48 protein-coding genes (1 of these 48 only partly in view) are annotated in these 57671 nt (G+C 38.0%); 27 read left to right on the top strand and 21 right to left on the bottom strand.

From position 1 onward, the window contains the following. Window positions 1-23: 23 nt before the first annotated feature. From HHL23_RS07130 to HHL23_RS07105, 6 genes are all read right to left on the bottom strand, one after another. Entirely contained in the window at window positions 24-995 is a 972-nt protein-coding gene (locus tag HHL23_RS07130; protein ID WP_317174674.1) for an RHS repeat domain-containing protein, read from the bottom strand. A 406-nt stretch (window positions 996-1401) separates the two neighbouring features. Continuing rightward, window positions 1402-4929, bottom strand: a complete 3528-nt coding sequence (locus HHL23_RS07125) for a DUF6443 domain-containing protein (protein WP_169234122.1) — start codon at window positions 4927-4929, stop codon at window positions 1402-1404. A gap of 56 nt (window positions 4930-4985) precedes the next feature. Then, window positions 4986-7760 carry a hypothetical protein gene (locus HHL23_RS07120; protein ID WP_169234121.1) on the bottom strand — a complete coding sequence of 925 codons (2775 nt, stop codon included), beginning with the start codon at window positions 7758-7760 and terminating at the stop codon, window positions 4986-4988. Window positions 7761-7766: 6 nt separating this feature from the next. Further along, window positions 7767-9308 (bottom strand): T9SS type A sorting domain-containing protein, encoded by a 1542-nt coding sequence (locus tag HHL23_RS07115; protein WP_169234120.1) that lies wholly within the window; start codon window positions 9306-9308, stop codon window positions 7767-7769. 566 nt (window positions 9309-9874) lie between these two features. Further along, the gene (locus HHL23_RS07110; protein WP_169234119.1) at window positions 9875-12142 is read right to left on the bottom strand and encodes an aconitate hydratase; all 2268 of its coding nucleotides are present in this window, start codon (window positions 12140-12142) and stop codon (window positions 9875-9877) included. A 325-nt stretch (window positions 12143-12467) separates the two neighbouring features. Next, window positions 12468-15248 carry a bifunctional aconitate hydratase 2/2-methylisocitrate dehydratase gene (locus HHL23_RS07105; RefSeq protein WP_169234118.1) on the bottom strand — a complete coding sequence of 927 codons (2781 nt, stop codon included), beginning with the start codon at window positions 15246-15248 and terminating at the stop codon, window positions 12468-12470. A 363-nt stretch (window positions 15249-15611) separates the two neighbouring features. Here HHL23_RS07105 and HHL23_RS22475 point away from each other — a divergent pair, with 363 nt between their 5' ends. From HHL23_RS22475 to HHL23_RS07060, 10 genes are all read left to right on the top strand, one after another. Then, window positions 15612-15776 carry a hypothetical protein gene (locus HHL23_RS22475; RefSeq protein WP_228464664.1) on the top strand — a complete coding sequence of 55 codons (165 nt, stop codon included), beginning with the start codon at window positions 15612-15614 and terminating at the stop codon, window positions 15774-15776. Next, window positions 15757-16461, top strand: a complete 705-nt coding sequence (locus HHL23_RS07100) for a WG repeat-containing protein (protein ID WP_317174673.1) — start codon at window positions 15757-15759, stop codon at window positions 16459-16461. The genes HHL23_RS22475 and HHL23_RS07100 overlap by 20 nt, the downstream gene beginning before the upstream one ends. Before the next feature lie 314 nt (window positions 16462-16775). Continuing rightward, window positions 16776-18914, top strand: coding sequence for a TonB-dependent receptor (locus HHL23_RS07095; RefSeq protein ID WP_169234116.1), 2139 nt, complete (start codon window positions 16776-16778; stop codon window positions 18912-18914). A gap of 138 nt (window positions 18915-19052) precedes the next feature. Then, complete coding sequence (locus HHL23_RS07090; protein WP_169234115.1) at window positions 19053-19805, top strand: HU domain-containing protein; 753 nt, start codon at window positions 19053-19055, stop codon at window positions 19803-19805. Next, the gene (locus tag HHL23_RS07085) at window positions 19793-20344 is read left to right on the top strand and encodes an acyl-CoA thioesterase (protein WP_169234114.1); all 552 of its coding nucleotides are present in this window, start codon (window positions 19793-19795) and stop codon (window positions 20342-20344) included. The genes HHL23_RS07090 and HHL23_RS07085 overlap by 13 nt, the downstream gene beginning before the upstream one ends. 88 nt (window positions 20345-20432) lie before the next feature. Next, on the top strand, window positions 20433-20828 hold the full coding sequence (locus tag HHL23_RS07080; RefSeq protein ID WP_194306282.1) for a GxxExxY protein: 396 nt from the start codon (window positions 20433-20435) through the stop codon (window positions 20826-20828). Between the two features lie 67 nt (window positions 20829-20895). Continuing rightward, complete coding sequence (locus tag HHL23_RS07075) at window positions 20896-21825, top strand: 2-hydroxyacid dehydrogenase (RefSeq protein ID WP_169234113.1); 930 nt, start codon at window positions 20896-20898, stop codon at window positions 21823-21825. Between the two features lie 228 nt (window positions 21826-22053). Continuing rightward, on the top strand, window positions 22054-23316 hold the full coding sequence (locus HHL23_RS07070) for a serine hydrolase domain-containing protein (protein WP_169234112.1): 1263 nt from the start codon (window positions 22054-22056) through the stop codon (window positions 23314-23316). 23 nt (window positions 23317-23339) lie between these two features. Next, the gene (locus HHL23_RS07065; RefSeq protein ID WP_169234111.1) at window positions 23340-25097 is read left to right on the top strand and encodes an Ig-like domain-containing protein; all 1758 of its coding nucleotides are present in this window, start codon (window positions 23340-23342) and stop codon (window positions 25095-25097) included. Between the two features lie 4 nt (window positions 25098-25101). Continuing rightward, the gene (locus HHL23_RS07060; protein WP_169234110.1) at window positions 25102-25560 is read left to right on the top strand and encodes a heme-binding domain-containing protein; all 459 of its coding nucleotides are present in this window, start codon (window positions 25102-25104) and stop codon (window positions 25558-25560) included. 106 nt (window positions 25561-25666) lie between these two features. Here HHL23_RS07060 and HHL23_RS07055 read toward each other — a convergent pair whose 3' ends face one another. From HHL23_RS07055 to HHL23_RS07035, 5 genes are all read right to left on the bottom strand, one after another. Beyond that, on the bottom strand, window positions 25667-26182 hold the full coding sequence (locus HHL23_RS07055; RefSeq protein ID WP_169234109.1) for an NUDIX hydrolase: 516 nt from the start codon (window positions 26180-26182) through the stop codon (window positions 25667-25669). A 42-nt stretch (window positions 26183-26224) separates the two neighbouring features. Then, window positions 26225-27139 (bottom strand): site-specific tyrosine recombinase XerD, encoded by a 915-nt coding sequence (gene xerD / locus HHL23_RS07050; RefSeq protein WP_169234108.1) that lies wholly within the window; start codon window positions 27137-27139, stop codon window positions 26225-26227. 6 nt (window positions 27140-27145) lie between these two features. Continuing rightward, entirely contained in the window at window positions 27146-27568 is a 423-nt protein-coding gene (locus tag HHL23_RS07045; RefSeq protein WP_111958590.1) for a deoxycytidylate deaminase, read from the bottom strand. A 43-nt stretch (window positions 27569-27611) separates the two neighbouring features. Continuing rightward, window positions 27612-28379 carry an enoyl-CoA hydratase/isomerase family protein gene (locus HHL23_RS07040; protein ID WP_169234107.1) on the bottom strand — a complete coding sequence of 256 codons (768 nt, stop codon included), beginning with the start codon at window positions 28377-28379 and terminating at the stop codon, window positions 27612-27614. Window positions 28380-28483: 104 nt separating this feature from the next. Continuing rightward, on the bottom strand, window positions 28484-29971 hold the full coding sequence (locus HHL23_RS07035) for a catalase (protein ID WP_169234106.1): 1488 nt from the start codon (window positions 29969-29971) through the stop codon (window positions 28484-28486). Window positions 29972-30102: 131 nt separating this feature from the next. Here HHL23_RS07035 and HHL23_RS07030 point away from each other — a divergent pair, with 131 nt between their 5' ends. The 8 genes from HHL23_RS07030 to HHL23_RS06995 all read left to right on the top strand — a co-directional run bounded on the left by HHL23_RS07030 (window position 30103) and on the right by HHL23_RS06995 (window position 37722). Next, a complete protein-coding gene (locus tag HHL23_RS07030; protein WP_169234105.1) occupies window positions 30103-31053 on the top strand; it encodes a LysR substrate-binding domain-containing protein in 951 nt (316 codons plus the stop codon). Between the two features lie 232 nt (window positions 31054-31285). Then, window positions 31286-32566, top strand: a complete 1281-nt coding sequence (gene metK / locus HHL23_RS07025) for a methionine adenosyltransferase (RefSeq protein ID WP_169234104.1) — start codon at window positions 31286-31288, stop codon at window positions 32564-32566. An 83-nt stretch (window positions 32567-32649) separates the two neighbouring features. Beyond that, window positions 32650-33141, top strand: coding sequence for a hypothetical protein (locus HHL23_RS07020; protein WP_169234103.1), 492 nt, complete (start codon window positions 32650-32652; stop codon window positions 33139-33141). A 198-nt stretch (window positions 33142-33339) separates the two neighbouring features. Continuing rightward, window positions 33340-33930: an RNA polymerase sigma factor gene (locus HHL23_RS07015; RefSeq protein WP_169234102.1), complete on the top strand. Its 591-nt coding sequence runs from the start codon at window positions 33340-33342 to the stop codon at window positions 33928-33930. 205 nt (window positions 33931-34135) lie between these two features. Continuing rightward, the gene (locus tag HHL23_RS07010) at window positions 34136-34831 is read left to right on the top strand and encodes a YjjG family noncanonical pyrimidine nucleotidase (RefSeq protein WP_169234101.1); all 696 of its coding nucleotides are present in this window, start codon (window positions 34136-34138) and stop codon (window positions 34829-34831) included. Window positions 34832-35125: 294 nt separating this feature from the next. After that, entirely contained in the window at window positions 35126-35575 is a 450-nt protein-coding gene (locus HHL23_RS07005; protein ID WP_169234100.1) for a PepSY-like domain-containing protein, read from the top strand. 201 nt (window positions 35576-35776) lie between these two features. Next, complete coding sequence (locus tag HHL23_RS07000; protein ID WP_169234099.1) at window positions 35777-36448, top strand: response regulator transcription factor; 672 nt, start codon at window positions 35777-35779, stop codon at window positions 36446-36448. Continuing rightward, window positions 36448-37722, top strand: a complete 1275-nt coding sequence (locus HHL23_RS06995; protein WP_169234098.1) for a sensor histidine kinase — start codon at window positions 36448-36450, stop codon at window positions 37720-37722. The genes HHL23_RS07000 and HHL23_RS06995 overlap by 1 nt, the downstream gene beginning before the upstream one ends. Window positions 37723-37770: 48 nt before the next feature. On the opposite strand, the gene trpS is transcribed toward HHL23_RS06995, so the two are convergent. Continuing rightward, window positions 37771-38739: a tryptophan--tRNA ligase gene (gene trpS, locus HHL23_RS06990; RefSeq protein ID WP_169234097.1), complete on the bottom strand. Its 969-nt coding sequence runs from the start codon at window positions 38737-38739 to the stop codon at window positions 37771-37773. Window positions 38740-38897: 158 nt separating this feature from the next. On the opposite strand from trpS, the gene HHL23_RS06985 reads away from it, so the two are divergent. Further along, window positions 38898-40232: a hypothetical protein gene (locus HHL23_RS06985; RefSeq protein WP_169234096.1), complete on the top strand. Its 1335-nt coding sequence runs from the start codon at window positions 38898-38900 to the stop codon at window positions 40230-40232. A gap of 3 nt (window positions 40233-40235) precedes the next feature. Here the strand turns inward: HHL23_RS06985 and HHL23_RS06980 are convergent, their stop codons facing one another. From HHL23_RS06980 to ileS, 8 genes are all read right to left on the bottom strand, one after another. Then, window positions 40236-40787 (bottom strand): hypothetical protein, encoded by a 552-nt coding sequence (locus tag HHL23_RS06980; protein WP_169234095.1) that lies wholly within the window; start codon window positions 40785-40787, stop codon window positions 40236-40238. A 2-nt stretch (window positions 40788-40789) separates the two neighbouring features. Next, window positions 40790-41950, bottom strand: a complete 1161-nt coding sequence (locus HHL23_RS06975) for a hypothetical protein (protein WP_169234094.1) — start codon at window positions 41948-41950, stop codon at window positions 40790-40792. Between the two features lie 31 nt (window positions 41951-41981). Beyond that, window positions 41982-42626 carry a SanA/YdcF family protein gene (locus HHL23_RS06970; protein ID WP_169234093.1) on the bottom strand — a complete coding sequence of 215 codons (645 nt, stop codon included), beginning with the start codon at window positions 42624-42626 and terminating at the stop codon, window positions 41982-41984. 15 nt (window positions 42627-42641) lie between these two features. Next, a complete protein-coding gene (locus HHL23_RS06965; protein WP_169234092.1) occupies window positions 42642-43280 on the bottom strand; it encodes a lipoprotein signal peptidase in 639 nt (212 codons plus the stop codon). Further along, complete coding sequence (locus HHL23_RS06960) at window positions 43280-43465, bottom strand: DUF2683 family protein (RefSeq protein WP_169234091.1); 186 nt, start codon at window positions 43463-43465, stop codon at window positions 43280-43282. The genes HHL23_RS06965 and HHL23_RS06960 overlap by 1 nt, the downstream gene beginning before the upstream one ends. Before the next feature lie 20 nt (window positions 43466-43485). Then, a complete protein-coding gene (locus tag HHL23_RS06955) occupies window positions 43486-43731 on the bottom strand; it encodes a DUF6576 domain-containing protein (RefSeq protein ID WP_169234090.1) in 246 nt (81 codons plus the stop codon). Between the two features lie 80 nt (window positions 43732-43811). Further along, window positions 43812-44192 (bottom strand): TraR/DksA family transcriptional regulator, encoded by a 381-nt coding sequence (locus tag HHL23_RS06950; protein WP_066754506.1) that lies wholly within the window; start codon window positions 44190-44192, stop codon window positions 43812-43814. 59 nt (window positions 44193-44251) lie between these two features. Next, the gene (gene ileS / locus HHL23_RS06945) at window positions 44252-47641 is read right to left on the bottom strand and encodes an isoleucine--tRNA ligase (protein WP_169234089.1); all 3390 of its coding nucleotides are present in this window, start codon (window positions 47639-47641) and stop codon (window positions 44252-44254) included. Window positions 47642-47986: 345 nt separating this feature from the next. Between ileS and HHL23_RS22730 the strand changes: the two genes are divergently transcribed. The 3 genes from HHL23_RS22730 (at window position 47987) to HHL23_RS06930 (ending at window position 51754) form a co-directional block, all read left to right on the top strand. Next, window positions 47987-49675, top strand: a complete 1689-nt coding sequence (locus tag HHL23_RS22730; RefSeq protein ID WP_169234088.1) for a M23 family metallopeptidase — start codon at window positions 47987-47989, stop codon at window positions 49673-49675. An 88-nt stretch (window positions 49676-49763) separates the two neighbouring features. Further along, entirely contained in the window at window positions 49764-51056 is a 1293-nt protein-coding gene (locus HHL23_RS06935; RefSeq protein WP_169234087.1) for a phenylacetate--CoA ligase family protein, read from the top strand. A 92-nt stretch (window positions 51057-51148) separates the two neighbouring features. Then, a complete protein-coding gene (locus HHL23_RS06930; protein ID WP_169234086.1) occupies window positions 51149-51754 on the top strand; it encodes a hypothetical protein in 606 nt (201 codons plus the stop codon). A 34-nt stretch (window positions 51755-51788) separates the two neighbouring features. Here HHL23_RS06930 and HHL23_RS06925 read toward each other — a convergent pair whose 3' ends face one another. Beyond that, a complete protein-coding gene (locus HHL23_RS06925) occupies window positions 51789-53045 on the bottom strand; it encodes an NAD(P)/FAD-dependent oxidoreductase (RefSeq protein WP_169234085.1) in 1257 nt (418 codons plus the stop codon). A 97-nt stretch (window positions 53046-53142) separates the two neighbouring features. Between HHL23_RS06925 and HHL23_RS06920 the strand changes: the two genes are divergently transcribed. The 5 genes from HHL23_RS06920 to HHL23_RS06900 form a co-directional block, all read left to right on the top strand. Next, the gene (locus HHL23_RS06920) at window positions 53143-54663 is read left to right on the top strand and encodes an HAL/PAL/TAL family ammonia-lyase (protein ID WP_185194858.1); all 1521 of its coding nucleotides are present in this window, start codon (window positions 53143-53145) and stop codon (window positions 54661-54663) included. 71 nt (window positions 54664-54734) lie between these two features. Next, window positions 54735-55466: a 3-oxoacyl-ACP reductase FabG gene (gene fabG / locus HHL23_RS06915; protein WP_169234083.1), complete on the top strand. Its 732-nt coding sequence runs from the start codon at window positions 54735-54737 to the stop codon at window positions 55464-55466. A gap of 102 nt (window positions 55467-55568) precedes the next feature. After that, on the top strand, window positions 55569-56789 hold the full coding sequence (locus HHL23_RS06910) for a beta-ketoacyl-[acyl-carrier-protein] synthase family protein (protein WP_169234082.1): 1221 nt from the start codon (window positions 55569-55571) through the stop codon (window positions 56787-56789). Window positions 56790-56793: 4 nt separating this feature from the next. Next, window positions 56794-57048, top strand: a complete 255-nt coding sequence (locus tag HHL23_RS06905) for an acyl carrier protein (RefSeq protein WP_034701488.1) — start codon at window positions 56794-56796, stop codon at window positions 57046-57048. A 120-nt stretch (window positions 57049-57168) separates the two neighbouring features. Continuing rightward, window positions 57169-57671, top strand: the 5' portion of a protein-coding gene (locus HHL23_RS06900) for an LpxL/LpxP family acyltransferase (protein ID WP_169234081.1). Its footprint extends 382 nt past the window's final position; 503 of the gene's 885 nt are visible here — the first part of the coding sequence; its start codon is at window positions 57169-57171; its stop codon lies beyond the right edge, outside the window.

Here is a 57671-nt window from a genome sequence, read left to right as displayed (position 1 = left end):
TACTTTAAGTTTCATATTTTAATTTATTCAAAAGTTCTTCCTCCTAAATATCGATGTGTACTTATATCATAAAAACTATATCTTGACCAGATATGATTTTGAGGACCTACAATCATATCCAAATTTACAGTTATTCCTTTCATATTGACTGGGAATTTAGCATGCATATCATCGTAATTGCTTCGAACATCTTGATACATTTCTAAAAAGTTTTTAGCATTAGCACTCTCAAGCATAATTGTTGTAGATCCTAACACAAATATAAGTGTTGAAGGATTCAGAGCTTTAGCTCCTTCCTTAATAAAATCATAAACACCTTTCGATCCACTTATTCCTGGCGTCCAGTCCATCGCACTGTCTACTTTATCTGTAAGCTCTCCTATTTGCTTAATTATCTGTTTAAATTCTAAATTCATATTTACATTATCTAGTTGATATTGTATTTTTCTTGTTTCAATACCCCAGATATTAAAACTATTTTCATTTTTCAAATATTTTCTTTTAGGTGTTGGATCATCAAGTCCATATTTTGAAAAATCAATCCCTGAGAAATAAAGAGAAGCTATCATATCTCTATATTGTTGTGTCTGTCCAAAGGCAATACTTCCTCCTCCGCCACCGCCTCCTGTAGGGTTTACTAAATTCTGAAATGCTCCCCATCCATTATTTTGCGCGATAAAATCCATAAGAGCCTCTTTATCTGTGCTGCCTCCTCCCATGTAAAAACTCCAAAGGGATTTAGGAAACATAACGGATTCAGCTACAGCATCCGGGCTTTGTGGCTTTCTTCCATCCGGATCTATAAAACTGATAGGATTATCATAAGCATAATTATAAGGAGAAAACCTTCTTGATGCTTCAGCTAAAGGATCAATTACGCCCCATCGTGCTATATCACCCATGTACATCCTTGCTCCATAATCGCTCCAGCCTGTTTCTTTCTGCAATTCTTTTTCATTATATTCATAGTTGTAAGCCGGATTTCCATATAAAATATTATAACCTTCATGTTTTAACAGAAAATAAAATTAACAAGATATTAATCGTCGGTCTTTTCAAATATAGAAATTCCACAAGAAGTGGTGTATTGAAAATTCAATACACCACAATAAATTTATTAAAAATGCTGTTTATAATGGGATACAATAACAAACAATCAAAAAAACATTTATCAATAATAATATTGTTAATATTATAGCATTAATCCTTTTGACAGATGTTACCAAAGTCATAACAAGAATTTGATATATATATATTACAACTTTATCCAAATATATACCAAATAATAAATCAAAATTTTTATTAAAAATAGGAATGGATTCCTTATAAAAAATTCTAATAAGAAAAATTATAACCGTCAGCACCAATACAAAAAAATTTAATTTTAACTTCATTATGCAATTATTCAAATGTTTGACCCCCTAAATATTTATGTGTACTAATATCATAAAAACTATATTGTGACCAAATATGGTTTTGAGGTCCTATAATTATAGTTCTATTTACCGTTATTCCGCTATAAGTCGAAGGATGGCTATCATGTATATTTTGATAGTTTTTCTTTACACTCTTATACATATTTACAAACTCACCTGCTTGGTACTTTTCAAGTGCAATAGTTATCCCTCCAACTGCAAATATAAGCGATGCTGGATTAGCTCTTGCTCCAACGTCTTTTAAAAAATCATATGCGTCTTTAAAACCTGAAACAGCAGGAGTCCATTCAAGTACATCATCTATTGGTCCCATAAATCCTTCAATTTTTTCGATAGTTTGATCTAATTCTAAAAAAGCATTTTTATGATCTAATTGATATTGTTGTTTAGTTGTCTGAATACCAGACCAGCGATTGAAATTCGTTTCATTTTTCAAATATTTTCTTTTAGGTGTCGGATCATCAAGTCCATATTTTGAAAAATCAATCCCTGAGAAATAAAGAGAAGCTATCATATCTCTATATTGTTGTGTCTGTCCAAAGGCAATACTTCCTCCACCACCGCCACCGCCTCCTGTAGGGTTTACTAAATTCTGAAATGCTCCCCATCCATTATTTTGCGCGATAAAATCCATAAGAGCCTCTTTATCTGTGCTGCCTCCTCCCATGTAAAAACTCCAAAGGGATTTAGGAAACATAACGGATTCAGCTACAGCATCCGGGCTTTGTGGCTTTCTTCCATCCGGATCTATAAAACTGATAGGATTATCATAAGCATAATTATAAGGAGAAAACCTTCTTGATGCTTCAGCTAATGGATCAATTACACCCCATCTTCCTATATCACTCATGTACATTCTTGCTCCATAATCACTCCAGCCTGTTTCTTTCTGCAATTCTTTTCCATTATATTCATAGTTGTAAGCAGGATTTCCATATAAAATATTATAGCCCTCATGTTTTAAACCGAACGGATAATAATTATTTTCTTCGAGAACTTCTGCGCTGCCAGTTGAGTTTTTAGAGTAGCTTAAACGTACATTTCCCAAATGGTCGGTATAGCTGTAAATATACTTATTATTTTCAAAATTGTAATAGCCTTCAGCGGTAGGGACGAATTTCAAAATAAAAGGACTTGATGCCGTTGGGGATTCATACTGAAATCCATCAAGATAATCTGTGGAAATGGAAACCTCGCCGACAAACAATTCTCCGCCATATTTATATACTTTACGTAGTTTTGTACCATCTGCTTTAAAAATATAGTTGGTAGTAACGTTACGATTTGTGGTACTTCCTGTTACTAAATTTCGAACACGATAGGTTTTGTCAAAAGTTATTTTGCCCGGAAGGTTCAGCAAGTTGTAATCGATCTGCAAAACCCCTTTATCTATATGGTCCTTCATATTCCCGTTATCGTCATAGGAAATGGTATTCCCTGAGGTATCGGGATAGCCACTGTAATTTCCTGAGGTATCTGTAACAGTATTAAGCCTGTTTCCTGTATAATTATAGGTAAGATCGTCAATGAGCTGCGCTGTTCCTGAAGCACTTTTTCCATTTCTCTGCAGAGAAGTAATATTTCCGTTCAGGTCATAGGCTAACGTTTCATTAAAGAATCCGTTTTGAGGAACGGAAGTTCCCGGTTCAGAATAAATTCCTTTCTTAAGCCTGTTGAGGCCATCATACTGGTAATTATACTGCCTTAAAACCTGGTCCGAAGCCGTTTTCCATGTTACTTCCGTAATATTGCCATTGTATTTCCCTGTAGAACCCTGGGTGGTATTCTGGGGATTGAAATATTTCAGCTCATAGCCGAAAAGCCTAGTTCCCAAAGCAGCCGGATCATTGATTTTGCTAAGCGCCCCACGGATGTCATACTGATAATCAATACTCTCCAGACCACCTCCCACTTTCTTATTGGAAAGCTGGGACAGCTCATTGTATGTGTTGTCTGCCAGTAATTCTACAGCACCGCTGTCTACCTGATGGCGGTGCTTCATCACGCGGTTCTGGCTGTCGTACTCAAAGCTTTGGGAGATCACCCTTTCGGTATCTGTACCGAGTCTTTTGTGATAGACCTTGGTTTGTTTGGCCACTCCCGCAAAATCCAGTTCGGTTTCTGTCCGGGTGTATCCACCCAGATGGTTAATGGCATAGGTTCCTACGGCTCTTCCTTTTGTGTCGTAATAGACATAGCTTTTGGTCCAGTTGTCGTCCTCAATATTTTTCACAAGACTTAACGTAGGCATGGCCTGGGTATTCACCGAAGCGTGCTGGGTGTCAGTGATAATAGCCTGTCCCAATACGGTGGAAGGAAAGGCGGGATTAAAGCTGTATGCAGGGTAAGTGTCATAGTAATTCAGAGACAGTAAAGTGCCCCATTTGGTAGAGTTTGGATAGGTGCTGTCTTGATTTCCATAATATACCTGCATACCCTGTCTTTCAAAAAGAGCAGCATCCAGTCTGTTTACATTATTGGAGCCATATCCATCAACAACAGCCTGTTCAGCATTTCTTGTACCGCCTGTTCCGATTCCTGTAATAGCTACTCTTCCGAACTGGTCATACTTGGTATACAGCCATTGTCCCTTGGCTCTCATAACGGCATCCTGCACCGCTACGATTCGGTCCTGCTTATCATAGACCATATATTCCCAGCCTTTTCCCGGAACTTTTTTCTCCACAAGCTTTCCCAATCCGTCATAGCGGTACTGGTAGCACAGCTTATCCAGTGTTGCCTGATCGGGAACTGTAGTTCCTGCGCCCAGTGGGGGAATGACATAGGCCAGCTGACCATATTTATCGTACAGATAATAGGTGTCTACATTCTGACTCCCATCATTTTTTCTCACAAGGATGGTTTGCCCTTCACCGTTCTGGAATTCTGTGGTGATATTTCCATCCGGGTCGGTAACGGAAGTTTTACTAAGCTGGTTGACAGCATACGTTCCTGACCATGCAATCCCTGATTCTGTTCTGCCTTCCAGCCATGCTGTACTGATGGTATATTTCTTTACCTCACCGTCAGCATTGGTGTCATAACTCATATTCACAGGCTTCTGGGACCATGCATTTCCGGCTGGGACCATCTGGTTTACCCTCCCCATATAGGTGTTATCATAGATCTTTTCGGCATAGATCTTTTCATTGCCATATCCTGCTGATGAAGCATTACCCAGCGGATTGGTATAAATAGCTCCGTTCATTGTTCCGCTTTGTGGAACCGGAAGATAGCTTTTGGCTTCACGTCCTTTGGAATCATATTCTACAGGCATTACGACATCTCTTCCAAGAGGTGTTGCTTTAATGGCAACGGTCTGAACGGGTCTTCCCAGTCCGTCAAAATACTGAACGGTTTCTGATTTTTTGATACAGTCTGCATCCAGACAGTTTTTGGTATAAATATAGTTCTCAGCGGTGCTGAGATTGGTTTGCGCAAAAACCGTGGTGAATGAAAAGAGAAGAGTGAAAAGTGAAAAATGATTTTTCATCCGCTTAGTTTCACCGAACAGTGCTTTTCTATTAATTAATTTTTTATTCATCATTATTAGTGTTTGTAGTTGTACTGAGTCTCCTGTAATGTCTTTCCTTCCGAGTCGGTTACTTTCATCAGCCTGTTGGCATTATCATAGATATTCACTGTTCTGATCCCGTTAGCCGAAATAGAATTCGTTACCCCAACCATTGGATCATAGGTGGATGCCGTTACACTGTAATTCTTCAGAGCCGGATCTTTTCTTAAGGCTTCCAAAGCCTGTAACAATGCGGGCTCATTAGCAGGATTGTCATGATCTGCATTGGAAGCAGTTATGGCAGCAGTAACTGTTGCAAGGGATGCGACCTGGGAATAGGCTGTACCACCGATCACAGCAATAGGCTTCGTCTGGTAATATCCCCAGATCGTTGTACTCGGAATTCCGTTTTTCCCGGTGACCTGAACAAGGTTTCCTTTAGAGTCGTAGACATCCATTGTAGAGGCTGTAAATGAGCTTTGGGTTTGTCTATTGTAACCCACCACAGAGGTAGGGTACACCGTGGAAGGATCATCAAATTTGGTTTCTGCTTTTCCTACCAGATCTCCGTTCTTTTTGGTAGAGGTTTCCAGAGGAATATCCACCATATTGGCACTGAGTAGTTTCTGTACACCTTTTTCAGCCGGGTAAAGAATTGATTTTTCCACTACCGTTCCGTCGGACAGGGTTTCCTTAGAGGACACCATGTTATTGTAGGTATCTTCAAAATTACTTTCTGAAGTTGAAACCAGTTTTTTAGCGGTTCCGGAAATATAAGCTTCTGTAGTAGAAGCCTGCTTGAAAATATTGATCTTTTTCACAGGACTTGTCCCGTTGATGACATTAGCCACCGGAATATCCTTAAACTGATAGCTCATTTCTGTTTTCTGCAGAATCTGACCTGTCGGGCTGTAATCTTCTTTTTTCTTAAGCATTCCCGCCGCTCTCAGATAAGACCCCATATCTTTGTCCAATGATGGAAAGGAAGGCTGTATTCCGGGAGCAATTTCTTCTAAAGGCAGATAATAATATTTGGAGTAGTTTCCCCCTATCATATCGGTCATTTTAATTTGGGTGTAACCTATATATCCATTGGCTCTTTCCGGCTCTGAAAAAATACTTGGTTCCATGGAAAAATAATCGAAGCCTACACCACTGGAAACGGAAGGGTTGGAAAAGCTGTTATAATCATAGGTGATATGACTTAATGGAATAGCTGAACCCGGATTAAAGTTTTTCACACTTTTGACTCTCAGTCCGTACCCATATTCATTTTCATCCTTTTTTTGCTGTTTGGCAGCATAGATCTCCAGGGTGCCATATCCCTTTCTTGTTCCTGTAAACTGAACATTAAGGGTTGATGGGTTAGCAAATGTTTTAATGTCACAGTCCATAAAAGGATCACCTGAATAATCATTGACCGTATATTCTATTTCATTGGATACACCCGGTTTTGGAGGTGGGGTAGGATGCAGGTCATAAGTATACTTGACAAAGATTTTATCCTGGTATCCGGGGGGTAGACTGAACGTATAAACATAGGAAAGGTTCATGTCAAAATTCAGGGTATAAATTTTGTCAAAGTCGTGATTATCATAGAAGCATATATTTTCCTGACACACTCTCTGCTGTACGGGGATGGAATTGGGCTCAAATTCATATTCCGTGATTCCCCCCGTTGGAAGTATAATACGTTTCAGTGTTCCGTAGGAACTGGCATTCCGGTTAGTACTTCTTGGAGAACGCAGTTCACCCTGATCAAATTGGCAGCTTACATATTCATTGGGGTATCCAAATGCATCCAGGCTGTTATCATCATAGATTTCATGGTTATATTCAAAAGAAAATTTTTGAACAGTATTACCGTTTTTATCAAGGTTAATTAACTCCCTGAGATAGGTTGATAAATTGTTAAATGAATATTGGTTGATCATTTTACCACCAGTATCCTTCAACATTACTTTTTCAAGCACATACCAGTCTCTTTTATTCTGGCTGTTCAACGAATGAGGAGCTGCGTTAGGCCGGTAGAGATATTCGATACTTCCTATGCCATGTGCTGTTATTTTCTTTATTTTCTGCTGCTGAATGGAGCCTATAGCCGTACTTACCACTTCAGTTGTGGTCTCGTATTCTATCGCTGCCGTTTCTTCATTTTTGACATTAAATATTTTTGATAAAAGAAAAGCACTGTTGATAAGCTTGGTATTCATTACGGTTTCACCATTCACCTCTCCCAAGTGCATTTTATTGATATTGAGCTTATCAAAGAGATAACGGTTCCCTTTGGTATCAATAATGGTAAATGAGCTTACCCGATTGGGGCGTGTACTGTCCGGGGTAATGATTATTTTATCATTGGAGGGAGAGGTAAACACTGCGGTCAGCACATGACTGACCTTATCCATTCCAATATAAAATTTTCCGCTTCCTCCGGGATAATTATAGGCAAATACATCTGATTTGGCTTCATCTGCGCCTTCTGTATAGTAATCTTTTTCCAGATGGGTTCTGTACCGGACGATGCTTCCCACACCGGAAAGATTCCAGCCCTTCCCAACATCGCTGATAAGACTCATTCCTGATGCGCTTTCTGTGGTATAGCTCATGGAAAGATTGACATTGATCCCTGAAGTCGGTACAGACAGATGAAGCAGGGGAAATGCTATATTGGGAATCCCTTGGTACATGTTGGTATCCCCATTGGTTACATAGTCATATTTTTGAAGGCCTATTTTATCCTGTGCGGAAATGCTGATATTTCCTAAAAGAGCAGTTAATAAAAAAGCACTAAGTATTATTTTTTTCATCTTTGGTTATTTCTTTATGAGTTTTGCGTTTGCTGTTTTATTCGTATCCGTTTTTATAGTCACCAGATAAGCCCCCTGAATCAAGTTCTGCGTATTGAACTTGGTCACTTTATTCTTCGTTTTCAAGCTCTGAAGCTGTCTTCCTCCCATATCGTAAAGGATAATATCAGCTTCTTTAAAGTCAAAGCCTATTTCAACGTAAGCATAGTCTGAAACAGGATTCGGATAGATTTTGATGTCTTGTTTTTCGATTAACTGGTCAAGCTGCTTATCTCCAAGCTTCACTATTTTCCAGTTCTCTTTTCCAAGTTCTTCGGCACTGGTTCCTGCTAAAATAATAGAACCATCACGGTTTAGCTTTAAGTCTGAAAGTCTCTCCTCTCTTTGTCTCTTGTCTCCTTTCACATATTTTCTCCACTGCTCATTTCCGTCTTGGTTTAGGTAAAGCATCCAGAATTTTTCATCATCGGTTTCAATTCTTCCTTCTGCCTGCGTGTATCCCCCTAAAAGTAACCCTTTTGAAGTTTTATCATCTGCTGAATTAAGTACACTCATACCCATCAGTATGTCTCTGTTTTTGAAATTGTAAGACTTCTGCCAGATCTCTTCACCTCTTTCGTTTAAAGAAATCAACCAAAGATCTGTTCCTTCCTCAATACCAACACTTTTATTTCCTGATCTTTCGGATCTCGATTCTCCACCGATAACATAGCCAGTAGATGTCAAAGCCAATGTTCGGAGGTGGTCGTCGCCCTTTCCACCAAAATTCTTTTCCCATTCTGTTTTTCCGGATTTATCCAATTTGATTACCCAAAAATCACCTTCACCATAATTTTCGGACTTCTTTGAACCGCCCAGATTGCTTCTGGAATAGATCCCTAACAAGGCACCACCATCTTTAGTTGGAATCATTTTCTCTACTTCATCGAGTCCCTTTCCTCCTAAAATCGATTGAGACAACTCTTTTCCATTTTTATCGAGTTTTATAATCAAAACATCTTCTGATCCGTAACCTTTGCTTGAGTTTTGGACATTTCCAGCCACAAAGAATCCCAGATCAGTCGTTTGAATGACTGATCTTGCTTCTTCATCTGAGGAACTTCCCAAGGTTTTTTGCCAAAGCTCATCTCCAAATTCATTGATCCTGATCAACCAAATGTCGGAGCCTCCTTTAGAATCTTCTTTTTTATCCAGACCTTTGTTGGAATAGCTTGTCCCTGCCAGAAGACTTCCTCCTTCCTGTGTAGAAACGGTTGCGGATAGATAGTCATGATTCTGTCCCGAAAAATATCTTTCCCAAACCTGTTCACCCTGTTGGTTGAGTTTAACCAGATGAAAATCATAGCCGCTATTTTGTTTTTTTTCCGTTGAAAATTTCTGGGATTGGATCGAACTTCCTGTAATTAGATACTGTTGATCTATTGTTGTCGTTACCTGACTTAAAAAATCCTGAGTAGAGGATTTGATTTCTTTCTGCCACAATATTTCCTGGCCAGAAAGTCCCAGGATAGTGCATAGAATACATGCACCGGAGTAGAATTTCTTCATCTGTTTGTGTATTTGAGTTAATGTTAGTTTTTAATAAAAGTTGCGCAAATTTAACAATTTTTAACGCTCCTGCAATATCTCTTTGATGAGATTTAATATTAGTTTTATCACTTTTCGGTGTGTTTTTAAATGCTGTTAAGTATTACTATAACAAATATATAATCAGTGGACGACAAAGTAGGTCGTATTATTTTTTTTCATTTTATTTTATTTTTATGAGGTCAATATAATATTTATTTTCATCGTAGAATCATAAATAAAAAAACATACTTTAAAGAGATTTTTGCAAAGAATTATTTTCATTAAAAAGCGTAATGTTATGTCTAATCAAGCAATTATCTGGTGGAATAGATTTAAATCGAAAAGCTTGATAAGGGCTGGAAAGTGACTATCAATATCTGATTATTGCTGGGTAAATTCTTTTATGGTTTAAAAAGGAAAATTGTTATGCTTTCCAAACAGGAAATCCCAATCGGAGAAAGCTACCGGGGCCATCTTCTGAATAAGATCAAATAAAAAGCGGCTTCCAAGGAAGCCGCTTTACTATAATTAATTGTTAGATTTAATTAATTTTCCTGTCTCTTAATCAGGTTAAGGGCAGAACCTGCCTTAAACCAATCGATCTGCTGATTGTTGTAAGTATGGTTCGCCATGATGATGTCTTTAGTTCCGTCAGCGTGTACGAATTCTAAAGTCAGCTGCTTTCCTGGAGCAAATTGATCAAGATCTAAGAAGTTAACGGTGTCATCTTCCTGGATTTTGTCATAATCCGCTTCATTAGCGAAAGTAATTCCCAACATCCCTTGTTTTTTAAGGTTTGTTTCATGGATTCTCGCGAATGATTTTACCAATACTGCTTTTACACCAAGATGTCTTGGTTCCATAGCCGCGTGCTCTCTTGAAGAACCTTCGCCATAGTTTTGGTCTCCAACGACGATGGTAGGAATACCAGCGGCTTTGTATGCTCTCTGTACAGCAGGAACTTCACCAAATTCACCCGTTAATTCATTTTTAACGTGGTTGGTTTCCATGTTGTAGGCATTAACAGCTCCAATCAACATATTGTTTGAAATATTATCAAGGTGTCCTCTGTATTTCAACCATGGTCCAGCCATAGAAATGTGGTCAGTAGTACACTTTCCGAACGCTTTGATCAATACCTTAGCGCCTTCGATGTTTTTACCGTCCCAAGCAGGGAATTCTTCCAATAACTGAAGTCTGTCTGAAGTAGGACTTACGTTCACTACTACTGAAGAACCGTCTTCAGAAGGAGCCTGATATCCGTTGTCATCCACAGCAAAACCTTTTGCAGGAAGTTCAGAACCTTTAGGCTCATTCAGCTTCACTTGCTCTCCGTTTTCTGCGGTTAATGTATCTGTAATTGGATTGAAGTCTAATCTTCCTGAGATCGCTACTGCAGCTACCATTTCCGGAGAAGCTACGAAAGCGTGTGTATTCGGGTTACCGTCAGCTCTTTTGGCAAAGTTTCTGTTGAAAGAGTGGATGATGGAGTTTTTCTCTCCTTTATCAGCACCTTCTCTGTCCCACTGTCCGATACAAGGTCCACAAGCATTCGTAAAGATTCTCGTATTCTCAAATTTTCTGAAAGAATCCAAGAATCCGTCTCTTTCCGCTGTGAATTTCACCTGCTCAGAACCTGGATTAATCCCTAAGATAGCTTTTGGTTTAACCCCTTTTGCTACCGCATCTTCTACGATAGAAGCTGCTCTTGATAAATCTTCATAAGAAGAGTTGGTACAAGAACCGATCAATGCCCATTCTACCTCTATTGGCCATCCGTTAGCTTCAGCTTTAGCTCTGAATTCAGCTACAGGTGTTGCTAAGTCGGGAGTGAAAGGTCCGTTTAAGTGTGGTGTAAGTTCAGAAAGGTTGATCTCGATTACCTGATCAAAATATTGCTCAGGGTTCGCATATACTTCAGCATCACCTGTTAAATGTTCTGCTATTTTGTCAGCCGCATCTACGACATCCTGTCTTCCGGTTGCTGCTAAATATCTTCTCATGGAATCATCGTATCCGAAAGTAGAAGTGGTCGCTCCGATTTCAGCACCCATGTTACAGATGGTTCCTTTACCTGTTGCTGAAAGAGATTGTGCTCCTTCTCCGAAATATTCTACGATGCATCCTGTTCCACCTTTTACGGTAAGAATACCTGCTACTTTTAGGATAACGTCTTTTGCAGACGTCCATCCGCTCATTTTACCGGTTAATTTTATACCGATAAGTTTGGGCATTTTAAGCTCCCAGGCCATTCCGGCCATCACGTCTACTGCATCAGCACCACCTACACCAATGGCGACCATTCCTAAACCACCTGCATTTACCGTATGAGAGTCAGTACCGATCATCATACCTCCCGGGAATGCATAATTCTCCAGCACCACCTGGTGGATGATACCAGCTCCGGGCTTCCAGAAACCAATACCATATTTATCACAAACAGAACTCAGGAAGTTGAAAACCTCAGAGTTTTTGTTGATCCCTTCCTGCAAATCGGATTCTGCACCTACTCTTGCCTGAATCAGGTGATCGGCATGAGCGGTTGAAGGAACGGCTACTTTAGCTTTTCCCGCCTGCATAAACTGTAAAAGTGCCATCTGCGCCGTTGCATCCTGCATAGCTACTCTATCTGGTGCGAAATCTACATAAGAGTTTCCTCTTTCATGTGCTGATGTAGCATTTCCTTCCCATAAGTGGGTGTAAAGGATTTTTTCTGAAAGTGTAAGTGGTTTTCCCACGATTTGTCTTGCCGCAGCAATCCTTTCGGGGTAACGTTCGTACACTTTTTTGATCATATCAATATCAAAAGTCATATCTTAATTTAATTTTTCTTTTTTCAAATAAACTTTTCCGCCATAATTAAGGTTTAAAGCGGAAATTCTTTTGTTACTACAATTCATCAAATACTGTTCCTTCGATGTATAAAAAGGATATTTCTAATCAATAATCAGGATGTTTTATTTCTATCAAGTTAAGAAAAAATGGAATTTCGTTTCTCAATTTTATTTAAAATAATTGTTAATCGGTCTTAAATGGAAAGGTTCTAAACAAAAATTGAAAGATTTTGAATCCCGCAGGACCAAAATCTTTCAATTTTATATTTTTTGAAATAGCCGTAAGGCTTATCGTCAAATGCTATTAATGACCAACCTGAACCAGCTCCTTAATCGGCGGAGCGAATTTAGTCAGGTCAATACCTTCAACGGCAGCTTTGTATTCATCTATATTAGGAATTCTTCCAAAGATTGCAGAAAGTACAACAACCGGAGTTGAAGCCAATAAAGATTCTCCTTTTTTACGTTCAGAATCCTCAACCACTCTTCCCTGGAAAAGACGGGTAGAAGTTGCCAATACCGTATCTCCTTTAGCCGCTTTCTCCTGGTTACCCATACAAAGGTTACAGCCAGGACGTTCCAGATACATCATGTTTTTGTATTCAACACGTGCTTCACCTTTAGGGGCGTTATCATCAAATTCAAAACCGGAATATTTTTCTAAAAATTCCCAGTCTCCTTCCGCTTTCAATTCATCAATAATATTATACGTTGGAGCTGCTACTACAAGAGGAGCGTTGAACTCTACTTTCCCTTGTTGCTTTTCAATATTTCTAAGCATTTGAGAAACGATCTTTAAATCGCCTTTGTGAACCATGCAAGATCCAACAAAACCAAGATCTACTTTTTTCTCGCCTCCATAGAAAGAAAGCGTTCTTATCGTATCGTGAGTATATCTCTTGGAAACATCATCATTGTTTACATCCGGGTCAGCAATCATTGGCTCTACAATGATATCAAGGTCAACAACAACTTCAGCATAATATTTAGCATTGGAATCCGGAGTTAAAGCTGGTTTTTCCCCTGATCTGATCTCAGCGATTCTCTTATCCGCTTTATTAATCAATCCCTGAAGAACCTGGTTATGATTATCCATGCCCTTGTCGATCATGATCTGGATTCTGCCTTTTGCAATTTCCAATGATTCGATTAAGGTTTCGTCTTCAGAAATATTGATGGACGCTTTAGCTTTCATTTCTGCAGTCCAGTCTGTAAATGTAAAGGCCTGGTCAGCAGGAAGTGTTCCGATGTGGACCTCAATGATTCTTCCCTGGAATACGTTTTCTCCTCCAAACTGTTTAAGCATTTGAGCTTGGGTAGCATGAACCACATCACGGAAATCCATATGTTCTTTCATATCCCCTTTAAAAGTCACTTTTACAGATTCCGGAATTGGCATAGAAGCTTCACCTGTTGCTAAAGCTAATGCTACCGTTCCAGAGTCAGCTCCGAAAGCAACCCCTTTAGACATTCTTGTATGAGAGTCACCACCAATGATGATCGCCCACTCGTCTATCGTTATATCGTTAAGAACTTTGTGAATTACGTCGGTCATGGCGTGATATTCACCTTTCGGGTCACGGGCTGTGATCAAACCGAACTCGTTCATAAATTTCATTAGTTTTGGAATATTAGCCTGCGCCTTTTTATCCCAAACTGAAGCAGTGTGACAGCCAGACTGGTATGCACCGTCAACAATTGGCGAAATTACAGTTGCCGCCATTGATTCCAGTTCCTGAGCAGTCATAAGACCTGTTGTGTCCTGAGATCCAACGATGTTTACTTCTACACGAACATCAGAACCAGCGTGTAACACTTTTCCTGGTGTTGAACCAACTGCATTTCTGTTAAATATTTTTTCTACTGCGGTAAGACCTTGTCCTTCGTGAGAAATTTCTTTTGACGGAGCAAAAACAAGAGGTGTTTCTATTCCTAAAAGTTTCGCAGCAAATGTTTGTAGTTTTTTACCGAATACAATAGCGTATGATCCACCAGCTTTAATGAATTCCATTTTCTGAGGCGTGAATGCCTTCGAAATATCAATCAGTTCCTGGTCTCCGTTATATAATTTTTTTGTTTTTGTATTGATGGTAAGAACAGTCCCTGTAGCTACAGAGTAAGCTTCTTCAAGGATAGGTTCTCCAGCTTCGTTACGAATTGGCTCTCCATTCTCATCCAATTTTTTAACCCAGTTTTTAAGGTCAAGACCAATACCTCCGGTAACGTCAACCGTTGTAAGGAAGATTGGAGAAATACCGTTTGTTCCTCCTACAATTGGAGCAATATTTACGAAGGGAATATATGGGCTTGCTTGTTTACCCGTCCATAAAGCCACGTTGTTTACCCCTGACATTCTTGATGAGCCTACACCCATTGTTCCTTTTTCAGCAATCAGCATGACGCTTTTGTCAGGATGTTGTGCCTGTAAAGCTTTAATTTCTTCCTGTGCCTGAGGAGTGATCATACATTTACCGTGAAGTTCACGGTCTGATCTTGAGTGAGCCTGGTTACCCGGAGAAAGTAAATCGGTTGAGATATCACCTTCACCGGCGATAAATGTAACCACTTTTACTTCTTCAGTAACTTCTGGAAGTTTCGTGAAGAACTCAGCTTTTGCGTAGCTTTCAATAATCTCCATGGCGATCGGGTTACCGCTATTGAATGCTTCCTTCAGACGATCCGTATCAGCGTCATAAAGGAAAACCTGTGTCTTAAGAACGTTTGCTGCTTCTTTGGCAATAGATAAATCGTTACCCAAAGCAAGATCAAGCAATACTTCAATGGAAGGACCTCCCTTCATGTGAGATAATAATTCAAAAGCAAACGCCGGTGATATTTCTTCTACTACGGATTTACCGAGAATGATCTCTTTTAAAAATTGAGCTTTCACCCCCGCTGCACTGGTTGTTCCCGGTAGGGTGTTATAAATGAAAAATTGAAGAGAATCCGATCGATATTCGTTACCTGAGTCTTTAATTTGTGCAATGATTTCGCTTAATAATCCGGCACCATCAATTGGTTTTGGATGAAGCCCCTGGTTTTTTCTTTCCTCAATCTCTTGGATGTAATCCTGATACATATTCATAATAATAGAAGTCTTTTAAATTTTTAAAAGTAGAGTCAGTTCTGTTATTCTTTCTTAACAGGGTTATAAATTACAATAAAACATTTAAAGTTGCCGCAGCAAAACGACTATAGTAATAAACAACATCATCTACCTCCTTAAAAAATGTGAGATAATGTTCAGTTTTGAAGTGGAGTATATGATCTTTATAGAAGTATAAGTAGTTTACCTGCGGTTTGTCTTGTTAAAAAAACTCTCTTTGGGTAAGATTTATACACTTTTTTGAAAGCATTACGATCAAAAATTATATCTCCAAAACGTTTTTAGATTATCAAACACTTAAAAAGTGCTCCCAAATTTACGTATTTTTAAAATTTTATAAGGATGAAATTATTTAGATTCTTTATAAATATGAATTTGATAGTTTCTATTTTGGCCGTAGTTTTGCACACAAATGGTGAATATGAAAAATATCCTGAATTTTTTGTGCGTATTGATGTCGTTTTTCGTTTTTTCTCAGACAAAATCTGTGAAGAAGCTGTCGGTTAAAAATGTAACGAAAACTATCGTAAAGAAGCAACCTGTCGCAGCTAAACCGAATCCTGATCTGGTGGTCATCCATCAGGATCTTCCTGTGCTGATCCCTAAAAAGGAAAACGAAAAATTTGGATACGTCAATCAGAACGGGAAATTCATCATCAAGCCTGAGTATCATATCGCTGTCTTTTTTTATGAAGATTGCAATCTTTTGAATTCTCCCAATCAAAAAGCACGGAAATTTGGAACTGAGGAATACGCAACGGTAGAAAAAGATACGATCTCTTACCGCGTGGACAAAACAGGGAAAAGAGTCTACCAGTTTAAAGATTCTGATCTCGGAAAGTGTAAGTTTGGAGATTATAAGCAACAGCTGTATCAGGCGTATGTTTTGAATGGTTTTTACGGAATCATTGAAAAAGCCAAATTTGTGAATGCCGCAGACTACAGAGATTACAAAATTTATCCTCAATACCAGTATTTATACATCATGGAAGGCGACGATACCGCAGATCCTAGGATCGTTGCTTCCCATAATGACAGATTCGGGGTGATAGATGTTAATAATAAAGTGATCATTCCTTTCGAATATTCCAACATCAAAAGAAATTTCAGCTGGAAACTGGGAAGAATGTTTGAAGTCACGAAAGATGGGAAGAACTATTATTATATTGATGTCAGAAATAAGACGTATTAGGTGGAAAGCTATAAGCAAAAGGCTTTAGGCTTTTATTAAATCGCGCAGCTTGCCTCCCGGAAAACACCGGATTCTTCACAAACTCGACATCTCGCATTTTTTTTGTAATTTCGCGACTGAAATAAAGGGGTGCTGTAACAGGCTGAGATTATACCCAATGAACCTGGAACGGATAATGCCGTTTAGGGAATTTAAAATGTACCAATGGAACAGTATAACAATATACCAATTCTCATTGCTAGACTGTTAAATTAGTAAATGGTTACATTATTTAATCCGCCCCTTTTATTCATTAAATTTTAAAAATTTATAGAATGAAAGGATTGTTTTTTTTTGGCCTTACCGTAGGCGCTGTAGCTTTTATCCAGGCTCAAAATAAAGATTCCCTAAAGATCAGGGAAATTGAAGCTGTCAATTTTACCAAAAGACTTCCCGTTGCTAAGGAAATTATCAATGTGCAGAAGGATATCGACAGCAGGAATCTGGGGCAGGATCTTCCTATCCTCTTAAAAAATCAAACATCTGTTATCTCTACTTCTGATGCTGGAAACGGAGTCGGATACACGGGATTCAGGATTCGTGGAGTGGCTGGGAAAGGAATTAATGTGATGATGAACGGTGTTCCGTACAATGATTCTGAAAGCCAGGGAACGTTCTTCGTGAATGTTCCGGATCTTACAAGTTCTGCCTCACAGATCGTCATTCAGAGAGGGGTGGGGACTTCCAATAACGGGGTTTCTGCGTTTGGAGCGAGCATCAATGTGATCTCCAAAGAGCCGGATGAAAAAATGTATTTTAAGACCGACGACAGTTATGGTTCATTTAATACCTATAAGTATTCAGCGGAAGCGGGTTCCGGAAAATTCTGGAAAAACAGGCTTTCGGTGATGGGAAGGTATACGCGTATTCATTCTGACGGATATATTGACAGAGCTTCATCAAACCTGGATTCTTACAATTTCACAGCATTATTTGAAGAAGGGAAAACAAGACTTCGCCTGATGGCTTTCGGTGGAAAAGAGAAGACTTATCAGGCCTGGAATGGAATTGACCGACCAACGTGGGAAACAAATCCAAAATTCAATTATTCAGGACAGTACACAGATCTGTTTACAGGAGAAGAGAAGTTCTATGATAATGAGACGGACAATTACAGACAGAATCATTACCAGCTTTTATGGGAGCAGAAATTCAATGATAACTGGAGTTTAGAAACCACTTTCCACTATACGAAAGGAAAAGGGTATTATGAAAACTATAAAAGAGTAGATGAAACGGATGTAGATGCAACACATTATGCCAATTATAATTTGCCGGTACCTATCATGAGCGGATCTGCTGTGGAACAAACTGATTTTATCAGAAAAAAATGGTTAGATAATGATTTTTATGGTGCTGTTTCCACGTTGTATGGAAAACTGGATCATGTAGATCTTAATTTCGGAGTAGTGGCCAACCAGTATTACGGAAGACATTTTGGAAATGTTACTGGTGTGTATTTTCCACAGATCAATGAATATGAATATTACAGAAACCGTTCTGTAAAAACTGAAGTGGCAGGTTTTGCGAAAGCTTTATGGAGAACAGGAGAGCATTTTGAATTCTTTGGAGATCTTCAGCTCAGAAATATCGATTATAACACAAAAATTCTTAATGCCGGAGATGGTGAAGGTGGAAATCTTAATAAGAACTGGCTTTTCTTTAATCCGAAAGCGGGTGTAAATTACAAGATTGGAAGTGGAAAAGTGTTCTTTTCCTATGCTCATGCTCAGCGCGAACCGAACAGAGATGACTTAATGAGCGACAATGAAGTGAAAGCTGAAAAGCTTCACGATTTTGAGGCAGGTATTGAAAAGCAATTCGGGATTTTGTCTGTAACGGCTAACTTATATTATATGTACTATGTCAATCAGTTAGTGCTGAATGGACAATTGAATAATGTAGGTGCGTTTATCAGAACGAACTCTGGGAAGAGCTACAGGAGAGGGGTTGAGATTGGAGCATTGGCCAAGCTTTCAAAGCAATGGGAAGTGTCCGGAAATGTCAGCCTGAGCCAGAACAGGAATCTCGATTTTAATATTAAAAGTAATGGAACCCTTCAGAATCTCGGAAATACCGATATATCGTTCTCCCCGAATGTTATTGCCAATCTTGGTCTGAAGTTCAATCCGAATAAAAATTTCCAATTTGCTTTAATGAATCAGTATGTAGGAAAACAGAATCTGGATAATACAGGAGACAAAAACCTGGAGCTGAAAGATTATTTCCTGACAGATTTCAATGCGCAGTATCAGTTTGCGCTAGCTCATCATGATATTGCGCTAAAATTACTGGTAAATAACCTTTTCAATAAAAAGTATGTAAACAATGGTGCAGTTTACGGTGGTGATCCTTACTATTTTTCACAGGCAGGAACTAATTTTATGTTCGGGATCAGCTGGAAAATTCAATAATCTGTAAAATAATTTACCGAACAGGTTTTAATACATTCAATTTTATACCTATTTAGCAAAAGACTGTTTCGGCAGTCTTTTTTTATATCCGATAAATCTCTTCAAAAAGTCATGAAAAAATTATAAATTTGCTGCCAAATGAATATTTCAGCTTACATTTTAGAATATCTGAAACAATTTGGAACTGTGACGGTTCCGAGCTTCGGTGTGTTTTCGCTTAAAAACTCCAAGGCAATTATTAATTCCGAGAACGGAAGCATCCTTCCGCCCGCAAGCGAGATCGTTTTTGCGGTAGATTATGAAATACAGTCTGACGAACTTGCGGCTTTTATAGCGGCACAGAAACAGATGTCTCTGGAGGCTTCCAAAAGCGATCTGAAGATCCAGACGGATTTCTGGAAGAAAAAACTTCAGGCAGATCAGACCCTGGAAATTCAAAACCTTGGAATGATCACTATTGAAGAAGATACTGCCCGTTTCAAAGGGAAAAGAATAGAATCGGGACATCCGGATTTCTATGGACTTGAAGAAATAAGGCTTTCCGATATTAATAATGGAGAAAAGATCAATACCACCGAAAACAGAGAAAAAGATTATACATTCAAAAAGTCTGTTCTTTGGATTTTCCTGGTTGCTGTTCCTGTTTTAGGAATTGTTTATCTGGCATTTACCCAGCAAGAACTTCTTTTCGGAAAAAAATCTTTTGATAAGGTTTCTGTGCAGACTTCTACGCACAGGATCGTAAAAGATACCATAAAAGTAATGGTTCATACGCCGGAAACAGCAGTTTCAGATTCCCTGAAAAAAGATTCATTATCAAAACCAGCCGGGAAAGGGACAAAACCCGCTCCGGCAGTTCAAAACCACACTAAGACTCAATGGCAAAAGTAAAAAAAGCGTCAGAATCCCTGACCATCATGACCAATATTGTTCTTCCGAACGAAACCAATTCCTTAAGAAACCTTTTCGGAGGTGAGCTTCTGGCAAAAATGGACCGTTGTGCTTCCATTTCTGCAGCAAGACACTGTGAGAGAAGAGTAGTAACGGCATCTGTTAACCACGTTTCTTTCAATCATCCTATTCCTGAGGGCGGAGTAGTAGTCCTGGAATCTAAAGTATCCAGAGCTTTCTCTACTTCAATGGAGGTGTATGTAGATGTATGGTTGGATGACCCGATCAATCAGAAGAAAATTCACACCAATGAAGGGATTTATACCTTCGTTGCGGTAGATGAATTCAACCGTCCTATTCCTATCCCGGATATGATCCCGGAAACAGAAGAAGAAATATTAAGACATGCTGCGGCCATCAGAAGAAAAGAACTCTCTCTTATCCTTTCAGGAAGAATGAAACCTCTTGATTCTGTAGAGCTTAAGAAATTGTTCCAGGAGCCGGAAGAAGTAAAAGAATCAAAGAAGGATAAGAAATAAATTCTGCCTTTGTAAAGACTTAAACACAAATAACACAAATGTCTGCACAGATTTTCACAAATGAATTGTGCAGAGTAAATGGAAAAAAATGATAGCATCAGATATTTCAGAAAACGATATATCAAGAATGGTGTATGAAACAGGATATCGTGTTCATAAAACCTTAGGTCCCGGACTTTTGGAAAGTGCTTATGAAGAATGTATGTTCTATGAGCTTAATAAGCATGAACTTCTGGTAGAAAAGCAAAAGCCAATGCCTTTGGTTTATGATGAAGTAAAGTTGGATGTAGGCTATAGGCTGGATTTCCTGATCGAAAGTAAATTTGTCTTAGAAATTAAATCGGTAGAGTCCTTGAATGACGTACATCTGGCTCAAATTCTGACTTATCTCCGTTTAAGCAACTGTAAGCTTGGAATGCTGATCAATTTTAATACCCTTCAATTTAAAAATGGGGTCAAAAGAGTAATCAATGGGACGCTATGAAATTCATATTTGTGTCATTTGTGAAATAATTAGTGTCATTAGTGTTTAAATTATTCGTGTTTAAAAAATGAAAATTCTCCTTTTAGATAAAAACCATCCTCTCATCACAGAACAGCTTTTAGCTAAAAATTTTGTGCTGGAAGAGGATTTCACGTCTTCTTACGATGAGGTTTGCCGTAAAATTGAAAATTATGACGGTATTATCATCAGAAGCAGAATTCCTTTGGATAAAAACTTTCTTGAAAAAGGGAAAAACCTGAAATTCATCGCCAGAGTAGGAGCGGGGATGGAGAATATTGATATTCCTGTCGCTGAAAAGCTGGGAATACAACTCATCAACTCTCCTGAAGGCAACAGAGACTCTGTAGCAGAACATGTTGTAGGCATGCTGTTGATTCTGATGAACCGCCTTTTTATTGCTTCTCAGGAAGTGAAAAACGGGATCTGGAAACGGGAAGAAAACAGAGGCGATGAGCTGCTTGGAAAAACCGTGGGACTTATCGGGTACGGGAATATGGGGAAAGCTACAGCGAAAAGATTTTCAGGTTTCGGCTGTAAAGTCATATTTCATGATATCCTTCCCGGTCTTTCAGACGAATATGCCACACAGGTAAGTTTGGAAGAATTAAAGCAGTCTGCGGATATCTTAAGTCTTCATATTCCATTAACTTCTGAAACCCATTATCTTGTTGATGAAAAGTTTATTTCAGCAATGGAAAAAGACTTCTATTTTGTGAATACCGCGAGAGGAAAAAACGTAGAAACTAAATATTTAGTTGAGGCTTTAAAATCAGGAAAGGTAAAAGGAGCTTGTCTTGATGTTCTTGAATATGAAAAGGCATCTTTTGAAAATCTAGAAACAGAAAACGGAGACCTTCAATACCTTCTAGAATCAGAAAAAACAATTGTAACACCGCATATAGCGGGCTGGACGCACCAAAGCAAGGAAAAGCTTGCGCAGGTGATTGTTGATAAAATTGTCGCTCAGTTCTGTTAAATTGATAAAAAGAATACAGATGCTTTGGCTTTGCTTAACAAATATTGGTAACAGTATCGTGATGAGTGAGGCCGAAGCATTTTACCATAATACATGAGTCTTCTCTAAAAGATTACTTTTCTGAGTTCAAAATTTCGCATAAGATTATGTTAAATAATTCATAATGTACGCTGCTTATTAAGAATTTATTTTTGAGTTTTATTAAATTGCTGCTCATTTTTGATACTCATGACGACGCGTAACTTTGTACTTATTGTAACTGTTTTTTTATCCCTTATTTCCTGTAAAAAAAATTCCGAATCCAAACAGGCTTCAGCAGAAAATACAACCCATCTTCCGAACTACGGAAATGTAGACCTGGACAATGTATTTACCAAAGCAGAAAGCCAGCTTGGTGATAAAGGAATATTAACAGGATACATCGACCAGTATTATAAAAAAATATGGGAAGGCGGAGACCTGAGTGGGGGAGTCCTTGTGGCAAAAGGAGACGAAATTCTGTATGAAAACTACAGAGGTTTCGGAAGAGAAGGAAATCAGATGCCTATCGATAAAAATACTCCGTTGCATGTAGCTTCAGTTTCAAAAACACTTACCGCAATGGCGATGTTAAAGCTCGTAGAAGCTGGAAAAATTAAACTTTCTGACCATCTGACCCAGTATTTTCCGGGATTTCCTTACCCGAATGTTACCGTACAGACTTTACTCGATCAGAGAAGTGGTCTTCCGAAATACGAATATTTTATTGCCAAAATACAGCCTGCTCCAGCTGAGCTTTCGAAAGCTTTCATTACCAATCAGGATGTCCTGAATATGCTCATTAAATACAAGCCAGAACTTGCGAGAGATACAGATACAGGATTTATGTACTGCAATACCAATTTTGCCATGCTGGCTTTACTGATCGAGAAGATTACCAAGACTCCTTTTCCGCAGGCTATGAAAGAAATGGTATTTCAGCCCCTGAAAATGGAGCACACTTATATTTTCCAGGAAAAAGATATTCCTACGGCAGCACAGTCCTTTTATTACGGAGGGAAAAAGTTGTATCCTCTGGACAGACTTGATCTTATTTACGGGGATAAAAACGTTTATACAACACCAAGAGACCTTTATAATTTCTCCAAAGCCATGTTTTCCAAGGATTTCCTAAAGCCGGATCTGATGCAGATGGTTTTCACACCTTACAGCAATGAAAAAGCAGGAATGAATAATTACGGACTCGGTTTCAGGATGAAAATCTTTGATAACGGAGAAAAGCTTACCTACCACAACGGCTGGTGGCATGGGACCAATTCTGTATTTGCGCATCTCTTAAAATCCAAAGTAACCATTGTAGCCATTGGAAACAGGTATTCAACTAAAGTCTATACAGCATTGGCGTTATCGGGATTATTCGAGGATTTTCCAGTTCAGAAAGATAAGCTGCACAGTGTAATGAACGATAATAAAGATACTTTAAATGCTGGACATGAAGTTTTTGGAGAATAATGTTTAATTTTGCTTAAACATATATGAAAAGACTTCTTCTATTATTCGTGATCTGCTTTCTTGTCCATTCATGTGCAAGAGTCGGGGCTCCTGTGGGAGGTCCGAAAGATACTCTGGCTCCAAAGTTTTTAAGCTCAAACATTGATAGCACAAGAATCAATGTCAAAAGAGATATCCACGAGCTTAGACTGGATTTTGATGAATATATTACTTTAAAGGATATCAATAAAAACCTGATCATCTCGCCGCCTATCAAAAGTATAAAGAGGATCCTCCCTTCCAATATCGCGAATAAGTATGTGATGATTCAATGGGAAGATACGCTTCAGGCCAATACAACCTATAACTTCAACTTTGGAAATTCTATTGCGGATAACAACGAAGCTAATATTCTCCGTTATTTCAATTTTGCATTTTCAACGGGTGATAAACTGGATGATCTCTATGTAAGCGGTGATATCACAGATGCGGTAGCTATTAAAAAGAAGCAGGGTGAAAATAAACTTGTGGTAGGACTCTACCAGGTGAAAGATACCATCAACTATAAGCAGAAGCCTTACTACATCACCAAAGTGGATGAAGACGGATATTATGAGCTTAATTATCTTACACCAGGAAAATATAAGATCATTGCCTTTGAGGATGAAAATGCAAATTCTGTATATGATCCCGGAAAAGAAAAAATTGGCTTCCAGAAAGAACCGATCGATGTTGAAAAGTCTGTCTCAGGATTAAATTTAAAGGTTTATCCTTCCAAAAAACCTGTGAAATATGGGGAAATGAAAGAAAGTCCGGGCGGAATTGTCATGACATTTGAAGGAAACCCTGAGAACGTGAAAGTAGCTTCTATCAACGAAAAGCTTCAGGATATTAAGGTCACTCACCGTCCGAAATCAGATTCTGTAAAGATATGGTTTGATGCTGTAAAAAGCGATGTGGGACAGACCACTAATGATAATCTTAAATTCAGCTATGATACCGGAAGCAAGCAGGATACGGTGTCTGTATTCTATAAATACAATAAGAAAAATGCTATGGATCTTGAGAATGATAATGGTGGCCCTGCCTTAGCCCCCAATTCTGATTTTAAGATAAGATCAGGTTATATCATCGATAAGATCAGTCCTGAAAAATGGGTTCTGAAAAGCGATAGTTTAACCACTCAGGAATTCACGGCTAAAATCTCTGAAACAAATCCTTATCAAATCCTGATACATTCAGATTTTGTGACAGGAAAAAAATACCAGCTAACTATTCCAAAAGAAACAGTTTCGTCATTCTACACTAAAAATGTACAGTCAAAGCGTTTCGATTTTGAGGTAGATAAAGTAGATCAGTTCGGAAGCTTAGCATTTACTATTCAGAATGCTCCGGATGCCAGCTATTGGATTCAGCTTCTGGATAGTTCTGATAAAGTAATCTATTCAAGCTATACCAAAGGAAACAACGTGAAATTTGACATCCTTAAGCCTAATGAATATATTGTAAGAATATTGGTAGATAACAACGGAAATAAATTCTGGGATGAAGCCGATTTTGAAACAGAAACGTTTGCAGAAGACTCCTATGTATTCTACAAAAAAGCGATTGTGAGGGCACTATGGGAAACCAAGGAAGACTGGGATCTGAAAGATACCAGAACGCTTGATAACCCTAAAGGAAATACTCCTAAGCCTGCAGATACTCCAAAAGAAGATACTCCGAAAGAAACGGTGCAGAAGGAAGTGGATAAAGAACTGAAGTCAGAATCCGGAAATGCAGTCTTGACACCGGTAAAGTAGAAATATGAAAACGGTAAAGAAAGTATTATTTTGGACACTGGTGGCTTTTGCGATAATCCAGTTTATTCCTATTGATAAAGTGAATAAACCTGTTGATAAAGCAGTGAATTTTGTTGATGCTGAAAAGACTCCGGAGAAGATCAGCGGCTTAATAAAAGGAGCATGCTATGATTGCCATTCCAATGAAACGGTTTATCCCAAATATGCAGATATAGCCCCTGTTTCATGGTCTGTAAAAAGCCATGTCAACGAAGGGAGAGAACATCTCAATTTTTCTGTTTGGGATACCTATAACAAGGAGCTAAAGGAAAGCATGCTGAATAAGGCCATCCAGACTGTCCAAAATAAGACTATGCCTATGCCGGGCTACATTGTTTATCATGATGCAGCCAATCTATCAGATGCAGAAAGAACACTGCTGACTCATTACTTCGGGAATAAGCTGAAATCAAAGTCTTACTAGCTGTAATAAAAATAAAAATTCCCGCAGATTTCACAGGCCTGGTACAAATGATGTTTTATCATGATGCGCCACCTGCAAAATCTGCGGGATATTTTTGTCATATTATTTAGATGTTCTTCAAATATTCCTCAAAAAACTTCTTTTGAGAATCAAAAGCAAGATTATCAAGATCCAATGCATTCAAAGAAATCCAAATAGCCTCTGATATTTCAGAAAGTTCAAGGTTCACCTCAAATTTCTCCGAAACAGTGTATTCATAAAACAGATCGATGGTATTATAATCAATTTCCTTGTATTGATAAATATTTGGAAGACTGGTCAAATACCTTAAATTTGAAAGGTCTACATCAAGCTGAAGTTCTTCAAAAAGCTCTCTTTTACACGCCTCCTCTGCGCTTTCCTTTGGATCTACGAAACCTCCGGCCAGATCGAGTTTCCCCTTTTTAGGATCACGATTTCTTCTGGTAAGATAAATTTCGTCACCACATCGGATAACAGCTGCTACTGCGCCGGCAACGTTATTGTAAAGTCTGAAATCACATTCGGGGCAGCTCCATTTTTTTTCGCCATCCCAGTGTAGTGTTTCTTTGCCACAGCTTGGGCAATATTTCAATAATTTCATCTGTTTATACTTGTTTTATCAAAGGTCAGATGGAACTTCTTTTCATTGAGCAATATTAATATTTCTCGGATGGTAATTCAATATAACATCCCGAAGTTCTTCTGTCTTCAGATGGGTATAGATCTCCGTTGTCGTAATACTGGAATGTCCCAGCATTTCCTGAATATAACGAAGGTCTGCTCCATTCTGTAAAAGGTGCGTAGCAAAAGAATGTCTGAAGGTATGTGGAGATATTTTTTTGCTTACTCCAGCTTTGTCCGTAAGTTCTTTTATAATCAGAAATACGATCACTCTGGACATAGATGTTCCGCGGCTGTTAAGAAACAGCGTATCCTCATATTTTTTATTGATCTTATTGTTCGAGCGTACTTCTTTAATGTACGTTTCCAAAAGTTCAGCAGTATAATCCGCCAAAGGAACAAAACGGGTTTTATTTCCCTTTCCGTTTACTTTGATGTACTGTTCTTTGAAATTAATGTTCGAAATTTTTAGATCAATAAGTTCTGAGACGCGTAATCCGCATCCGTAAAGAACTTCAATGATACAGTGATTTCTCTTTCCGAGATCAGAATTGGCCTCAATGGCTGCGATGATCTTGTTGATATCAGGCAGGCTTAAGGTGTCAGGAAGATATAATCCCAATTTTGGGCCTTCAAGCAATGATGCTGGATTGTCTTCTCTAAACTCGTCCTCAATCAGAAACTTGAAGAAAGCTTTTATAGAAGAAATCCATCTTGCTTGAGATCTTTCGCTGAACTTTTGTTTGGAAAGATTGAAGATGTATTCCTGTAAGTTTTCGTACCCGATAGCGTCTGGTCCGACGTTTGCCAGATCTTCTTTCGCGTAATCTTTTAATTTTTTGATGTCTCGAATATAGGCGTCGAGAGTGTTTTCTGAAAAATTTCTTTCGAAGCGAAGAAATATTTCAAAATCTTTGATTTTTTCATCCCAGGTCATTTGTGCTTATTTTTTTAGTTCACAGTCCGATATTTGTTCTATTTCAATGTTATGGTTTCTCAAGAACGCAATACCGTCGTCGTCTGAATACTCATTAATATACACCAGTCTTGTAATTCCTGCCTGTAAAATCAGTTTGCTGCATTCTTTACAGGGCGACAGCGTTAAATATAACGTGGCTCCTTTTGCAGACTGAGTGGAAGCAGCCAGCTTTAATATCGCATTGGCTTCCGCATGAAGTACATACCAGTGTGTTTTCCCCTCTCCATCTTCACAGCAGTTTTCAAACCCCGAAGGCGTTCCGTTGTAACCATCTGAAATAATCATCCTATCTTTTACGATAAGTGCTCCTACCTGTTTTCTCTTACAGTAGGATAGTTTTGCCCACTCCTGGGCCATTTTTAGATAAGCTTTATCAAACTTATTCATACCGCTACATTAGTTTTTTTCGAAATAATTTGGATTAAAAATCTTAGAAGTTAGGCTTTCTTTTCTCTATAAAAGCGGTAACTCCTTCTTTCTTGTCTGCCATTTCAAAAAGTTCCCCGAAATACTTGATTTCAGATTCAAAACCTTTATCTGTATCAGACAAGTTTACGGCCTTAATGGCCTTTGATATAGCCATTGGTGAGTTATTGGCTATACTACTCGCTAATTCTTTTGTTTTGGTTAATAGTTCTTCAATAGGGTATACTTCATTCACTAATCCGATTTCTTTTGCTCTTTGAGCAGGAATCATTTTAGCAGAGAAGATCATTTCGTTGGCAATGCCTTTTCCTACAAGTTTAGGAAGTCTTTGGGTTCCTCCGTAGCCTGGAATTAATCCAAGTGTTACTTCCGGAAGCCCCAGTTTTGCATTCTCTGATGCATATCTGATATGGCACGCCATGGCAAGCTCTAAACCTCCTCCTAATGCGAAACCATTAACGGCTGCAATAACAGGCTTAGATGTATTTTCAATTTTGTTGAACAGGGTATTATGCCCGTTTCTGGCCAGTTCTTCGGCTTTTTCCTGTCCAAAATCACTGAATTCTTTTATATCGGCTCCAGCTACGAATGATTTTTCGCCACTTCCTGTAATGATAATAACTCTACAGGTTGGGTCAGCATTAAGTTCATCCATCGCTGAGCTTATCTCTTGAATAGTTTTTGCATTTAAAGCGTTTAAGCTTTGAGGTCTGTTTATAGTTACGACCGCTAATCTATCTTCTTTTTCTAATAATATATTTTCGTAACTCATTTTTCCACTTTAAAATATTATTTTCTGCAAATTATAAATTTTTTACAAAAAAAAGGAAAAAATATTAGTTTTTTTTCCTTTTTTTTGATTTATCATTCAAAATACTATTTCGAATGATTCATCATATTTGCATCTATATTGATATTTAGCTGTGATGCCACTTTCATGCCAAGCTCAATATTAGCCCTGAAAAAATGACATAGCTGACGGTTGATGATCTCATCTCTTTTCGGTCCTGTAATTCCTTTCATGCTTCCGATGATGTTGTTGATTAGGTGTTCTCTATCTTCAGCAGTCATGGATTTTGTATACAGTAATCCGGGTTGAGTGTAATGATCATCATCATTTTCGTTTCTGTTGTAATTCGCGACATGGGCACTGTCCAGCTCATATTCATAATTCTTGTAGGCCGGGTCCGGCTTCACATCGTCAAAGCTGTTTGGGTAATAATTCGGCTTGTCCTGGTACTCACTGGAATCTGCCATGAAACCATCTCTCTGGTAGTTATTGACCGCAAAAGGGCATCGGTTCACTTCCAGCTGATGAGCATTTACCCCAACTCTGTACCTGTGGGCATCAGGATAAGAGAACAATCTTCCCTGAAGCATTTTGTCCGGTGAAAAACTTATTCCGTTCACAAGGCTGCTTGGTGAAAAAGTGGACTGTTCTACATGGGCAAAATAATTCACAGGAATTTCATTCAGTTCCATTTCACCTACTTCGATCATCGGGTAGTCATCGTGGAACCAGACTTTGGTAACATCAAAAGGATTCCATCTGAAATCTTTTGCCTGCTCCTCTGTCATCACCTGAATATACATTGTCCATTTCGGGAAATCTCCGTTTTCAATAGCGTTACAAAGGTCTTCCTGTGCAAAATCCGGGTTTTCACCTGCCATTTGTACCGCTTCCGCATCGGTAAAGTTTTTAATTCCCTGTTTGGTTTTAAAATGGAATTTTACCCATACTCTTTCATTTTGAGCATTAATCATCGCGAAAGTATGAGATCCGAATCCATGCATATGTCTATAGCCATGCGGAGTTCCTCTGTCCGACATTAATATAAGGACCTGATGAAGAGACTCCGGATTGTGGCTCCAGAAATCCCACATCATCGTGGCACTTTTTAAATTGGTTTTCGGAACCCTTTTCTGTGTGTGGATAAAGTCCGGGAATTTTTTAGCATCCTTAATAAAAAATACAGGTGTATTATTTCCTACCAGGTCCCAGTTTCCGTCTTCCGTATAAAATTTCAAAGCAAAACCTCTAGGATCCCTTGCTGTATCTGCACTACCTTTTTCTCCACCTACAGTAGAGAACCGGGCAAACATTCTGCATGAATTTCCAACTTTTGAAAATAATTTAGCTTTCGTATACTGACTGATATCATGAGTGACAGTAAATGTTCCATAAGCACCGCTTCCTTTGGCATGTACAATTCTTTCAGGAATTCTTTCCCTAACAAAGTGCGCAAGGTTTTCCTGAAGAATAAAATCCTGCAAAAGCACAGGCCCTCTCGGACCTACAGTTTGTGAGTCCTGGTGTTCAAAATAAGGAGCGCCATTGCTGAGCGTTAATTTTTTAGAATCCATATCGTTATGATTTGTATGATTGATTTCCCTTGTAAACGTCTTATGCAGACGTATTAAATATCAAATTTACTTGAATTTTTGATTACTAATAGCAAAAACCTTTTATCTTTGTAATAGATAATATTAATCAGATGAACATTCAGCAACTGGAGTATCTTATCGCTGTAGATAAGTACAAACATTTTGGTAAAGCAGCTCAGGCTTGCTTTATTACGCAGCCCACGTTAAGCGCGATGATACAAAAATTTGAGGATGAACTGGATGTGAAGGTGTTCGACAGAACTACGCACCCGATCCGTACCACAGATGTGGGGCTTCAGATCATTGATCAGGCAAAGGTAATTATAGAATCTGTCAATGAGCTGAAAAATAAAGCGAATCTTCTGAATAATATTTTGGGTGGAACAATCAATCTGGGAATTATTCCTACCGTTTCTTCATTCATTTTGCCAACAGAAATCTTTAAGTTTTTGGAAGACAACCCAAAAATACAGATGAATGTGAAGGAAATGACCACGGATAACATTATAAAAGCTTTAAAAGCCGGAGAGTTGGATGCAGGGATTATCTCTACACCCTATGATACTGCCGATGAATTTTATCAGGATTTCCTGTTCAATGAAGAGTTGATGATCTACAGTTCCAATACGGAAGCGAATAAAAAGAACTCTTATATCATCCCTGAAGAACTAAATGTTGAAAAAGTATGGCTTCTGGAAGAAGGAAACTGTTTGAGAAACCAGTTTGAGAATATCTGCCACCTTAAAGAAAATACATTAAAGCCTAAGAACTTAGATTTCCTGGCATCCAATATTCAGACATTGGTGCATATGGTAGATAAAGTAGGAGGAATCAGTATTCTTCCGGAATTGGCATTGAGTCAGCTTTCAGATGAACAGAAGGAAAATGTCTTCAGATTTAAGAAGCCTTTCCCTTACAGAGAGATCAAAATCATCTATTATAAGCCGACCTTTAAGCAGAAAATCATTGATGAATTATCTCACTCTATCAAAAGTTCCCTGGAGCTTAAGCTTAATTATCATATCAACCCGAAGGAATTTGTGAGCATCAAGCCGCAATGAACTAAGAAGTCCGCAAAGTGATTTAAATCATTAATTTTAAGAAAATTATAATTAATAAGCAAAATTCTTTAGTATTAAAAAAATAGTACTTAAATTTGCAGACGTTTATAAACGAGGAAAAATTTGACCTGATTGCAACCTCTCTAAAAATATGCTAAAACAGTATTCTTTTTTCTGGGCAATTATTCTTATTTTTCTTCACTTAATTTTAATCTAAAAAACAAAGAATAATATGTCTTATCTATTTACATCTGAATCAGTTTCAGAAGGACATCCGGATAAAATTGCCGACCAAATTTCCGATGCATTAATCGATCATTTTTTAGCATACGATAAAAACTCCAAAGTAGCGTGTGAGACTCTTGTAACTACCGGGCAGGTTGTACTTGCCGGAGAGGTGAAGTCTGATGCCTATCTTGATGTACAGACTATTGCAAGAGATGTTATCAACGGAATAGGCTATACTAAAGGAGAATATATGTTCAACGGTGATTCATGCGGGGTAATCTCTGCCATCCACGAGCAGTCTCCTGATATCAATCAAGGGGTAGACAGAGCTGTAAACGACGAGTCTTTTGAGGCTAAAGCAAACGCACAGGGAGCTGGTGACCAAGGGATGATGTTCGGGTATGCAACCAACGAGACGGCTAATTATATGCCTCTTGCTTTAGACCTTGCCCATACTATCCTTAAAGAACTTTCTGTATTGAGAAGAGACGGAAGCGAAATCACTTACCTTCGTCCGGATGCAAAAAGCCAGGTAACTATCGAATATTCTGATGACCATAAGCCGGTAAGAATTGATTCTATCGTAGTTTCTACACAGCACGATGACTTTGGAACTGAAGAAGACATGCTGAACAAGATCCGTGAAGACATCAAAAGTATTCTGGTACCAAGAGTCGTGGCTCAACAGACTGAAGAAATCAAGGCATTGTTCAACGACCAGATCAAATATCACATCAATCCTACCGGTAAATTTGTGATCGGAGGTCCTCACGGGGATACAGGTCTTACAGGAAGAAAGATTATTGTAGATACTTACGGAGGAAAAGGTGCTCACGGCGGTGGTGCTTTCTCTGGAAAAGACCCTTCAAAAGTAGACCGAAGTGCTGCTTATGCAACAAGACACATTGCCAAGAACTTAGTAGCTGCAGGAGTAGCTGATGAAGTTCTGGTACAGGTTTCTTATGCTATCGGTGTTGCTGAACCTTGTGGTTTATACATCAATACATATGGAACTGCGAAAGTAGAGCTTAACGACGGTGAAATTGCAAGGAAGGTATCTACCATCTTCGATTTAAGACCATATGCCATTGAGCAGAACTTAAAATTAAGAAACCCTATTTATTTGGAAACGGCTTCTTACGGACACATGGGGAAAGAACATTATACAGCTGATAAAACATTCAATAAAGGTCAGAAAAATGAACTTACTCTTAAAGGTCTTGAGTTCTTTACCTGGGAAAAACTGGATAAAGTAGACGAAATTAAAGCTTCTTTCGGAATTTAATTTCTCTTCAGAAATAATAAATAGACTGCTTTATCTTTGGGTAAGGCAGTTTTTTTTAATTTTACACCTTAAATAATTTAAAGATGATGAATTTTAGATCAGCAGTAACTGTACTTTTTATATTTTTCCTGAGCGTAATGACAAAGGCACAATACACCATGCACAAAATGGTCAGTGTGGGGTATACCTACCAGAACCAGAGCTTTGGGGAAGTGGGAGGGAAGCTGCTTTTCCTGAAGAATGATGATGTGATTTACAGGCTGGGAGGCTCTGCTTTAATGGGTTCTGCCGGTTCTAAATTTGCGATCATGCCAAAACTGCAGGCAGATGTACTCCTGAATTTTGAGAAAAATGTAGACTTTTATCATTCCTATTATCTTTTGATAGGGGCAGAAGGATCGAATAAATATATCGCTCCCAAAATTGGCGTTACCCTTTTCGGACTTTTAGACCTTGCAGGAGGCTATGCTTTCCCGATTGGAGATGCCCGTTTAAACGGAAAAGAGATGAAAGGTTTAAATGTTAATTTAACATTAAATATCCCTACAGTGTTTATTCATGATATGTTTAAATAAATTTTTTTAAATTTTTCTCGTAAAAATTTAATAATTGGTTAACAGTTATTAAAAAATTATTATATTTACACCACATAATAATTGTACTGCCTATTGATTTTACTTTACTCTAAAGAACTGTTTTGTATTTACAGCTACGGCCAGATAAAATATCTGGAGAATTGCTGATCTGCAAATTTTTTATTATTGAGAAGAGTTATGAAATTAAAAACGGACAGCCTACTAATTTCCCTTTACCAGAAAGGAGACGAAGAAGCCTTATCAGCCCTTATTCATCGTCATCAGAGAGAACTGTTTACATTCATTTTTTACAAAATTAATGATGAAGACCTTGCCAATGATGTTTTTCAGGATACATTTATGAAAATCATCCTGATGCTGAAAGAAGGACGATATAATGAAGAAGGTAAATTTATTCTTTGGGCCAAAAGAATCGCACACAACCTTATCATTGATCATTTCAGACTAAAAGCGAAAAACGTTAAAGTTTCGGAAACCACTTTTGAAACAGACGAGTATTCTATTTTTGATCTGATCAGAGAGCCATCGGAAAATATTGAAGATCAGCTTGTCACCTTACAGATTCAGGAGGATCTGCTGAGAATGCTTCAGTTTCTGCCACAAAACCAGCAGGAAGTCATTAAATTAAGATTTTTTGACGGGTTAAGCTTCAAAGAAATTGCAGATCATACCAATATGAGTATCAATACCACATTAGGCAGAGTACGCTATGCACTCATCAACCTGAGAAAAATCATGGACGAAAATAATATTGTATTGACACGATAGGATAATATTTTTAAAAAATCCACGTTTAAAGGAAAACATACTTTTCGCCTATGAAAAAAAATGATTCCTTAAAAGTGAAAACTTTGAAACCTAAGAAACAAACAATTGATTTTCTATTGAATTACTCAAAAAGTCTGGAAGTGGTATCCACTAAAAGTAAGAATTTCCCAATTTCCAAAAATTAAATTGAGTAATTTTGTGCTGTATGAAAATTCAGCACATTTTTTTTGACCTAGACAATACGCTCTGGGATCACCGTAAGAATGCTTACCTTACCATCAAAGACCTTTTTGAAAAACAGGAAATTACTTTACACTATAATATCGACTTTGAAGAGTTTCATTCCGTCTATCACGACATCAATGAAAGTCTTTGGGAGAAGATACGAGATGGCATCATCGGTAAAGAATATCTGAGAAAGCACCGTTTCTATGATACCTTCAGGCATTTTGGGGTAGATGATGAAGAACTTTCCCAATATTTCGAAGAGCATTTTCTGGATAAAATCCTTAACCATAATGATCTGGTGGAAGGAGCAGAGCATATTTTGGACTATCTTAAATCCAAACATTATACATTGCACGTAATTTCAAATGGTTTCCAGGAGGTAACAGAGAGAAAATGTATATTATCGGGAATCGACAAGTATTTTAAAACCATTACCAGCGCCGATTCTATAGGCGTAAGAAAACCCAATCCGAAAATCTTTGAATATTCTTTGGGACTTGCAGAAGCCGGTAAAGAAGAAAGTATTCTGATCGGGGACGACTGGATTGCAGATGTGGTGGGTTCCCAGAATTATGGAATCGATGTGATCTTCTTTGATGTTTATAAAGAAAATAAGCAGGAAGAAGGCTTGAAATCGATCACTCATCTTTTACAGATTAAAGATTATTTATAAAATTTGCTTTTTCAGGAGCAATAAAAAGCTGAAAATTTTTCTTGAACCATTAAGATTATTGAAGAAATTTAGGATAATTAAGGGAAATGAAATGTTTTTTTAAGTGTTAAAGCTTAGATGAAAACCTTCTTAATAACCTTACAACCTTCAATAATCTTAATGGTTTAAATATTTTTCATTCTTCACTTTTCATTTTTAATTACTTTATTTTCTTCCCCATTCCGCTTTTCCTAATTCTTTCCTAAATTGATTCTGACCTTTGCTTCATCATAAAGACAGAAAAAATTTAATATTATGAAAAATTTTAGAAAAATCACCGGAGCGCTTGTTTTCATCTTTTTAATGGCAGGCGGATTTATTTTTGCACAGGACAAAGCGATCAACGCAAACCAATTGCCTAAAACAGCTAAGAATTTCCTTGTCACTCATTTTAAAGGTATTACGGTAGGATCGGCTATTGAAGACAGAGAGATCTATGGCGTTGACGAATACCAGGTGTATCTGGCCAACGGGATGAAAGTAGAGTTCGACAGCAACGGAAACTGGAAAGAAGTGGATGGGAAACACCAGAAACTGCCTTATGGATTTATTCCAGCATCAATCAGAAACTACGCCGCTAAGAATTTCCCAAACACCTATATCATGAAGATAGAAAAAGAAAGATGGTCTTATAAAGCCGAACTTTCTAACGGACTGGATCTTGAATTTGACAAAAAAGGAAATTTCAAAAGAATTGATGATTAATTCACGTGAAAAAATATACCTGAAGGAAGAGGAAAGCTGGAGGATGGGAGTTTTTAAGCCGCAGTTATGAATGGATGAATATTCAATTCATAGAGTAAAAAACGGACGGAAGATATCAGTCGTCCGGAAATAACTTCAAACTTCGATCCTCCCATCTTCCTCTCTATTTTCATATATTTGATAGAAGCTAATACTGGAAGGATGAAGATATTAATTGTAGAAGATGAACCGGAACTGAAAGACACTGTCCAGGCTTTTCTGGAAGCGGAGCATTTTATTGTGGAATTTGCGCTGACCTACAGTGCCGGGCTTGAAAAGATCATTTCATATGAATACGACTGTATTCTTCTGGATATTATGCTGCCGGACGGAAACGGGATTGATCTGCTGAGAGAGATCAAGAAGCTGCATAAAAAAGACCCAGTGATCATTTTATCGGCTAAAGATTCAGTAGATGATAAAGTGGCCGGATTGGAGATCGGTGCAGATGATTATCTGGCAAAACCTTTCCACCTTGCAGAACTGATGGCGAGGATCCGATCGGTGATCAGAAGAAAGAATCAGGATGGGGAAAATACGATCACCTATAAAAATATCAGCATTGATCCGGAAAACAGAACGGTGAAAGTAGGGAATGAAGATCTGATCCTTAATCGTAAAGAATATGATCTTCTGTACTATTTTGTCATCCATCCGGAAAAAACGTTGCAGAAAACTACTTTAGCGGAGGCGATCTGGGGAGATTATATAGATCAGGCAGACAGTCTGGATTTTATCTATTCTCAGATTAAAAATCTTCGTAAAAAACTTAAAAACCTCAATGCGGAAGCCGATTTTCAGGCTGTTTACGGAATAGGTTATAAATTTGTCTGATGAAAGTCTCGTTAAAATACTACACCATCAAATACATGATCGCGATCCTGCTGCTGATCATTGCAGTCTGGGCGGCGCTCTTTTATGCCTATATTCTGGATGAAGTGTATGATAATGTAGATGACGGGCTGAAAGACAGAAAGATACAGATCATTAAAGCCGTGTATTACGATCCTGAATTATTGAACAGTGCGGATTTTGGATTTAATGAATTTAAGATCAAGCCTATTTCGGAATCTGAGTACAAGGATAAGAACAGAATGTATAACAAGATGTTTTACATGGAGTACGACGATAAAGACCAGCCTTACCGGGTACTTGAGACTGATTTTATAGATCAGTTTGGAAAACGTCAAAGACTCGAAATACGAACGTCTACGGTAGAGCAGGATGAATTGGTCTATGACCTGACCACAGCTTTGATTGTTTTGTACATTCTGCTTGTGATAAGTATTCTGGCCGTGAATGGCTATATGCTAAATAAGGCGATGCGCCCTTTCTATACGATTTTAGATAAGCTTAAAAAATTCCAGTTCGGGGTTTCTTCTCTGGAGGATCCTCAAAACTATTCCATCAAAGAATTTGAAGAACTGAATGTAGAAATAGAGGAAATGATTGAGCGTAATGAGCTTGTGTTCCATCAGCAGAAACAGTTCATTGAAAACGCTTCGCACGAACTTCAGACGCCACTGGCTATTATGATCAATAAGATCGATCTGGTGATCCAGAATGAAGATCTTGATAAGAAAAATCTGAATTTTATTTCAGAATTAAAAGGAGACCTGAGGAGAATGGCGGGACTGAATAAATCTCTGCTTATGCTCTCAAAAATAGAGAACAGTCAGTTTAATAAAACCTCAAAAGTTGATTTCAACGAAATGATTTCCGAGCTGGTTAAAAGCTATGACGATTTTATTGAGTTTAAAAAGATTCAGGTCCAGATCGTGGAGAAAGGGTTCTTTGGTGGAGATTTTAATCCTGATCTTGCCGGTATCCTGCTTTCTAACCTGCTTAAAAATGCGATAAAGTATAATAATCAGGAAGGAAATGTTAATATCATCATAGAAGATAACAAACTGATCTTCCAGAATAGGGGCAGTGGTATTCCGCTAGACAAAACACAGATCTTCAACCGTTTTTACAAACAGGGGGCAGATCACAACTCTACCGGTCTTGGACTTTCTATTATCAGGACTATCATAAAACAATATCCGGGATGGGACATTGTATATGAGTTCGAAGATAGGATGCATTGCTTTATTCTTTCAAAATAAAAAAAGCCTTTCAAAACTGAAAGGCTTTCATATGATTGGAAAAGAATATTAAATTCCTAAGCTTGCTCTTACTCTTTTAATGGTTTCTGTGGCAACCACTCTCGTTTTTGCGGCTCCTTCCTGAAGTTTAGCTTCCAGCTCGTCGAGGTTATTCATATAATAAGTGAACATTTCTCTTTCCTTTGCAAAACGGGTTAAAATAAGATTTAACAGTTCTAATTTGGCATGTCCGTACCCGAAGTTTCCGGCCAGGTATTTCGCTCTTAATTCCTCCGTTTGTTCGGGAGTGGCAATCAGTTCGTAGATGGCAAAAACCTTATCGGTTTCAGGATCTTTCGGCTCTTCCAAAGCTTTAGAATCGGTTTCCACACTCATCACTTGCTTTTTCAGTTCCTTTTCAGGTAAGAAAATATTAATGATATTTCCCATGGATTTAGACATTTTACGGCCATCTGTTCCGGGAACATATTTCGTGTCCTCCTGCAGCTCAGACTGAGGCAGTACAAACACTTCTCCCATCTGGTTGTTGAACCTTGATGCTACATCACGGGCAATTTCCAAATGCTGAAGCTGATCCTTTCCTACAGGAACGATCTCTGCATCATACAGTAAAATATCTGCAGCCATCAGAATAGGATAGGTAAACAGTCCGGCATTTACGTCCTGAAGTCGGTCTGCCTTATCTTTAAAAGAATGGGCAAGCGTTAGTCTTTGATAAGGAAAAAAACATGATAAATGCCAAGAAAGTTCACAGGTTTCAGGGATGTCACTCTGTCTGTAAAAATATGTTTTTTCTGTATCCAGCCCACAAGCAAGCCAAGCCGCAGCGATCTCGTAGGTATTCTGTTTTAAAACCTTCGCATCTTTAATCTGGGTAAGAGAATGAAGATTCGCGATGAATAAAAATGATTCATTTCCTTCCTGCTTGGAAAGTTCAATAGCAGGAATGATCGCCCCAAGGAGATTTCCAAGATGGGGTGTTCCGGTGGCTTGAATGCCGGTAAGAATTCTTGACATTTGTTTAAATTATTAAGTTTAAAAATAAAGAACAAAAATAGGAAAGATTGCGATGGCTGGCAAATCCTTTTTAATGGGGGCTGATTTAAGGTGCTCAGTAACAGTTTTTAAATTATATTTGTAGAAACCACCTCATCCATATGGGAAATAACCATTTTTTGTCTCCAAAGCTATTCAAAGCCATAAAAAGCCTGTGGATTTTACTGCTGATCTACATCGTCCTGGATTTTGCAGGCAATTATTTTTATCCCGAAAAGGATAATACGCTGTCTAAAGTTTTGGATGATCTTTCTTATGCTTTAAGCAGCCTGTTCTTCCTTTGGTATTTCCTGATCAACAGACGCTGGAAGTCTGTTTTGATGATACTTCCTTTCCTGCTTGTGTTCTTCTTTTTTATGAAGGAGATCCGGAATATGGTGGATTATTATGTTCCGTTCGAAGAGACTATTAATTCTGATACCCTGAGAACATGGACCTATCTGATCATACAGTTTCTGGCTACCTTTATGATTTCCAAACGTTACCTGGTGGAAGAAGAAATTCATATTAAACATCCTTTATTAAAGGTATTTCTGTTGAATATGGGGCTTTTTACTTTATATAATACAGATCTGGGGCTTATTGAAAAAGTAATCGGGTCTGCGTCTTATAATTCAAAATCTACGGAATTTATTGTCAATCTCATCTATTATACCCTTTCCAGCATAAAGAGTGTTGCTTATTTGGGAGCATTTTTATTTTTGACAGCCTGTTTGGCTCAGCGTGAAAATCTGTATACATTTTCAAAGAATGCACTGCAGACCGCCAATGATTACTTTGGACCTGCTGTACTCATTGTGATCAGTTGTATTATATTTTCATTCGGAGGGCTTCTGGAAAGTGCATTTTCTCTGGAATTAGACTTTTTCGGGAAAGATCTTACCCTCTCAGGATGGATGAATATGACCGTACTGGTTGTGTTTTTTGTCATCTGTACAAGATTTACAGGACAGCTGATCAAAGAAAGAAGTCTTTTAAAACAGAAATATTACGGTGTTGCGGGCGCTTCAGTTTGGGTTCCATTGATCAATATTATCGCTCTTCTGATGATAAGGTTTGATGATAAAATTAAATTCCTGGCACCTTCCAACCTGGAGAAAGCTAAAAAAATACATCTGGCCATTATTTCCCTTCTTGTTATATTTCAGTTCAGAAATGGGCTGCTGGAAAAGAAAGTGGATGATATTCTGATGTGCGTAATTTATATTACTGCTTTTTGGGTGGTGGGCTATATTAAAAAATTCACATGGCTTTTTCCGATTATCCTGGGAGCTGTGGTTACGGTGATCAAAGTTTATCCTTTCTATAATGGGGTCTATGCACAGGAGTTTGTTTTCAAGGATTATGTTTTGGATCTTTTTAAACATACCTTTTCTATTGCACTTGTGCTCACTGTTATAGTCTTTTATGGAATTTACTATATCGCTTATCAGGCTTTGAATACCAAAAAATAAGAACTATTTCTTTCTGATCACAATAGATGCTTTGTTAAACATGCTGTCGCTTTCTGCATTCTTAGCTTTTACTTTATAGTCGAGGGTGTATTTTCCGTCTTTTTTTATCGGGATTTCTATTACTTTTTGTTCGAATTCCCAGGAAGCAGATACTTCTTTCTCTTTTTCTACTTTTGTGCTGTCAGATTCATCTCCATACTCAGAGGTCTGTTCCGGAGCATCTTTTTCCTCGTTCTCGTCTTCTTTTTGTTTTTTGTAAGTGGAATTGATGATGTGCTTTTTGTCAGCGAACATCAGGACAGAAGAATTCTCTACTGTATTCCCGTTCAGACTGAGATTATAGATGAAATCAAAGGATGGAAGAACCCCGTTTTTGATAAAAGAAGCATCCAGCTTACTCCAGACTACGATAACATCTCCCTTTTTCAGGTCTAAACCATCAATAGTGTTAACCAGTTGCATATCCACAGGTGCTTCTTCTGTTGTTTTTTCACCTACAGGATTGCAGGAAAGAATAAAAAATGAGCATAATATAATAAGAGATAGTGGCTTCATAATTAGATTTTTAAATGTTTACTGAAGTAATCATTCATTAAAGCAGTCACATCATTACCGTCTCTGTTGGTTCTGCTGATAAGGTAAAACTGACCTTTTGGTGTTTTTATGGAACTGATGATAAAATATCCGGTATTGTCATTTATATATCCGTTATCCTCTTTTGCACTTACCAGAATACTGGTGCTGCTCAGTTTTTTAATAAATGTAAAGGTATCTTCCCTGTCATATTTGCCACTGAAATATCCGGATCTCAGCCGGTTTTCAAACGGAAGGTCTTCAAAGAGTCCTGAAAAGTTAGAATCAGCGATAGCGGTCGTCTGATCAAATGCTTTCTGACTGTGTCCTTTATCCCGGTAGAGATAAAGATCAAAATGATCCTTTTTAATTTCTACACTGTCATTATCCTTTAGAAAAAATTTCAGTTCTTTCTGAAGCGAGTTGTAGTAAGTACTGTAATTTTTCAGTTCAACTTCAGAAATACTTGGTTTTACCTTTTCCCATATTAAATTTTCCGGCTGAGCTTCCTTATCGAATGAGAGCAAATGTTTTGCTTTGTTGTATATCGAAAACAACGAAGCATACTGAAGCTTTTCACTATCATATTTAGGAACTTCCGCTACGTACAGATAATACGTTTTGCTTGCAGGCACATATTGTCTGTAATACAGTTTCTTGTGCCCGAAAGAATCGATGTAAAGCAGCGAATTTTTATCCTCATGAAGGATTTTTTCAGGTTCATTAAATTTTTTGATGTCAGAAACCGGGAAAATATCAGGATTATCAGACTTTCCAATCAGTACATCTTCACCAGAATTGTTGTTCGTAAAGTCGTTTTGTATACTTACTCCTGCAAAGTCATTATTTGTTTCTGAAACGTTTTGAGGATCCGTCAGATGTATATTAGAAGTGGAATATGAATGCTCTGTGATGTAATTGCTGACAGGAACCATCAGCTCAACCGAGTTGGCAGAATCAATCTCGTAAGAGGCCTTTTTCAAAAAAACCTGTTTACTATCTTCCGCCTTTCTGATGGAATCTATCTGAGCCTGAGGGATTCCCAGCAGCAGATCTGTATATTCGTCACTTTTTTTCTGTTCTTCTTTACAGGAAAGCGTGAACAAAAGGACGAATGTGAGAAATGTAGAATAGAATTTTAACATAGCTCCAATTTAGGACTTTAAAGTAATACAATTATTTTATTTCAATCTTTTCTCCTCCGAACTTCGGCTGTACTCCGAAAAGCAGGTCCCAGTAAACTTTAGTCTTCGCCAGATATTCTCTCAGATTCGTTTTTAATCCGGCGTATTTATTCACATCATTGGCATTATATCCGAAGGCTTCCATTCCATTCTTTCTGGCGAGAAAAATGGCTCTTTCATTGTGAAATTTCTGCGAAATAATCACCAGTTTATTCTGTCCAAAGATATCCTTAGCTCTGACGACAGAATCCAGGGTCCGGAATCCGGCATGGTCCATCACGATTCTGTCTTCAGGAATACCGTACTTCATCAAAGCTAGTTGCATATCTTCCGGTTCATTATAATCTTTGGTACTGTTGTCCCCACTTACAATGATGTATTTTATTTTTCCGCTTTTATAAAGATCTATAGCGGCCTGTATTCTGTTATAGAAATAAGCATTGGGCATTCCATTGCTTAACGTTTTTCCGGTTCCAAGCAGCAAAGCGACCTTGGTTTCCGGTACATCAGAAATTTTGTAAGAAACAAAGGCACTGCTTTCTTTTCTGATGCTGTAATTGGCCCAGGCTATAAAAATAATTCCTGTCGCAAGAAGCAGCAGGAAAATTTTTAAAATATTTTTGATTACTTTTTTCATCCGGAATACTGTTTTTTAAAACTCAAGTCCATTCGGGAAAGCTTTTTTTCTGAATATTAATAATAAAGCGGCGCCTACCGTAATGGCGGAATCAGCGACATTGAAAATATACTTAAAGAATTCTAGGTGTTTGCCACCGATCAAAGGAATATTTTCAGGAACATACCAGTCCACGATAGGAAAGTGAAGCATATCTACTACGCAGCCTTTCATAAAAGAAGAATAGCCCTGTCCTACAGGAACGAACTTTGAAATTCCGCCGTACCCGATCCATCGGTCGATACTTTGGTCATAAACCGTTCCGCTGTCGAAGATCAGTCCGTAAAACATACCATCGATAATATTTCCGATCGCACCGGCAAAAATAACAGCCATAGGAATCAAAAGATAATTGGAAGCTCCCTGTTTCAGCCATTTCTTGAACATATACACCATACCTCCAATTAAGAAAAGCCTCAGGATCACCAGGAAATATTTCCCGATAATGCCTCCGAAATGAAGCCCGTAAGCCATTCCCGGATTCTCTACGAAAGTTAGTTTAAAACCTGGAAGAACAGTGACACTGTCATCCAGATTGAAATGGGTTTTGATATAAATTTTTGAAGCCTGATCAATTAACAATACTAAAAATGTTATAGCTAAGATCTTTTTCATTACAATCCTTTTGGTTTAGAAGGTTTCTCCGGATTTTTCTTGTCGAAAATTTTCTTGGCCACTTTTTCTGTATGGAAAGTATTTTTGGTCTGAGCCCTTTCGTATCTGATGTTCATATCTTTTAAAACACTTTTCAGTGCACTCAGTTCCATAGGGTTTTTAGGATGTACTATGATAGATTCCATTTTCTTTTCTATTTAAAATTTTACATTTTGGACAGTTCATCGAGTCTCTTCCTGTCTTTGGGGGACAAGTCGCTGATCCCGTTTTTGCCCATCTTACTCAAAAGTCTGTCGATTTCTTTTTCTATCTCGCGTTTATCAGAATTAAACTGATCATCGATGGTGTAGTTTCCGTGCCGATCAGGAAAGAATCTGTTTTTGATCCGGACTCTGTTGACAAACACTAAAACGGCAACCACGATGATGCCTAAAATTAATACTCCGCTCATGGGTATACATTAAAAATTAGGTTTATAAAGTATTCACGAATACCATATAAACCCAATATTATTTTTACAAACCTTACGGCTTATTTCTGCATATTTTTCGCTTCAATGCTTAACGTAGCATGAGGAACAGCCAATAATCTTTCTTTAGGAATCAGCTTTCCTGTTACTCTGCAAACACCGTAGGTTTTATTCTCAATTCTGATCAAAGCATTTTTAAGATCACGAACGAATTTTTCCTGGCGTCCTGCCAAAATAGAGTTTTGTTCCTTGCTTAACGTTTCTGCTCCTTCTTCAAATGCTTTGAATGTTGGGGAAGTATCATCGGTACCATTATTCTGGTCGTTGATGAAACTTTCTCTGATCAATTGCAAATCCCTTTCTGCTTTTTCTATTTTTTCTTTAATGATCGCTTTAAACTCTTGTAAATCAGAATCATTATATCTTACTCTTTCGTCTGACATGTTCTTTTCTCTTTTTTAATAAAATTATGAAATGGAATTTAAAAAACAATAACTATATGTTAATTTTTTTCAACATTTATCTTAAAATTAACCTCATCTATTTCGATTTCGTTAAAATTTGAAAGTGAAGATACAATTTCTATTTTATTTGACAAGACCTCAGATGAAATATATTCCTCATTTTTCCTAACATCTTCAAGGAATGGTGAGTTTTCTTCAATGGATATTTTAATTCTGTCTGTCAGTTCAAAGTCCTTCTCTTTTCGCAAGTTCTGAATTCTGTTGATGAATTCCCTTGCGATACCCTCAGATTTTAATTCTTCTGTTAACGTCAAATCTAATGCCACAGTTGTTTTTCCGTCGGAAGTTACCGTCCATCCCGGGATGTCTTTTGTAGAGATCTCTACATCATCGAGTGTGATCTCGTACCCCTGGATATCTATTTTTCCTTCTTTTTCAAGACTGGCGATCTGTTCTGTATTCAGATTGGCGATTTCTCCACCTACCGTTTTCATGTCTTTTCCTAATTTAGGACCTAATGCTTTGAAATTCGGTTTGATCTGTTTTACAATTAAATGAGAGGCTTCTTCAGCATTGATCAACTGAAGTTCTTTAACATTTACTTCCTGCTTGATCAGATCTGCAACGGCTAAAATTTGCTCTTCTGTTTTAGCATCCAGAACCGGAACCAATACTTTCTGTAACGGCTGGCGAACTTTTACATTTTCTTTCTTTCTTAAAGAGAAAACCATACTGGTAATGTTCTGCGCCAAATGCGTTTTTTCTACCAGATCCTGATCGATCAGATTTTCGTCTGCCACAGGGAAATCTGTTAAATGTACAGATTCACAGTTTTCTTTTCCTGTTACTTTATTCAGATCCTGATACAATTGATCCATAAAGAACGGAGCAATAGGGGCAGATAATTTCGCCACAGTTTCAAGACACGTATATAAAGTCTGGTAAGCAGAGATTTTATCATCAGAATAATCCCCTTTCCAGAAACGTCTTCTGCATAATCTTACGTACCAGTTGCTCAGGTTATCATTCACAAATGTGCTGATTGCTCTGGCGACTCTTGTCGGTTCGTAATCTTCGTAGAATGCTTTTACTTCTTTAATTAAAAGATTAAGCTCAGAAAGGATCCATCTGTCGATTTCAGGACGATTTTCTACTTCTTTTTCTTTGTAATTGAATCCATCTACATTGGCATACAATGCAAAGAATGAATACGTATTATAAAGGGTTCCGAAGAACTTTCTTCTTACTTCGTCAATACCTTCGATGTCAAACTTCAGGTTTTCCCAAGGATTGGCATTGGAGATCATATACCATCTGGTAGCATCTGGCCCATAAACGGCTAATGTTTCAAACGGATCAACTCCATTTCCTTTGGATTTTGACATTTTTAGACCGTTCTTATCCAAAACAAGCCCGTTACTCATTACGTTTTTATAGGCAACTGAATCAAAAACCGCCGTTCCTATTGCGTGAAGTGTGTAGAACCAACCACGAGTCTGGTCAACCCCTTCCGCGATAAAATCTGCCGGGAACGCTTTATTGTTGTCAATTAATTCTTTATTCTCAAAAGGATAATGCAACTGAGCGTAAGGCATCGACCCTGAATCGAACCAAACGTCGATTAAGTCGCTTTCACGTTTCATTGCACTTCCTGAATCTGAAACTAAAATTATTTTGTCTACCACATTTTTATGAAGATCCACCAATTCATAGTTCTGCTCAGACATATTTCCGATCACAAAACCTTTGAACGGATTCTCTTTCATGAATCCTGCCTCTATAGATTTCTCTATTTCGTTGTATAATTCCTCTACAGATCCGATGATCTTTTCTTCTTTTAGATCTTCAGTTCTCCAGATTGGTAAAGGAACTCCCCAATATCTTGAACGGGAAAGATTCCAGTCGTTCACGTTTTCAATCCAGTTCGCAAAACGTCCTTCTCCCGTTGATTTAGGTTTCCAGTTAATTTCTTTGTTTAAATCTACCAATCTGTCTTTTACAGCGGTCATTTTGACAAACCATGAATCCAAAGGATAGTATAATACCGGCTTGTCAGTTCTCCAGCAATGTGGGTAACTGTGAACGTATTTTTCTACTTTGAAAGCTTTATTTTCCGTTTTTAAAACGATCGCCAGTTCTACATCCCATGATTTCTCAGGAGCAGTTCCGTCATCGTAATATTCATTTTTGATATATTTTCCTGAAAATACTTCAGGTACTTTGTCTCCTTTGATAAATTTACCCTGTAAGTCTACAAGAGGAACCAGATTATCATTTCCGTCTTTTACCAACATGGGAGGAATACCTGCATCTTTTGCAACTCGGGCATCATCCGCACCAAATGTAGGAGCGATGTGAACAATACCAGTACCGTCCTCAGTCGTTACAAAATCTCCCAAAATTACTCTGAAAGCTTTTTCAGGGGAATCATCAGGTGTAAACCAAGGGATCAGCTGCTCGTATTGAGTTCCGGCTAATTTTTCTCCGGTAAATTCTTTGACCACTTTGAAAGGAATCACTTTGCTTTCTGCCGTATAACCCGCAAAATCTTCATTTGTTCCTTCCGCAAATTTCTTACCGAAAACTTTCGGCAAAAGAACTCTCGATAAAACAATTGTTATCGGTTCAAAGGTATATTGGTTGAATGTTTTAACTAATACATATTCAATATCTCTTCCTACAGCTAATGCTGTGTTGGATGGCAAGGTCCATGGAGTTGTCGTCCAGGCAAGAATGCTTACGTCTCCTTCAACATCACTAAATAAGTCAGAAGATTCTTTCTTTACTTTAAACTGAGCTACAACGGTAGTATCAGAAACATCATGATAAGTTCCCGGCATATTTAATTCCGCAGAAGAAAGTCCTGTTCCTGCTTTTGGAGAATAAGGCTGAATGGTGTACCCTTTGTACAATAATTCTTTACTGTACAATTGCTTCAGCAACCACCAAACCGTCTCCATATATTTTGACTTATACGTGATGTACGGATCTTCAAGATCTACCCAGTATCCGATCTTTTCCGTAAGGTCATTCCATACGTCTGTATATAGCATTACCGCTTCACGACAAGCTTTATTGTAGTCTTCAATAGAGATTTTTTTGCCAATATCCTCTTTAGTAATTCCTAATTCTTTTTCTACGCCCAGTTCCACAGGAAGTCCGTGTGTATCCCAACCCGCCTTACGGAAAACCTGTTTTCCGTTTTGAGTCTGGTAACGACAAAAAATATCCTTTAATGCTCTGGCCATAACGTGGTGAATTCCGGGCATACCGTTTGCTGAAGGCGGTCCTTCATAAAAAACAAACTCGGTATTACCCTCGCGAATCTCAACACTTTTACTGAACGTTTTATTCTGTTTCCAAAACTCCGAAACATTCTCGGCTATGTCAATAAGGTTGAGGTTTTTGTATTCTTTAAATTGGCTCATTGTAAATATCTCAATATCGTTGATTAATTAAGTCTGCAAATTTACTAAATTTTGTCGGTTTATAATATATGTTTTATTTAGCTTATATCTATTAAAAAGTTCAATTTCAGAAATATAAATGAAGAAAGAGGGCAGAAGTGAATGGTGAGTGGTGAATGGGTCAATTTTTGTCACTGTTTTTATCAAGTTTTTATGACGGTTTTATTCAAGAGGAGAGGGTTTTAACCCGCTTTAAAAAGACAGGTTTCGTCTCTGGTTTTAGCCAAAACCTAAATAATAGAAGATTCTGCCACTTCATTATTTAAAATGTTGTAAATTGAAATGAATCCCCAAACCAAACAATGCATGAATATTTTTTGCAAACTTCTAGTGATCATTTTATTCATCAATGCTTTCACAATAAAAGCTCAGAAAAACTATCCGCAAAATTATTTCCGGAACCCTCTGAATATTCCGATGCAACTGGCCGCCAACTTTGGAGCTGTACGTTCCAATCATTTTCACATGGGATTGGATTTACGAACCAACAGCCAGGAAAATCTGTCGGTTCTTGCTGCTGCAGATGGTTATGTAAGCAGGATAAAAGTGGAGCGATATGGCTTTGGAAATGCCGTGTACATTACCCATCCGAATGGGTATACCACGCTGTATGCCCATCTCAATAAATATTATGACAAACTGGATGAATTTGTAAAAGAAAAACAGTATAAAGACGAAAAATGGGAACAGGATATCACTTTCTCTCCCGGACAGTTTCCGGTAACCAAAGGGCAGCTCATTGCTTTAAGTGGAAATACCGGAGGTTCAGCCGGACCGCATTTACATTTTGAGATAAGAGATACAAAAACGGAAGAATGCATCAATCCGTTGCTTTTTGGTTTTAATATTCCGGATAGTATTGCACCAATTATTAGTGGGCTTTACTGGTATGATCGCCGTTTCAGTACCTATGAACCCGGAGCCAACGGAATTGCTGTTAAAAAGACAGGAAGTACATACACCACTGATATAGTTCAGGTCAGTTCACCAGAGATCAGTTTGGCGATTAAAGCTGTGGATAAGGCCAACCAGGGATTTAATCTTGGGATTTATCATGCAGAATTACGGATGGATGATCAGGTGATTTATAGCTTTTCCATTGATAAAGTGAGTTATGATGATACGCGTTATATCAATGGCTGTATAGACTATCCTAAGTTTATAAAAGATAAAATGAGCATCCAGCACTTATCTTCTTTGCCGGGAATGAAATTGAAAAATTACAGTCTGCCTGATTTAAACGGAATTATTAATCTTAAGGACGAAAATGTTCATACGATTGAAATTGTTTTACAAGATGTCAATGGAAATACAAGCCGACTGAAAACAAAAGTTAAGTTCAATAAAACTTCAGATCAGACTTCTCCGACCAATAAAATGGTAAAGGCTAATGAAGGGAAAACGGTCACTACAGAAAATGCTGAAATCAATTTCAGTAAGGCTGCCGTTTATGATGCCGTGAATTTTCAAATGTCTGAAAAATCAAATACCAATGCTGATGGAGTTTCAAATACGATTGTTTTGCAGTCTCCCTATATCCCCGTTCATGATTATTATACTTTAAAAATAAGACCCAACCGGAAGCTCACCAATGAAGAAAAAGGAAAAGTGGTTGTTCTTTTAGATTATGGAAGTGACACCAATGTCGTCCAAGGAAAATGGAATGGTGACAGGATGGAGTCAGAATTTAACAGATTAGGCACTGCAACACTTCTGCTGGATCAGAGTGTGCCGTCTGTTTCTCCAGGCTGGAAGGAGGGAGCACTGATCAACAGCAGTACTTTAAGATTGAGTGGAAAAACTAAAATTGGGGATATCATATCATTCCGTGCAGAACTGGATGGAAAATGGCTTCGTTTTGCCCGTATGAAAGATGATTTTGTCTATATTTTTGATGAAAAATGTCCCAAAGCTTCAGGTTTGCATACTTTAAAAGTAACAACGATCAATACGGCTGGAAATACAAATACACAAACATTTACCTTTCAACGTTAAGATTATTACGGGCTCGAATTTTTTAATTTTTTAATCATTCAATCTTTTAATTTTAATTAAATAAATTTGTTCCTTAAAATCAACATCATTGGAATTCTATCCGGCTATCGAAAAATCAGACCTTCAGGATATCAAAAAGTTTCAGGAACATAAGCTTCGGGAACTTGTGGTTTATCTTGAAAACAATTCACCTTTTTACCAGAAATTGTTTAAAGAAAACAATATCCATATTACTGATATCCAAACTCTGGAAGATCTGCAGAAAATCCCTACTACCTCAAAGAATGATCTGCAGCAGCATAACGACGATTTTTTCTGTATTTCACCGGATAAAATTGTAGACTACAGCACCACTTCAGGAACCTTGGGAGATCCGGTAACTTTCGGACTCTCTGATAGTGATCTTGAAAGATTGGCCTACAATGAAGCAATTTCCTTTGTTTGTGCAGGAATCCGGAAAGGAGATGTTGTACAGATGGTCACTACGATCGACAAAAGATTTATGGCAGGTCTGGCTTACTTTCTGGGATTGAGAAAAATGGGCGCCAGTGTGGTAAGGATGGGGCCTGGTGTTCCGGAGTTGCAATGGGATTCTATCTTCAGATACAAACCCAAATATCTGATCACAGTTCCTTCTTTCCTTTTGAAAATGATCGATTATGCTGAAAAACATGGAGTAGATTATAAAAATTCCAGTGTTTATGGAGCGGTATGCATCGGTGAGAGTATCAAAAACCAGGATTTTACGGACAATATTCTTTCGCAGAAAATCAAAGAAAAATGGGATATTAAATTATTCTCAACCTACGCTTCCACAGAAATGAGCACAGCGTTCACGGAATGTGAATTTCAGATCGGAGGACATCATCATCCGGAACTGATTATCACGGAAATTTTGGATGATAACGAAAATCCAGTTGAAGAAGGAGAAAATGGTGAGCTGACAATCACGACTTTAGGGGTTGAGGCAATTCCTTTGCTTCGTTTCAAAACAGGAGATATTGTAAAAGCGCATCACGAACCATGTGGCTGCGGCAGAAATACCATGAGGCTGGGACCGGTTGTTGGCCGGAAACAGCAAATGATCAAATACAAAGGAACTACGCTGTATCCGCCTGCTATGAACGATATTTTAAATGATTTCAATACTATTTTATGCTATCAGATCGTTATTCAGTCTAATGAAATCGGGTTGGACGAAATTATCATCAGATTAAGCACAGAGCAGGATCATGAAACCTTCATGAATGAAGTCCGGGACCACTTCCGCGCCAAACTGAGGGTAAGTCCTAAAATTGAAATCGTAGATTTTGATATTTTGTCCAAAACTGTTTTTAATCCCAATAGCAGAAAACCGATTACGTTTATAGATTTGAGATAACTTCTCACTACAAAGAAAAATAAAAGGGCAGTCTAGGAGAATTGCTTTTTAATGATATATTTGAAAACTTAAATTTTAGAAAATTATAAATCATGAAAAAATTATTTTTGCTATTGTTTATGGCAATTGCAACAACATCTTTTGCTCAGAATCAAATTAATTTCGAATCAGGGAATTTTGATTTCTTAAAGGATCAGACTGAAGTGAATGTTCAGCTTAAATTTGATAATGCTGTGTATCAGGAGAAAAATTTTACCGAAGCACAGTACCTTGAAAACAGAGAAAAAGATATTATCGCTAAAAAAAATGAAGCCGTTTGGAAAAACTGGATTTTTCAGTGGGAGAAATTTAAAACTGAAGAATATATAGGGTATTTCTTTAAAGGTATCAACAGCAAATCAAAAAAAATAACATTTAAAAATGATGTCAAAGCAAAATATACCTTAATCATTGATGCAAAATGGATCTATGCAGGATGGTACGGTGGAATGATAGGATCACAGGAAGCGAAATTAACTTCAGATCTTACCTTTGTAGAAACTGATAATCCTTCGAAAGTCGTAATGAGATTACAGGCTGATAAAATTCAGGGGAAAAAGATGAATAAAGATTTTTCATGGGAATATGGCAGAATTGCTGCAGCATATGAAATCACAGGAAAGAAGCTAGGCACAGAAATCAAAAAAGCGGTTAAATAAAACAAAAAACGGTCTGAATGTTCAGACCGTTTTTTTATGATTGTTCTTGCTGCTGCTGTCTTTCAAGCTTAATAAGATTCGCAAGGTTTTTAATAGCTGTATCATGCTTTCTCACAAAAGGATTGTCTTTATTCCAGACATATCCTGCGAGTACAGCACAGATTTTTCTCTTGACATCTTCATTTTCAGGTCTGTGGAAGAAAAGTTCCTGAAGATTTCCCGTGTACCATTCTTTTACATAGGTCGTGAAAACATCTACACCATAAAGGATATAATCTGCATACTCTTTCTGCCAGTCGATTTTCTCGCCATTAAGCTGTCTTAAAGCCAGTTTCGCGGCAAGCATCCCAGATTCCGTGGCAAAGGCCATTCCCGATGAGAAAACCGGATCAAGGAATTCAGACGCATTTCCCGTAAGGGCATATCCTTCTCCAAATAGTTGCTTCACCGAACATGAATAATCTTTCAGATGTCTTGGCTCAAAAAGGAAATCTACATTTCCAAAACGTTTTACATAATAATCAGAAAGAGAAATCGCTTTTCTTAAAGCTTCTGCGGGATCACCATTTTCAGACAGCTGATCAATATATTCCGTAGGTCCTACAATTCCTATACTCGTATTTCCATTAGAAAAAGGAATAACCCAAAGCCAGACCTCCGTTTCAATAATATCAAAAGAAATCAAAGTTCCTTCCTCGCCTTCTTCCCTGTTAATATCTTCTACGTGGGCAAAAATAGCAGAATGGGGAGACAGTTTTGAAGGCTTTTCAAGATCAAGAAGTCGTGGCAGTACTCTTCCATAGCCACTTGAATCTATGACAAATTTCGAATGAATCTCTTTTGTTTCGCCGTCCTTGGTTTTTACCGTAGTGATAGAGTCTGTTCCATTGAATTGGATATCAATAACTTCGGTCTCGAATTCCAGGTCAATGCCTTTTTTGATCACTTCCTGGGCCAGAGTATCATCAAAATCAGCTCTCGGAACCTGCCAGGTCCAGTCCCAGCCTTCCCCGAACTTGTCACTAAAATCAAAAATGCAAACTTCATTGCCTCTTAAAAAACGGGCTCCCAGCTTTTTTTCAAAGCCCATTTTATCTAAAGCAGGAAAAAGTCCGGCCTCGTCAAAATGATCCATTACTCTGGGAATTAAGCTTTCACCAACAACCAGCCTTGGAAATTTTGTCTTTTCAACAACTTTTACGTTGATATTGTTCTTCTTTAAGTATGAAGAAGATACGCATCCGGAAGGCCCAGCCCCGATTACGAGAACATCAACAAATTCTTTGCCCATCTTGATTTTTTATTTTAATAATAACTTCTATCTTTGCCGCAAAATTAGTGACAATTAATTAATATTTTACAAAATTAGCAACTATTACTTTTAATTGATGAAAATAAATAACTTTTTAGAACTGAAGGATTTTCAAAAAATTATCATTGAGAATGAAAAAATTGAACTGGACGAATCACTTTTAGACAGAGTGGAAACAAGTTTTCAGTTTTTAAAGGAATTTTCAAAAAACAAAGTAATATATGGTGTGAATACCGGTTTTGGGCCAATGGCTCAGTTTAAAATCAGTGATGAAGATACGCACCAGCTTCAGTACAATCTGATCAGAAGCCATTCTTCAGGAATCGGAAATCCATTGCCTGCTCAGGAAGTAAAAGCCTGTATGCTGGCAAGACTCAACACACTTTCACTGGGGAATTCAGGTGTTCACCAGTCTGTTGTTCATTTACTTAAAGAATTGATCAACAGAGATATTACACCATTGATATTCGAACACGGAGGCGTAGGAGCAAGTGGAGATTTAGTACAGCTAGCACACCTTGCTTTGGTTTTAATAGGAGAAGGAGAAGTTTTTTATAAAGGCGAAAGAAAACTGACAAAAGATGTTTTTGAAACAGAAGGATTAGAACCTATCAAAGTAGAGATCCGTGAAGGACTTGCTTTGATGAACGGAACTTCCGTGATGTCCGGAATAGGAATTGTTAATGCCTATAAAGCGAATCAGTTAACAGATATTTCGATCAGACTTTCATGCGCCATCAATGAGATTGTTCAGGCTTATGATGATCACCTTTCAGCAGCTTTGAACGGCACGAAAAAACATTACGGCCAGCAGAAAGTAGCAGAAAGAATGCGTACGCATTTGGCAGATAGTAAACTGATCAGAAAAAGAGAAGACCATCTTTATACGCACTTTGAAGAACAGGAAAAAGTATTTAAGGAAAAAGTTCAGGAATATTATTCTTTACGATGTGTTCCACAGATTTTAGGTCCTGTTTTAGATACTTTGGAATATACTGAAAAGGTCCTTGAAAATGAGATCAATTCAGCGAATGATAACCCGATCATCAATGTTGAAGATAAGCACGTATACCATGGCGGAAATTTCCATGGAGATTATATTTCGCTGGAAATGGACAAATTAAAGATCGTGGTTACCAAGCTTACCATGCTTGCTGAAAGACAGTTGAACTACCTTTTAAATGCAAAGATCAACGAAATTTTGCCACCTTTTGTAAATTTAGGTAAATTAGGCTTCAATTTCGGGATGCAGGGCGTTCAGTTTACAGCAACATCTACAACGGCAGAAAGCCAGATGCTTTCAAATCCCATGTATGTACACAGTATACCTAATAATAATGATAATCAGGATATTGTAAGTATGGGAACCAATGCAGCAGTAATCTGCAGAAAGGTCATCGAGAATGCTTTTGAAGTATTGGCGATAGAAGCCATTACGATTATTCAGGCTGTGGAATATCTTGGTTTTCAGGATAAAGTTTCGTCTTCTACCAAAGAATTGTATGATGATATAAGAAAAATCATTCCTGCTTTCTCAAACGATATGGTGATGTATCCGTATCTTGAGGAAGTGAAAAAATATTTAAAGACAATGTAATTATCAGCGGTAATGAATTGTCATACCTATAGGGATTAAAAATTTAACTAAAAAAAACTAAACACTAACACATGAAATGTGCAATTGTCACAGGCGGCTCCAGGGGAATTGGAAGAGCGGTCTGTATAAAACTGGCGGAGGAAAAAAATTACCATATACTCATCAACTACGCTTCAAACGAAGTGGCAGCAAAAGAAACTTTGGCTAAAGTACAGGAACTGGGTGCTACAGGAGAGATCCTGAAATTTGATGTAGCCAGTGCCGAAGAAAGCCTTAATGTTTTGACGCAATGGCAGGATAACAATCCTGATGCAATAGTTGAGGTGATCGTCAACAACGCCGGGATCACAAGAGACGGATTATTCATGTGGATGCAGAGTGAGGATTGGAATAGTGTCATCAATACCAGCCTGAATGGCTTTTTCAATGTAACCAACTTCTTTATCCAGAAACTTTTGCGCAATAAATACGGAAGAATCATCAATATGGTTTCTGTTTCCGGAGTAAAAGGAACAGCAGGACAAACCAATTATTCTGCTGCAAAAGGAGCTTTGGTTGGGGCTACAAAAGCTCTGGCACAAGAAGTTGCCAAGAGAAATATTACGGTAAATGCAGTGGCTCCCGGATTTATCAGAACAGATATGACCCAGGACTTTAACGAAGATGAGCTTAAAGCGATGATCCCGGCCAACAGATTTGGAGAAGCGGAAGAAGTTGCGGATCTGGTCGCGTTTTTAGCATCCAGAAAAGCATCCTATATTACCGGGGAAATTGTGAACATCAACGGAGGAATCTACTCATAAATAATGTAACAATATAGCAATGTACCAGTGTAACAATAGTGCTGTGACCTCAATTAGATTGTTACATTGTTAAACTGATACATTGTTAAATTAATAGAACTCATGGAAAATAGGGTTGTAATTACCGGAATGGGAATTTATTCTTGCATCGGAACCTCTTTGGAAGAGGTCAGGGAATCCCTATATCAAGGAAAGTCCGGTATTGCTTTAGTACAGGAAAGAAAAGAATTCGGATTCAGGTCGGGCCTTACGGGTGTAGTACCGAAGCCGGATCTTAAGAATCTACTTAACAGACGCCAGCGTGTAAGCATGGGCGAGGAAAGCGAATATGCTTACCTTGCGACCAGTGATGCACTGAAGCAGGCAGGGATAGACCAGGATTTCCTGGACAGCCATGAAGTAGGGATTCTATACGGAAACGACAGTGTTTCTCAGGCAGTGGTAGAATCTATCGACATTGCCAGAGAAAAGAAAGATACCACATTGATGGGGTCGGGAGCGATCTTTAAATCAATGAATTCTACAGTAACAATGAACCTTTCAACGATTTTTAAATTGAAAGGCATCAATCTGACCATTAGTGCAGCATGTGCCAGCGGCTCACATTCTTTAGGACTTGCTTATATGATGATCAGTAATGGTTTTCAGGATATGATCATTTGTGGTGGTGCTCAGGAAACCAATAAATATTCAATGGCAAGTTTTGACGGGCTGGGAGTTTTCTCCGTACGAGAAGATGAACCCACAAAAGCGTCAAGGCCTTTTGATTCCGGCAGAGATGGATTAATCCCAAGCGGAGGAGCGGCGAGTCTTGTGGTAGAAAGTTTAGAATCTGCGCAGAGAAGAGGAGCAACCATTCTTGCAGAGATTGTAGGCTACGGTTTCTCTTCAAACGGGGGACATATTTCAACACCGAATGTGGACGGTCCGGCTCTGGCTATGCAGAGAGCTTTGAAACAGTCTGGATTAAAAGTGGAAGATATCGACTATATCAATGCTCATGCGACATCTACACCGATTGGGGATGCCAATGAAGCCAAAGCGATTTATGAGATTTTCGGAAGTGAAATTCCGGTAAGTTCTACCAAGTCTATGACCGGTCATGAATGCTGGATGGCGGGAGCAAGTGAAGTAGTCTACTCAATTCTGATGATGCAGAATGATTTCGTTGCCCCCAATATCAATTTGGAAAACCCTGACGATGAGGCGAAAAGGATAAATTTGGTCTCAAAAACGAAAAATCAAAAAATTGACGTATTTTTGTCAAATTCTTTCGGATTTGGGGGAACCAACTCCGCATTAATAGTTAAAAAATTTGATTAAAAACATGGAAAGGGAAAAAATTGTTGACATCGTTAATGATTTCTTAGTAAACGAATTCGAGGTAGATGGCGATGAGATCAGTAATGACGCCAACCTGAAAAAAACGCTTGGGCTGGACAGTCTGGATTATATTGATATGGTAGTTGTTATCGAATCTAATTTTGGAGTGAAATTAGGAGAGGCAGATTTTAAACAAATGGTCACATTTGATGATTTCTATACAACTATTGAAAATAAAATTGCTGCAAAAAACGCATAACTATCGATTGAATATTTATTCTTTTTAATAATGTAACAATAAAGCAATGTACCAGTGTAACAATAACTTCAGCCGAAATATTGTTACACTGGTATATTGATAAATTGGTAAACTGTAGGTATGAACAAGTGGAAAGGTAAATCTAAAGGAACCATCGCAGGATATAAAATATTCGTCTGGTGTATTAGAAATATCGGCATCCGGAGTTCATATGTTGTGCTCTATTTCGTGGCTTCCTACTATTTTTTATTTCTAAAAAAAAGCAACCGCTACATCTCCTATTATTTTCAAAAAAGACTTGATTACGGATACTGGAAATCAAAAATCAGTATATTCAAAAGCTATTTTACCTTTGGAAAGGTTTTGATTGATAAAACAGCTATCTCTGCAGGTTTAAGAGAAAAATACACCTACGAATTTGATGGGGTAGAAAATCTTAAGAATCTTTTGACTGAAAAAAAAGGAGGGGTTCTCATTAGTGCCCACATCGGGAATTTTGAAATTGCCGAACATTTCTTTGCTGATATCGATTTCGACTGCCAGATCAATCTCGTCACTACAGATCAGGAAGTGACGGTCATTAAAGAATATCTGGAAAGCGTTGCCGTAAAGCAGAGTAACAT

This window comes from Chryseobacterium antibioticum (genome assembly GCF_012927325.1).
Classification (GTDB): Bacteria; Bacteroidota; Bacteroidia; order Flavobacteriales; family Weeksellaceae; genus Chryseobacterium; species Chryseobacterium antibioticum.
The sequence above is the reverse complement of the archived record's forward strand: the minus strand, read 5'-3'. Positions and strand labels throughout refer to the sequence as shown.

Excerpts from the sequence above, each read along its gene's own strand:
- HHL23_RS07110 (WP_169234119.1), bottom strand. The coding sequence starts at position 12,142 with ATGACTTTTGATATTGATATGATCAAAAAAGTGTACGAACGTTACCCC.
- HHL23_RS07075 (WP_169234113.1), top strand. The coding sequence starts at position 20,896 with ATGAAAATTCTCCTTTTAGATAAAAACCATCCTCTCATCACAGAACAG.
- HHL23_RS07035 (WP_169234106.1), bottom strand. The coding sequence starts at position 29,971 with ATGGATTCTAAAAAATTAACGCTCAGCAATGGCGCTCCTTATTTTGAA.
- HHL23_RS07040 (WP_169234107.1), bottom strand. The coding sequence starts at position 28,379 with ATGAGTTACGAAAATATATTATTAGAAAAAGAAGATAGATTAGCGGTC.
- HHL23_RS07065 (WP_169234111.1), top strand. The coding sequence starts at position 23,340 with ATGAAAAGACTTCTTCTATTATTCGTGATCTGCTTTCTTGTCCATTCA.
- HHL23_RS07000 (WP_169234099.1), top strand. The coding sequence starts at position 35,777 with ATGAAGATATTAATTGTAGAAGATGAACCGGAACTGAAAGACACTGTC.
- HHL23_RS06980 (WP_169234095.1), bottom strand. The coding sequence starts at position 40,787 with ATGAAGCCACTATCTCTTATTATATTATGCTCATTTTTTATTCTTTCC.
- HHL23_RS06970 (WP_169234093.1), bottom strand. The coding sequence starts at position 42,626 with ATGAAAAAAGTAATCAAAAATATTTTAAAAATTTTCCTGCTGCTTCTT.
- HHL23_RS07125 (WP_169234122.1), bottom strand. The coding sequence starts at position 4,929 with ATGAAAAATCATTTTTCACTTTTCACTCTTCTCTTTTCATTCACCACG.
- HHL23_RS06960 (WP_169234091.1), bottom strand. The coding sequence starts at position 43,465 with ATGGAATCTATCATAGTACATCCTAAAAACCCTATGGAACTGAGTGCA.
- HHL23_RS06925 (WP_169234085.1), bottom strand. The coding sequence starts at position 53,045 with ATGGGCAAAGAATTTGTTGATGTTCTCGTAATCGGGGCTGGGCCTTCC.
- trpS (WP_169234097.1), bottom strand. The coding sequence starts at position 38,739 with ATGTCAAGAATTCTTACCGGCATTCAAGCCACCGGAACACCCCATCTT.
- HHL23_RS07080 (WP_194306282.1), top strand. The coding sequence starts at position 20,433 with ATGATAGCATCAGATATTTCAGAAAACGATATATCAAGAATGGTGTAT.
- HHL23_RS07015 (WP_169234102.1), top strand. The coding sequence starts at position 33,340 with ATGAAATTAAAAACGGACAGCCTACTAATTTCCCTTTACCAGAAAGGA.
- HHL23_RS06955 (WP_169234090.1), bottom strand. The coding sequence starts at position 43,731 with ATGAGCGGAGTATTAATTTTAGGCATCATCGTGGTTGCCGTTTTAGTG.
- HHL23_RS07005 (WP_169234100.1), top strand. The coding sequence starts at position 35,126 with ATGAAAAATTTTAGAAAAATCACCGGAGCGCTTGTTTTCATCTTTTTA.
- HHL23_RS07020 (WP_169234103.1), top strand. The coding sequence starts at position 32,650 with ATGATGAATTTTAGATCAGCAGTAACTGTACTTTTTATATTTTTCCTG.
- HHL23_RS06950 (WP_066754506.1), bottom strand. The coding sequence starts at position 44,192 with ATGTCAGACGAAAGAGTAAGATATAATGATTCTGATTTACAAGAGTTT.
- HHL23_RS06995 (WP_169234098.1), top strand. The coding sequence starts at position 36,448 with ATGAAAGTCTCGTTAAAATACTACACCATCAAATACATGATCGCGATC.
- ileS (WP_169234089.1), bottom strand. The coding sequence starts at position 47,641 with ATGAGCCAATTTAAAGAATACAAAAACCTCAACCTTATTGACATAGCC.
- xerD (WP_169234108.1), bottom strand. The coding sequence starts at position 27,139 with ATGACCTGGGATGAAAAAATCAAAGATTTTGAAATATTTCTTCGCTTC.
- HHL23_RS07045 (WP_111958590.1), bottom strand. The coding sequence starts at position 27,568 with ATGAATAAGTTTGATAAAGCTTATCTAAAAATGGCCCAGGAGTGGGCA.
- HHL23_RS22475 (WP_228464664.1), top strand. The coding sequence starts at position 15,612 with ATGAAATTATTTAGATTCTTTATAAATATGAATTTGATAGTTTCTATT.
- HHL23_RS07030 (WP_169234105.1), top strand. The coding sequence starts at position 30,103 with ATGAACATTCAGCAACTGGAGTATCTTATCGCTGTAGATAAGTACAAA.
- HHL23_RS22730 (WP_169234088.1), top strand. The coding sequence starts at position 47,987 with ATGAATATTTTTTGCAAACTTCTAGTGATCATTTTATTCATCAATGCT.
- HHL23_RS07060 (WP_169234110.1), top strand. The coding sequence starts at position 25,102 with ATGAAAACGGTAAAGAAAGTATTATTTTGGACACTGGTGGCTTTTGCG.
- HHL23_RS07115 (WP_169234120.1), bottom strand. The coding sequence starts at position 9,308 with ATGAAGAAATTCTACTCCGGTGCATGTATTCTATGCACTATCCTGGGA.
- HHL23_RS07120 (WP_169234121.1), bottom strand. The coding sequence starts at position 7,760 with ATGAAAAAAATAATACTTAGTGCTTTTTTATTAACTGCTCTTTTAGGA.
- HHL23_RS06965 (WP_169234092.1), bottom strand. The coding sequence starts at position 43,280 with ATGAAAAAGATCTTAGCTATAACATTTTTAGTATTGTTAATTGATCAG.
- HHL23_RS07055 (WP_169234109.1), bottom strand. The coding sequence starts at position 26,182 with ATGAAATTATTGAAATATTGCCCAAGCTGTGGCAAAGAAACACTACAC.
- HHL23_RS06930 (WP_169234086.1), top strand. The coding sequence starts at position 51,149 with ATGAAAAAATTATTTTTGCTATTGTTTATGGCAATTGCAACAACATCT.
- HHL23_RS07105 (WP_169234118.1), bottom strand. The coding sequence starts at position 15,248 with ATGAATATGTATCAGGATTACATCCAAGAGATTGAGGAAAGAAAAAAC.
- metK (WP_169234104.1), top strand. The coding sequence starts at position 31,286 with ATGTCTTATCTATTTACATCTGAATCAGTTTCAGAAGGACATCCGGAT.
- HHL23_RS07090 (WP_169234115.1), top strand. The coding sequence starts at position 19,053 with ATGAATATTTCAGCTTACATTTTAGAATATCTGAAACAATTTGGAACT.
- HHL23_RS07085 (WP_169234114.1), top strand. The coding sequence starts at position 19,793 with ATGGCAAAAGTAAAAAAAGCGTCAGAATCCCTGACCATCATGACCAAT.
- HHL23_RS07070 (WP_169234112.1), top strand. The coding sequence starts at position 22,054 with ATGACGACGCGTAACTTTGTACTTATTGTAACTGTTTTTTTATCCCTT.
- fabG (WP_169234083.1), top strand. The coding sequence starts at position 54,735 with ATGAAATGTGCAATTGTCACAGGCGGCTCCAGGGGAATTGGAAGAGCG.
- HHL23_RS07010 (WP_169234101.1), top strand. The coding sequence starts at position 34,136 with ATGAAAATTCAGCACATTTTTTTTGACCTAGACAATACGCTCTGGGAT.
- HHL23_RS07095 (WP_169234116.1), top strand. The coding sequence starts at position 16,776 with ATGAAAGGATTGTTTTTTTTTGGCCTTACCGTAGGCGCTGTAGCTTTT.
- HHL23_RS06920 (WP_185194858.1), top strand. The coding sequence starts at position 53,143 with ATGAAAATAAATAACTTTTTAGAACTGAAGGATTTTCAAAAAATTATC.
- HHL23_RS06975 (WP_169234094.1), bottom strand. The coding sequence starts at position 41,950 with ATGTTAAAATTCTATTCTACATTTCTCACATTCGTCCTTTTGTTCACG.
- HHL23_RS06905 (WP_034701488.1), top strand. The coding sequence starts at position 56,794 with ATGGAAAGGGAAAAAATTGTTGACATCGTTAATGATTTCTTAGTAAAC.
- HHL23_RS06910 (WP_169234082.1), top strand. The coding sequence starts at position 55,569 with ATGGAAAATAGGGTTGTAATTACCGGAATGGGAATTTATTCTTGCATC.